Origin of the sequence: Cupriavidus lacunae (genome assembly GCF_003353055.1) — a bacterium.
In the GTDB taxonomy this organism is placed as follows: Bacteria; Pseudomonadota; Gammaproteobacteria; order Burkholderiales; family Burkholderiaceae; genus Cupriavidus; species Cupriavidus lacunae.
Map to the genome: position 1 here is coordinate 1 of NZ_QKWJ01000058.1, position 46,902 is coordinate 46,902.

At 68.4% G+C, this 46,902-nt stretch carries 39 protein-coding genes and 1 tRNA gene; 23 read left to right on the plus strand and 17 right to left on the minus strand.

Annotated elements, in window-relative coordinates:
* Positions 1–118 precede the first annotated feature (118 nt).
* From DN412_RS30325 to hemL, 4 genes are all read right to left on the minus strand, one after another.
* Positions 119–622 (minus strand): TPM domain-containing protein, encoded by a 504-nt coding sequence (locus tag DN412_RS30325; protein WP_115214949.1) that lies wholly within the window; start codon positions 620–622, stop codon positions 119–121.
* Between the two features lie 20 nt (positions 623–642).
* Positions 643–1,533: a TPM domain-containing protein gene (locus DN412_RS30330; RefSeq protein WP_115214950.1), complete on the minus strand. Its 891-nt coding sequence runs from the start codon at positions 1,531–1,533 to the stop codon at positions 643–645.
* A gap of 13 nt (positions 1,534–1,546) precedes the next feature.
* A complete protein-coding gene (locus DN412_RS30335) occupies positions 1,547–2,173 on the minus strand; it encodes a LemA family protein (RefSeq protein ID WP_078195494.1) in 627 nt (208 codons plus the stop codon).
* Between the two features lie 98 nt (positions 2,174–2,271).
* Positions 2,272–3,564 carry a glutamate-1-semialdehyde 2,1-aminomutase gene (gene hemL / locus DN412_RS30340; protein ID WP_115214951.1) on the minus strand — a complete coding sequence of 431 codons (1,293 nt, stop codon included), beginning with the start codon at positions 3,562–3,564 and terminating at the stop codon, positions 2,272–2,274.
* Positions 3,565–3,965: 401 nt separating this feature from the next.
* Between hemL and DN412_RS30345 the strand changes: the two genes are divergently transcribed.
* From DN412_RS30345 to DN412_RS30370, 6 genes are all read left to right on the plus strand, one after another.
* Entirely contained in the window at positions 3,966–4,136 is a 171-nt protein-coding gene (locus DN412_RS30345) for a rubredoxin (protein ID WP_010813017.1), read from the plus strand.
* Between the two features lie 337 nt (positions 4,137–4,473).
* The gene (locus tag DN412_RS30350; protein ID WP_115214952.1) at positions 4,474–4,989 is read left to right on the plus strand and encodes a response regulator; all 516 of its coding nucleotides are present in this window, start codon (positions 4,474–4,476) and stop codon (positions 4,987–4,989) included.
* Between the two features lie 34 nt (positions 4,990–5,023).
* Positions 5,024–5,395, plus strand: coding sequence for a response regulator (locus DN412_RS30355; RefSeq protein WP_115214953.1), 372 nt, complete (start codon positions 5,024–5,026; stop codon positions 5,393–5,395).
* 55 nt (positions 5,396–5,450) lie between these two features.
* The gene (locus DN412_RS30360) at positions 5,451–6,029 is read left to right on the plus strand and encodes a chemotaxis protein CheW (protein ID WP_115214954.1); all 579 of its coding nucleotides are present in this window, start codon (positions 5,451–5,453) and stop codon (positions 6,027–6,029) included.
* Between the two features lie 111 nt (positions 6,030–6,140).
* Complete coding sequence (locus DN412_RS30365) at positions 6,141–8,348, plus strand: methyl-accepting chemotaxis protein (RefSeq protein ID WP_115214955.1); 2,208 nt, start codon at positions 6,141–6,143, stop codon at positions 8,346–8,348.
* Between the two features lie 127 nt (positions 8,349–8,475).
* Positions 8,476–14,364, plus strand: coding sequence for a hybrid sensor histidine kinase/response regulator (locus DN412_RS30370; RefSeq protein ID WP_115214956.1), 5,889 nt, complete (start codon positions 8,476–8,478; stop codon positions 14,362–14,364).
* Positions 14,365–14,577: 213 nt separating this feature from the next.
* On the opposite strand, the gene DN412_RS30375 is transcribed toward DN412_RS30370, so the two are convergent.
* The 5 genes from DN412_RS30375 to DN412_RS30395 form a co-directional block, all read right to left on the minus strand.
* Complete coding sequence (locus tag DN412_RS30375; RefSeq protein ID WP_115214957.1) at positions 14,578–15,360, minus strand: hypothetical protein; 783 nt, start codon at positions 15,358–15,360, stop codon at positions 14,578–14,580.
* Between the two features lie 173 nt (positions 15,361–15,533).
* Positions 15,534–16,841, minus strand: coding sequence for an MFS transporter (locus DN412_RS30380; RefSeq protein ID WP_115214958.1), 1,308 nt, complete (start codon positions 16,839–16,841; stop codon positions 15,534–15,536).
* Positions 16,842–16,929: 88 nt separating this feature from the next.
* Positions 16,930–17,688, minus strand: coding sequence for an SDR family oxidoreductase (locus DN412_RS30385; protein ID WP_078195503.1), 759 nt, complete (start codon positions 17,686–17,688; stop codon positions 16,930–16,932).
* 54 nt (positions 17,689–17,742) lie between these two features.
* On the minus strand, positions 17,743–17,985 hold the full coding sequence (locus DN412_RS30390; RefSeq protein WP_115214959.1) for a hypothetical protein: 243 nt from the start codon (positions 17,983–17,985) through the stop codon (positions 17,743–17,745).
* A complete protein-coding gene (locus tag DN412_RS30395; protein WP_115214960.1) occupies positions 17,978–19,414 on the minus strand; it encodes an aldehyde dehydrogenase family protein in 1,437 nt (478 codons plus the stop codon). Before DN412_RS30395 ends, DN412_RS30390 begins: the two co-directional genes overlap by 8 nt.
* A gap of 203 nt (positions 19,415–19,617) precedes the next feature.
* Here DN412_RS30395 and ppa point away from each other — a divergent pair, with 203 nt between their 5' ends.
* Positions 19,618–20,145, plus strand: a complete 528-nt coding sequence (gene ppa, locus DN412_RS30400) for an inorganic diphosphatase (RefSeq protein WP_115214961.1) — start codon at positions 19,618–19,620, stop codon at positions 20,143–20,145.
* Positions 20,146–20,269: 124 nt separating this feature from the next.
* Entirely contained in the window at positions 20,270–20,842 is a 573-nt protein-coding gene (locus DN412_RS30405; protein ID WP_115214962.1) for a cytochrome b, read from the plus strand.
* Positions 20,843–20,858: 16 nt separating this feature from the next.
* Here the strand turns inward: DN412_RS30405 and DN412_RS30410 are convergent, their stop codons facing one another.
* Positions 20,859–22,112 (minus strand): GNAT family N-acetyltransferase, encoded by a 1,254-nt coding sequence (locus DN412_RS30410; RefSeq protein WP_115214963.1) that lies wholly within the window; start codon positions 22,110–22,112, stop codon positions 20,859–20,861.
* Positions 22,113–22,326: 214 nt separating this feature from the next.
* Between DN412_RS30410 and DN412_RS30415 the strand changes: the two genes are divergently transcribed.
* Complete coding sequence (locus DN412_RS30415) at positions 22,327–24,375, plus strand: NAD(+) synthase (RefSeq protein ID WP_115214964.1); 2,049 nt, start codon at positions 22,327–22,329, stop codon at positions 24,373–24,375.
* Positions 24,376–24,622: 247 nt separating this feature from the next.
* Positions 24,623–24,961, plus strand: a complete 339-nt coding sequence (glnK, locus tag DN412_RS30420) for a P-II family nitrogen regulator (RefSeq protein WP_006162803.1) — start codon at positions 24,623–24,625, stop codon at positions 24,959–24,961.
* Between the two features lie 63 nt (positions 24,962–25,024).
* On the opposite strand, the gene DN412_RS30425 is transcribed toward glnK, so the two are convergent.
* The 3 genes from DN412_RS30425 to trxB form a co-directional block, all read right to left on the minus strand.
* Positions 25,025–25,666: a trimeric intracellular cation channel family protein gene (locus DN412_RS30425; protein ID WP_078195509.1), complete on the minus strand. Its 642-nt coding sequence runs from the start codon at positions 25,664–25,666 to the stop codon at positions 25,025–25,027.
* Between the two features lie 13 nt (positions 25,667–25,679).
* Complete coding sequence (locus DN412_RS30430; RefSeq protein WP_115214965.1) at positions 25,680–26,354, minus strand: Smr/MutS family protein; 675 nt, start codon at positions 26,352–26,354, stop codon at positions 25,680–25,682.
* Positions 26,355–26,497: 143 nt separating this feature from the next.
* Positions 26,498–27,463, minus strand: a complete 966-nt coding sequence (trxB, locus tag DN412_RS30435) for a thioredoxin-disulfide reductase (RefSeq protein WP_115214979.1) — start codon at positions 27,461–27,463, stop codon at positions 26,498–26,500.
* A 234-nt stretch (positions 27,464–27,697) separates the two neighbouring features.
* Between trxB and DN412_RS30440 the strand changes: the two genes are divergently transcribed.
* The 5 genes from DN412_RS30440 (at position 27,698) to DN412_RS30460 (ending at position 32,847) form a co-directional block, all read left to right on the plus strand.
* Positions 27,698–30,031: a DNA translocase FtsK gene (locus DN412_RS30440; RefSeq protein WP_115214966.1), complete on the plus strand. Its 2,334-nt coding sequence runs from the start codon at positions 27,698–27,700 to the stop codon at positions 30,029–30,031.
* A 169-nt stretch (positions 30,032–30,200) separates the two neighbouring features.
* A complete protein-coding gene (gene lolA, locus DN412_RS30445) occupies positions 30,201–30,836 on the plus strand; it encodes an outer membrane lipoprotein chaperone LolA (RefSeq protein WP_115214967.1) in 636 nt (211 codons plus the stop codon).
* Between the two features lie 8 nt (positions 30,837–30,844).
* The gene (locus tag DN412_RS30450) at positions 30,845–31,282 is read left to right on the plus strand and encodes a hypothetical protein (protein WP_115214968.1); all 438 of its coding nucleotides are present in this window, start codon (positions 30,845–30,847) and stop codon (positions 31,280–31,282) included.
* 10 nt (positions 31,283–31,292) lie between these two features.
* Entirely contained in the window at positions 31,293–31,640 is a 348-nt protein-coding gene (locus DN412_RS30455; protein WP_078195514.1) for a hypothetical protein, read from the plus strand.
* Positions 31,641–31,809: 169 nt separating this feature from the next.
* Positions 31,810–32,847 (plus strand): Fe(3+) ABC transporter substrate-binding protein, encoded by a 1,038-nt coding sequence (locus DN412_RS30460; RefSeq protein ID WP_115214969.1) that lies wholly within the window; start codon positions 31,810–31,812, stop codon positions 32,845–32,847.
* A gap of 195 nt (positions 32,848–33,042) precedes the next feature.
* Here DN412_RS30460 and DN412_RS30465 read toward each other — a convergent pair whose 3' ends face one another.
* Positions 33,043–33,714, minus strand: a complete 672-nt coding sequence (locus tag DN412_RS30465; protein WP_115214970.1) for a HEAT repeat domain-containing protein — start codon at positions 33,712–33,714, stop codon at positions 33,043–33,045.
* 113 nt (positions 33,715–33,827) lie between these two features.
* On the minus strand, positions 33,828–35,468 hold the full coding sequence (locus tag DN412_RS30470) for an ABC transporter permease (RefSeq protein WP_115214971.1): 1,641 nt from the start codon (positions 35,466–35,468) through the stop codon (positions 33,828–33,830).
* A gap of 135 nt (positions 35,469–35,603) precedes the next feature.
* Here DN412_RS30470 and DN412_RS30475 point away from each other — a divergent pair, with 135 nt between their 5' ends.
* The 6 genes from DN412_RS30475 (at position 35,604) to DN412_RS30500 (ending at position 42,001) form a co-directional block, all read left to right on the plus strand.
* A complete protein-coding gene (locus tag DN412_RS30475; protein ID WP_115214972.1) occupies positions 35,604–36,737 on the plus strand; it encodes an ABC transporter ATP-binding protein in 1,134 nt (377 codons plus the stop codon).
* Between the two features lie 89 nt (positions 36,738–36,826).
* Complete coding sequence (locus tag DN412_RS30480; RefSeq protein ID WP_078198473.1) at positions 36,827–38,182, plus strand: replication-associated recombination protein A; 1,356 nt, start codon at positions 36,827–36,829, stop codon at positions 38,180–38,182.
* Positions 38,183–38,288: 106 nt separating this feature from the next.
* Entirely contained in the window at positions 38,289–39,593 is a 1,305-nt protein-coding gene (gene serS / locus DN412_RS30485; RefSeq protein ID WP_115214973.1) for a serine--tRNA ligase, read from the plus strand.
* Positions 39,594–39,671: 78 nt separating this feature from the next.
* Positions 39,672–39,761: transfer RNA gene (locus DN412_RS30490), tRNA-Ser, on the plus strand.
* 174 nt (positions 39,762–39,935) lie between these two features.
* Positions 39,936–40,862 (plus strand): DUF1653 domain-containing protein, encoded by a 927-nt coding sequence (locus DN412_RS30495; protein WP_115214974.1) that lies wholly within the window; start codon positions 39,936–39,938, stop codon positions 40,860–40,862.
* Positions 40,859–42,001, plus strand: a complete 1,143-nt coding sequence (locus DN412_RS30500) for a phosphatase PAP2 family protein (RefSeq protein ID WP_123060208.1) — start codon at positions 40,859–40,861, stop codon at positions 41,999–42,001. The genes DN412_RS30495 and DN412_RS30500 overlap by 4 nt, the downstream gene beginning before the upstream one ends.
* Here the strand turns inward: DN412_RS30500 and paeA are convergent.
* Positions 41,883–43,202 carry a polyamine export protein PaeA gene (gene paeA, locus DN412_RS30505; protein ID WP_115214975.1) on the minus strand — a complete coding sequence of 440 codons (1,320 nt, stop codon included), beginning with the start codon at positions 43,200–43,202 and terminating at the stop codon, positions 41,883–41,885. The two genes, DN412_RS30500 and paeA, sit on opposite strands and share 119 nt — an antisense overlap.
* Positions 43,203–43,277: 75 nt before the next feature.
* Positions 43,278–44,243 carry a LysR family transcriptional regulator gene (locus DN412_RS30510; protein ID WP_115214976.1) on the minus strand — a complete coding sequence of 322 codons (966 nt, stop codon included), beginning with the start codon at positions 44,241–44,243 and terminating at the stop codon, positions 43,278–43,280.
* A 133-nt stretch (positions 44,244–44,376) separates the two neighbouring features.
* Between DN412_RS30510 and DN412_RS30515 the strand changes: the two genes are divergently transcribed.
* Positions 44,377–45,660, plus strand: coding sequence for a D-amino acid dehydrogenase (locus DN412_RS30515; RefSeq protein WP_115214977.1), 1,284 nt, complete (start codon positions 44,377–44,379; stop codon positions 45,658–45,660).
* A gap of 105 nt (positions 45,661–45,765) precedes the next feature.
* Positions 45,766–46,677, plus strand: a complete 912-nt coding sequence (locus DN412_RS30520) for a glutamate/aspartate ABC transporter substrate-binding protein (RefSeq protein WP_115214978.1) — start codon at positions 45,766–45,768, stop codon at positions 46,675–46,677.
* The last annotated feature ends 225 nt before the right edge of the window (positions 46,678–46,902 follow it).

Consider the following 46,902-nt stretch of genomic DNA (forward strand, 5'->3'; position numbering starts at 1 on the left):
ACGTACTTGCTAAACTTGTTCATGACCTGCCCCCTCAATTGTGGCTCTGGGCCGCTGGTTCAACACACCTCAAGCCTAATCCACGTCGCTTGAGGTGCGGCAGGTCAATACATTTTGTCTAGAGAAAGACCGGCCGATCGTCCAGCTCGTTCGGGTTAGGCCTGCCGTCCGACGGGAAATGCGTGGTCAGCAGCGCGTTGATGCGCGCCACCGTCGCCAGCACCGGCCGTACCGACAGATCCTGCTTCAGCCCCTGCGCCAGTTCGTCGCACAGCTCGCGCCAGATCGCGGGCCCAACGCTGGCGTTGATGCCGCGGTCGGCCAGCAGTTCGACGGCATGGTCGGCCAGGTTGATATAGAGCAGCACGCCGGTATGGTCCATGGTGTTCCAGACCTCGAGCGCGCCGAACAGGAAGCGGGCGCGCTCGCGTGGCGTCACCCCGGCCCAGGCGTGGCCGACCGGCAGGCTGGCCTCGATCACCACGCGGATCTCGCCGCGGTGGTGGGCCTCGCCGGCATGCACGGCCTCGTGCAGTTGCTGCTGCGCTTCGGCCGGAAAGCGCTTGCGGGCCGCGCCGGCGGTGGTGGCGATATGTTGCAGGGCGCGTCGGAGATTTGGCATCGTCGTCGTTCCTTGTGCTGTCACCAGTTGCCCGAGGCGCCGCCGCCGTCGAAGCCGCCTCCGCCTCCGCCACCGAAGCCGCCGCCGCTGTCACCGCCGCCTCCGCCCCCGCCAAATCCTCCGCCGCCACCCCAGCCGCCGCTGCGGCGGCCCCAGTCCTGCCCCATGCCGTAGCCGCCCAGTCCGCCCAGCCCGCCCAGCCCGCCCAGCCCGCCGGCGATCACGTCGCGCCCGCGCGGGGTAGTGACGATCTGCGGCCCGCGCGGCCGCAGGATCGCGCCCATGAAGAAGAACAGGATGATCGCCAGCGGGAACAGCACCGGCAGCCAGTCGGCCAGCGCGGACGATTGCTGCGCCTTGCGCTGCGGTGCCGCCAGGCCTTCCTTGTCGATGGTGGCCTGGATCGCGGAGACGCCCGCGGCCAGGCCGCCGTAGAAGTCGTTCTGGCGGAAGTGGGGGGCCATCACGTCCTGCAGGATGCGCTTGGACATGGCATCGGTCAGCGACCCCTGCACGCCGCGCCCGACCTCCAGCCGCATCTTGCGCAGCCCGGGCGGGTTGTCCTTGGCGATCAGCACGATCACGCCGTCGTCGATGCCCTTGCGCCCGGCGCGCCAGGCGTCGGCCACGCGGATGCTGTAGGCATCGATCGGCTCGGGATCGGTGGTGGGCACCATCAGCACGAAGATCTGGCTGCCGCGCTGCTGCTCGTATTCCGCCAGCACGTTCTCGAGCGCGCTGCGCTGCTGCGGCGTCAGCGTGCCGGTCAGGTCGGTGACGCGCTGGGTGAGCGGCGGCACCGCGACGAAGCCGTCGGCCGCCAGCGCCGGGCCGCACAGCAGAGCCGCCAGCCATAGGATGGCGGCGGCCAGCCAGGCGTGCCGCCAGGGTGAGCGCAGGGTGTGGCCCATGGCTTGGTCCGCCTCAGAACTTGACCGCGGGCGGCGTGGAGATGGCTTTCTCGTTTTCGACCGCGAACGACGGCTTGACCGGGTACTTGAAGATCATCGCCGTCAGGTTGGTCGGGAAGCTGCGCGCCAGGATGTTGTATTGCTGCACCGCGGCGATATAGCGCTGGCGGGCCACGGTGATGCGGTTCTCGGTGCCCTCGAGCTGCGACTGCAGGTCGCGGAAGGAGGCATCGGCCTTCAGTTGCGGGTAGTTCTCGGACACGGCCAGCAGGCGCGACAGCGCGCCGGACAGCTCGCCCTGGGCTTGCTGGAAGCGCTTGAAGGCTTCCGGGTCGTTCAGGGTCTCGGGCGAGACCTGGATGCTGGTGGCGGCGGCGCGCGCCTTGGTCACGGCCTCGAGCGTCTCGCGCTCGTGCGTGGCATAGCCCTTGACCGTGTTGACCAGGTTGGGGATCAGGTCGGCGCGGCGCTGGTACTGGTTGATGACTTCGCCCCAGGCTGCCTTGACCGCCTCGTCCTTGGCCTGGAAGTCGTTGTAGCCGCAGGCGGACAGCAGGCTGGCCATGACCGCCAGCAGCAGCCAGCGCAAGACTGACATCGGCGAGCTGCCGGACAAGGAAGGGGACGAAGATGCGCGCATCGGAGACTCCGGCGGTTGGACGAATCCCAAGTGTAGCGCACCGTCCTTCCCACAATGCGTGCAGGCGGCGCGCCGGGCGCCGCCTGCCGCAAGGTGCCTCAGTTCATGGCGAATGCCTTGCGCGCGGCGTCGAGCGTGGCCGCAAGGATGGCGTCGTCGTGCTGCGCCGAGACAAAGCCGGCCTCGAAGGCCGAAGGCGCCAGGTAGACGCCGTGGTCGAGCATGGCGTGGAAGAAGCGGTTGAAGCGCGCGGTGTCGCTCGTGGTCACTTCGGCGAAGCTGCCCGGCACGCCGTCGCGGAAGTAGATGCCGAACATGCCGCCGATCGCATCCGCCGCGAACGGCACGCCGGCGGCCCTGGCGGCTTCGGCCAGGCCGTCGGCCAGCTTGCGCGTCTGCGTGGCCAGGCGGTCGTAAAAACCGGGTGCCTGGATCAGCTTGAGCGTGGTCAGGCCCGCTGCCACCGCCAGCGGGTTGCCTGACAGCGTGCCGGCCTGGTAGACGCCGCCCAGCGGCGCCAGCTTGGCCATGATGTCGCGGCGCCCGCCGAAGGCCGCCGCCGGCATGCCGCCGCCGATGACCTTGCCCAGGCAGGTCATGTCCGGTTTGATGCCGTAGTGCGCCTGGGCGCCGCCCAGTGCCACGCGGAAGCCGGTCATGACCTCGTCGAAGATCAGCACTGCGCCGTCGCGGGTGCACAGTTCGCGCATGGCCTGCAGGAAGGCGTCGCTGGCGCGCACCAGGTTCATGTTGCCGGCCACCGGCTCGACGATCACCGCGGCGATCTCGCCGGCATGCTTGGCAAAGGCCTGTTCCAGCTGCTCGACGTTGTTGTACTCCAGCACCATGGTGTGGCGCGTCACGTCGGCCGGCACGCCGGCCGAGGAGGGCGCGTTCCGGGTGGTGTCGGCAAAAGTCAGCAGGCCCGAGCCGGCCTTGACCAGCAGGCTGTCGGCGTGGCCGTGGTAGCAGCCTTCGAACTTGATGATCAGGTCGCGGCCGGTGAAGCCGCGCGCCAGGCGCAGCGCGCTCATGGTGGCTTCGGTGCCGGAAGAGACCAGGCGCACCTGTTCGATCGACGGCACCAGCTTGCAGATTTCCTCGGCCATGGTGATCTCGGCCTCGGTCGGGGCGCCGAACGAGAAGCTGTGCGCGGCGGTTTCCTGTACCGCCCGCACCACTTCCGGATGGGCGTGGCCGACGATCATCGGTCCCCACGAGCCGATGTAGTCGATATAGCGCTGGCCGTCGGCATCCCACATATAGGCGCCTTCGGCACGCGTGATGAAGCGCGGCGTGCCGCCCACCGAACGGAAGGCGCGCACGGGCGAATTGACGCCCCCGGGAATGGTCTGCTGGGCGCGGTCGAAGAGCTGCTGATTACGGGACATGGCGTTGAGGTGAGGAAGTCCACTGAATCACTGAAATTGGTCGGTGCCTGCCATGTCATGCGGGCGCATCGCGTCGTTGCAAATGCTCGCAATAGCAGTGCTATTGCTGCGCTTTGCGCCTAGCGCTGCATCCCGCATGACATGTCTTTCACCTTCCATTTCAATGATTCAGCGGACAAGGACTGCAGGGATCGTGTGCGGCGGGCCCGGGACTTATCGTTGACATGCGGCAAAAACAGCAAAAATTCGCTGCAATTGCCCGCCAATCAGGTGCTAACAGGGCGCTAACATGCGCGAACACGGCGGAACTGGCACGATTCTGGCGGTCGCTGGCTGGCGCCGGCGGCACGGTTTCGGTACCATCTGCGCTGGATTTTAATGGAGAGTGGCCAGAGCCTGTTATGGAATACAAGACTTGGATGTGCCTGATCTGCGGCTGGATCTACGACGAAGCCGCAGGCGCGCCGGAAGACGGCATCGCCCCGGGGACCCGGTGGGAGGACGTGCCCATCAACTGGACCTGCCCGGAATGCGGCGCGCGCAAGGAAGATTTTGAGATGGTCGCCATCTGAGGCGGATCTCCTGTTAGAAGAATACCGACACGGTGGGCGCGCGCGTCGCGCCAATGCGACAGAACACGGGCAGGGGTTGGCCGGACCGGATTGACGGCCCACCGGCGTCTTGTCACACTCTGTTGCAAAATGACTGGCCGTCCATCCGCCTTTGGTGGGGAGGACGGCGGGCAGATGCGGGTACCACGCATCGCCGCTGCCGGGCACAGCCCGGCCTTGGAAGGGAATAAGAATTTTTAAGGGGTCCGTCGGGGCGCGCATGGGTCGCGTTGCTTCGCACGGGTGTTCTCTGGTGCTTGCCGGCGCTGCGCAAGGGGCAGCCGGTCGCGGGAACAACATGCGGGTCGCTCAGACAGAAGAAAATCAGCGGGTCAATACCGCCGGCGTCCAGGGTATGGTGCCTGGCGTTCCTATTCCAGGCACTGCGCCAGACACCACGCCAGACACCATGGCGCAGCCGCGCCGCAAGGTGCTGGTCATCGATGATTCCAGCACCATCCGCCGCACCGCGGAGATCTTCCTGTCGCAGGCGGGATACCAGGTGATGCTGGCCGAAGACGGATTCGAGGCGCTGGCCAAGGTCGGCGAACTGCACCCGGACCTGGTCTTCTGCGACATCCTGATGCCCCGGCTGGACGGTTACCAGACCTGCTCCCTGATCAAGAAGAGCCCGCGCTTCCACGCCATCCCCGTGATCATGCTGTCCTCGCGCGACGGCGTGTTCGACCGCTCGCGCGGCCGCCTGGTCGGCGCGCACGACCATCTTGCCAAGCCTTTTACCCGCGACGCGCTGCTGCAGGCCGTGCAGGCCTGCCTGCCGTGCCAGCCCGCGGGCGATGCGCTGCCCGCCTGACGGGCACGCCCGGTACGAATCGAAGGAAAACTTCATGACCGCCATTAACAAGATCCTGATCGTCGACGACTCCCCGACCGAAGCCCTGTTCATGTCCGACCTGCTCGGCAAGCGCGGCTTCAAGGTCTCGGTTGCCAGCAACAGCGAACAGGCCTTCGCGCGCCTGCAGGTCGAGAACTTCGACCTGATCCTGATGGACGTGGTGATGCCCGGCCAGAACGGCTACCAGGCCACCCGCGCGATCAAGCGCGACGACCGCTTCAAGGACATCCCCGTGATCATGTGCACCAGCAAGGGCCTGGACACCGACCGCATCTGGGGCATGCGCCAGGGCGCGTCGGACTACATCGTCAAGCCCGTCGACGGCGAAGAGCTGCTGGGCAAGATCGCCGCGCTGACGCACTGAGCCGCCAGCGCAGGCCGTACGGGAAGCCACCGCCACCTGTTCCGGGGACCGCCAGATGAATGCGCCACGCCAAGACCTCCGCGCCCGCCAGACCCGCCTGCAGGACTACCAGGCCATGCTGGCCCGGCGCCTGCGCGAGGCGCGCAGCCTGCCCGCGGCCGACAGCTACCTGGCGCTGCAGGTCGGCGCGCGCAACTGGCTACTGCCGCTGGCCGATACCGGCGAGGTGCTCGACATGCGCCAGCCCAGCCCGGTGCCGCTGACGCAGCCGTGGTACAGCGGGCTGGTCAATGCGCGCGGCAGCCTGCTGGGCGTGATCGATTTCAGCCTGTTCTGCGGCGGCGCGCCAACGCCGCTGCAGCCCGGCAGCAAGATCGTGGTGCTGTCGCGCGAAGTGGAGCGCGCCTGCGCGATCCTGGCCACGCGCGTAGCCGGCTTGCGCCATGCGGCTGACCTGGGCCTGCCGCACGGCGATGCCGCGGCACCGTCGGCTGATGCGGCCGATACAGCCGATACCCCGGCATGGGAAGGGCAGCGCTTTGCCGACCGCGAGGGGCGCGACTGGCAGGTGCTGGACGTGCGCGCGCTGCTGGACGCACCGGCCTTCCTGCAGGTGGGACGGGCCACTGCCTGACGCGTGCCGCCGCGTTACACGAACAAGAAACAATAACGACGCGCAGGCCGCCGCCTGCCGCACCCGGCACGAGCCGCCGGGCATGACAACGAACAAACGGAAGAGGGTGCCATGGGTTTCAAGAAATTCAGCCTGGGCCGGCGCACGCCGGCAGCCGACGCCGCCACCGGCGTGGTGAGCGGGCCGGGCATGGCCTATGCCGGCAGCCCGGAACCCGCGCCCCCGTCCGCCGGAGGGCTGGGCGAGACGCCGTTGGACCATGTCACCCGCTGGCTCGGGCGCATGCCGTTCTCGTCGCAGCAGCGGGTGCTGACGGTGGGCGTGGTGGTGTCGCTGGTGGCGCTGCTCGGCTCGGTGTACCTGGATAACCGCATCGCCAACAACGCCGCCGCGCAGATCGAGATCGCCGGCGACATGCTGATGCACTCGCAGCGCCTGGGCAAGGCGGTGCCGGTGGCACTGCTGGGCAATGCGCAGGCCTTTACGCAGTTGCGCCAGTCCAAGGACGCGCTGGCGAGTGACCTGAAGGCGCTGCAGGAAGGCAGCGACGACAAGCGCGTGCGCGCCACCACCGGCGCGGCCGGGCCCTTGCTCGAGACCGCGATGCAGTCGTGGAAGCGCTCCGAGAAAAGCGCCGCCGACGTGCTGGTGCAGCAGCCGGTGCTGACCACCATCGGCCAGACGCTGCAGATTTTCAACGCCTCCAACCCCGAGCTGCTGGAGTCCGCCGAACAGGTGGCCGCAATCAAGCTGCAGTCCGGCGCCAATGCGCGCGAGGTGGCGGCATCCGCGCAGCTGGTGATGCTGACGCAGCGCCTGGGCAAGAACCTGAACGAGTTCCTGGCCGGCGAAGGCGTCAACCCCGAGACCGCGTTCCTGCTGGGCAAGGACACCAACACCTTCCGCGAAACGCTGGACGGCCTGCTCAACGGCAGCGAGGCGCTGCGCCTGTCGGCGGCCACCGACGAAGAGACGCGCGGCTACCTGCAGCAGCTGTCGCAGCGCTTCGAGGCCGTGCAGAAGACCACGCAGACCATCCTGCAGAACCTGCCCGGCCTGATCGCCACCAAGCGCGCGCAGCAGCAGATCTTCAACGACAACGAGGCGCTGCGTGGTGAACTGTCCACGCTGCAGCGCGCCTATGCGCAGTCGGCGCGCGTGCGCCCCGTGACGCTGGGCGCGACCGTGGTGTCGGCGGCCATGACGCTGCTGTGCCTGGTGGGGCTGGCGGCGCTGTACCTGCGCGATTCACGCATGCGCGCGCTGGAAGCCGAGGCGCGCGAGCGCGAGGCCGAGTCCCGCCGCCTGGATGAAAAGCGCAACAACGACAATACCCAGAAGGCCATTCTGCAGCTGATGAACGAACTGCAGGACATCGCCGACGGCGACCTGACGCGCCAGGCCACGGTGACCGAGGACATCACCGGCGCCATTGCCGACTCGGTCAACTACACCGTGGAAGAACTGCGCGAGCTGGTCGGCCGGGTGCAGCAGACCGCCGGCGAGGTGACGCAGGCGTCGGGGCAGGTGCAGTCCACCTCGACCCAGCTGGTGTCGACCACCGAGGAGCAGTCGCGCCAGATCCGCCAGACCGGCGAATCGGTGGTGGAGATGGCCGACCGCATCACGCAGGTGTCGCGCGGCGCGGCCGAGTCCGCCAACGTGGCGCGCGCCTCGCTGGCTGCGGCCGAGCAGGGCCAGAACGCGGTGCAGAACGCCATCACCGGCATGAACGACATCCGCGAGCAGATCCAGGAAACCTCCAAGCGCATCAAGCGCCTGGGCGAGTCGTCGCAGGAGGTCGGTGAAATCGTCGAGCTGATCTCGGACATTACCGAGCAGACCAACGTGCTGGCACTGAACGCCGCCATCCAGGCCGCATCGGCCGGCGAGGCCGGGCGCGGCTTCTCGGTGGTGGCGGAAGAAGTGCAGCGGCTGGCTGAACGCTCCGGCGAGGCCACCAAGCAGATCGGCGCGCTGATCCGCACCATCCAGACCGATACCCAGGACGCCGTGCACGCCATGGAGCGCAGCACGCAGGGCGTGGTGGAGGGTGCGCGGCTGTCGGACAATGCCGGTGCCGCACTGGTCGAGATCGGGCGCGTGTCGCGCCAGTTGGCCGAGCTGATCGAGCAGATCTCGAAATCCACCTCGCACGAAGCCGACCTGGCCACCACCGTGGCCCGCCATATCGAACGCATCCTGCAGGTCACCGAGCAGACCACCAGCGGCACGCGCCAGACCGCGCAGTCGGTGCGCCAGCTGACGCTGCTGACGGAAGAGCTGCGTAACTCCGTGTCGCGATTCAAGATCGCCTGAGTGGCCGGATGACGCCTGCGACCGCTTCCGCGCACCGCGGCCCCGCGTTTTATGCCAACTCCGCGCCCGCCGCCCGCTGCGGCGGGCTGCTTGCGGGCGCCTTTGCGGCGCCGCACTGGAAGCCGTCATGTCCCTGAATTTCCCTGTCCCGCGCGATGCCGCCGGAGCCGGTGCTCCGGCTGAGCCTTTCGCCATGTCCGATCCAGAGCCGGCGCCACTGCCGGCCAGCGCAGACCTTCTGCCCGACACAGGCGGCGCCGCGCGCGACCTGTCCGGCCTGGCGTGGCTCGCGCCCAGCCTGCGCAGCGCGCTGGAAGATGCCGCCGCCGAGCTTGGCCACTATGTCGATGAAGTGCGCCAGGCGCCCGAGGCGCTGGGCGCGCGCGATACCACCTCGCTGCGACTGGCCGGCCAGCACCTGCACCAGGCCGCTGGCGCGGTGCATATCGTCGGCCTGCGCGGGACCGATCCGTATTGCCAGGCGCTGCGCCGCCTGCTCGACGCCATCGACGCCGGCACCGTTGCCGCAGGCCCCGAGGCGCTGGCGGTATTCCGCGCCGGCGTGCAGGCGCTGGCCGAATATGTCGACGACCTGATGGCCGGCGACGACGAAGCGCCGCTGCGGCTGTTCCAGCCCTATGCCGGCGTGCTCGCGAAGCTGGGCGAAGAGCGCGTGCATCCTGCCGACCTTTGGCTCGATGAACTGCAGATGCTGCCCGGCATGCTGCTGCCGGCAAGAGGCCCGGCAGCGGTCACGCGCGCGCGCCAGAAGTTTGAATCGGCCTTGCTCAAGGCCTTGCGCCTGCCTACGCCCTGCACCGACGCGGCACTGCTGCGCGAAGCCTGGCTGCCGCTGTGCGCGGCGCTGGACGACGTGCGCGCCAATGAGCACGAGCCGCGCCGCGCCGCCGATCATCCGGACCGCGACGTCTGGCATGTGCTGGGGCTGGTGTTCCGCGCGCTCGGCCTGGGCCTGCTGCCGTCCGATCTGCTGGCCAAGCGCTTCGCCGGCCGTGCCAACCTGCTGCTGCGCCAGTACCAGCAAGGGCATGTGCGCGTGCCGCAGGCGCTGCTGAACGATGCGGTGTTCCTGCTGGTCTGCACGGCGCTGGCCGACGCCGGGGCCGGCGGCGATGGTGACATGGTTGCGCTGCACGCCGATATCGCCCGCACGCTCGAGGCATTCCGCCTCGACCCCGGGCACGCGCAGGTCCATGCCGATTTCCGGCTGCGTTACTACGGCTGGCTCGACCCGATCGACACGCGTAACCTGCAGCAGGCCGCCGCAGGGCTGGAGCGCGCCGCCGCCGCCGACCAGGCCGGCTGGGAGATCGCACTGGCCGCGCTGGCCGAGGCCGCGCAGCCGCTTGCGCAGCCCCCGCTGCAGCGTTGCCTGGCGCAGGCCGCCGCGCAGGGCAGGGCATCTGATGCCGGCGATGCGCTTGGCGCCGCTGGCATCGCGCTGTTCCTGGCGCGCGCGCTGGCGCTGCCGTGGCGCGTGCACGGGCAATCCGCGCATCCGGCCGCGGCGCGCTTTGCCGCGCAGTGCGAGGCGCTCGCCGCGTGCCTGGCCGATCCCGCCGCGCCCGCGCCGGCGTGGCTCGCGCGCATGGTCGACGAGGCGCGCGCGCAGGCGCTGCGTAGCGAAGCCGTGGCGCAGCTGCGCACGCAACTGGACAGCGGCGAGTCGTGGCTGGACAGCTATGACCGCAATGCCGCGCGCGCCGATGGCGCCGGGCACCTGCGCGACGCGTGCCAGGCCTTTGCCGCGCTGGGCGATACGCTGGCGCAGCTGCAGCCGTCGGCGGCACTGCCGCCCACGCTGGCCGGCGATGCCGCGCAGGCGTGCGCCGCCGTGCAGGCCGTCAACGCGCGGCTGGCCGATCCGGGCGACCTTGCCGATGCCGGCGCGCGGGCCGAGTTGCTGGGTGCCGTGGCGGCAGAGCTTGGCGTGGTTCATGCCTTTGCCGATGCCCTAGAATTTGGCCGCGTGCGCCGCGCTGACGCGCTCGCAGGTGCCGGCGCCGCCGAGGATGCGCATGCGCCGCAGCATCCGCTGGCCGCGGCAAGCGCTGCCGCGGACGAGGCGCTGCGCGCCGGCCCCGTCTCCGATGCACCGGCCGTGCAGCGCCTGCGTGCCGCGCTGCACGCGCTGGCCGACCAGGCTGCCATCGACGACGATGCCATGCTGCGCCGCCAGGCCGCCGACGCAACCACGCAGTGCAACGCCTGGCTGGCTGGCAGCGACGACGCCGGCGCGCGCATGGTGATGGTGCTCGCCGCCGGCCTGCCCGAGCCGGCGCCCGTTCCCGCCGGCGCCACGTCCGATGCGCCGGCCATGCCCGCAGCCGGCGACCACGCAGCCGTCGATGCCGAACTGCTCGACATATTCCTGAATGAAGCCGACGAGGTGCTGGGCGGCATTGCCGGCGACCTCGGCGCGGGCGTCGAGGCGCTGCGCGATGCCGACATGCTCAGCCGCCTGCGGCGCGCCTTCCATACGCTCAAGGGCTCCAGCCGCATGGTCGGCCTGCATCGCTACGGCGAAGCGGCCTGGGCGGTGGAGCAGGTGATGAACCTGTGGATCGCCGAGGCGCGCGAACCGGTGCCGGCGCTGCTGTCGCTGCTGCGCCGCGCGCATGCCGAGCTGTCGGCATGGGTGGCGCGGCTGCACGGCGATGCGGCGGCCTGGCACGACATCGCGCCGCTGGTGGCGGCCGCCGAAGCGGTGCGCGATGCTGGCGTTACCCCGGCCGTGGACGAACTGCCGGCGTCGCCTGCAGTGGATGGCGGCAACGCACCGCAGGATCAGGCAGCGCCTGCCGGGCCGGTGGACAGCAGCACAGTCAGCAGCACGGACACCGACGTCGATGCCGACGCGGCCGACGACAACGTGATCCCCTTCCGCCTGGCCGGCGGCCTGTCGGACGAGGATGATCACTACAAGGTCATCGGGTCGGTGCGTATCGGCCTGGCGCTGTACAACGTCTACCTGCAGGAGGCCGATGGCCTGTTGCGCCAGTTCGCCACCGATATCTCCGAATGGCGGCATGAAGGCCATCCATGCCCGAGCGAGCTGGGCCTGCGTGTCGCGCACACCCTGCAGGGCAGCGCGGCCACCGTCGGGCTGGAGCCGGTGCGCGAGATCGCCGAAGCGCTGGAAGCCCTGTTGCTGCAGCTTGGTTCGCACCCGGTGGCGATGCATCCGGGCGATTTCCGTCTGCTGGAGCAGGCGGTCGAGCGCCTGCGCGGCATGCTGCACCAGTTTGCTGCCGGCATCTGGCCGCAAGCCGATGCCGGCCTGCGCCGCAGCCTGGTCGAGTTCGGCGAACGCGCGCTGTTGCGCCCGCGCGTAGCGGTGCCTGCGCCGCAGGCGCCGGCCGAGCCCGATGGTTCGGTCGCGCAGCTGTTCGGCCAGGTGCCGCCGGCCGCGGAGCAAACGCCCGCCGCGCAGCCGGCGCCCGAAGCCGCCACGCAGCCGCCAGGCACGCCACAGGATGCGGTGGTTATCGCGCTGCCGACCTCACACCGTGCATCCGCCGCGCCGTCGGCAGAAGCCGACAGCGCGCCAGACCCCGCGCTGGTCCAGATCTTCCTCGAAGAAGCGCAGGGCACGCTGCCCGAGCTGGGCAAGCTGCTGCGCGGCTGGGAAGCCGCGCCCGAGGAAGCGCGTCATGGCGGCCTGGTGCTGCGCGCGCTGCATACGCTCAAGGGCAGTGCGCGCATGGCCGGTGCGATGGCGCTGGGGCAGGCCGCGCACGAGATGGAGGCGCTGCTCGACGCCAGCCTGCGCGGGCAGGGACAGCAGGCGGTCGGGCCGAAGGTGTTCGAGCGGCTCTATGCCTGGTACGACCGCATCCTGGCGCATGCCGAGGCGCTGCAGGCCGGGCGCCTGCTGCCGGCAGACGACCCCGATGTGGTCAACAGGCATGCCGAGGCGCCGCAGGCAGCCGACGCCGCCATGCCGCAGCCGGATGCGACCGAGGCCGTCGCATCGACGCCGAACCTGCCTGCCGCGCCGGGGCCCGCCGATGTGATGGTGCCCATGCCCCCAGCTGCACCACTCGCGCCGGCCGAGCCGCAGCGCGCGCTGGTCCGCGTGCAGGCGCGCGCGCTCGACACGCTGATCAATGAAGCCGGCGAAGTCGGCGCCACGCGGGCGCGCCTGGACAGCGAGCTGGAGGCGATGCGCACCTACCTGGGCGAACTGAACGACAACGTCGCGCGCTTGCGCGGCCAGTTGCGCGAGATCGAGATCCAGGCCGAATCGCAGATGGCGTCGCGCATTGCCGACGCGCAGCACAAGCAGGAGTTCGATCCGCTCGAGTTCGACCGCTTTACGCGCTTCCAGGAACTCACGCGGATGATGGCCGAGTCGGTCAACGACGTGGCCACCGTCGAGCAGAACCTGCAGCGCGGCTTCGACCGCGCAGCCGGCGACCTGGCCGCGCAGGCGCGGCTGACGCGCGGGCTGCAGCGCGGACTGATGCAGGCGCGCATGGTGCAGTTCGACGCGCTGGCCGAGCGGCTCTATCGCGTGGCGCGCCAGGCCGCGGCCGAGACCGGCAAGGAAGTGCGGCTGCTGATCAAGGGTGGCACGGTGGAAATCGACCGCTCGGTGCTGGACCGCATGGCCGGCCCGATCGAGCACCTGATCCGCAACGCGGTCGTGCACGGCATCGAAGCCGCCGCGCAGCGCCGGGCCGCGGGCAAGGCCGCCACCGGCGCGCTGACGCTAGAGGTGCAGCAGGAAGGCAACGAGGTGGTGCTGCATTTCGTCGATGACGGTGGCGGGCTGGACCTGGCGCGCATCCACGCGCGCGCGGTCGAACGCCGCCTGCTGGCGCCGGACGACGACGCCAGCGAAGCGCGCCTGACCGAGATGATCTTCACGCCGGGCTTTTCCACGGCGGAGTCCGTGTCCGAACTGGCCGGCCGCGGCGTGGGCATGGACGTGGTGCGCGCCGAGACCGTGGCGCTGGGCGGGCGCATCACGCTGGCGTCCCGGCCGGGGCAGGGCACCACCTTTACCTTGCACCTGCCGCTGACCACGGCGATCACGCAGGTGCTGGTGATCTCGCTGGGTGCGCGCCGCTATGCCGTGCCCAGCGGCATGATCGACCAGGTCCAGCAACTGCGCGCACCGGCACTGCTGGATGCGTACAACCACGGCCGCCTCACGGTGCCCGGTGCCGAGCTGCCGTTCTTCTATTTCGGCGCGTTGCTGGAAGAGGGCAACGCGGTGACGGCGGGACGCAAGTATTCGCCCGTGGTGGTGGTGCGCAGCGGCGCCGAGCGCGTGGCGGTGCACGTGGACGACGTGGTCGGCAACCGCGAAGTGGTGGTCAAGCACATCGGGCCCCACCTGGCGCGCCTGGAAGGCATTGCCGGCGCGACCACGCTGGGCGACGGCGAGATCGTGCTGATCTACAACCCGGTGGTGCTGGCGCAGCGTTTCGTGCGCGAGCGCGGCCAGCCGGTGCCGCGGGCCCTGCCGCAGACCTCGGCGCAACCTGCCGTGCCGGCGCAAATGGGCGCGGTCGCGGAGCTGGCGAGCGACGGCACGACCGAGCCCGTGCGCGGCCTGGCCGTGCAGCCGATCGTGATGGTTGTGGACGATTCGCTGACCGTGCGCAAGGCGACCCAGCGCCTGCTGGGCCGCGCCGGCTACCAGGTGGTGCTGGCGCGCGACGGCGTGGATGCGCTCAAGCAACTGCAGGACGTGATGCCGGATGCGATGCTGGTGGATATCGAGATGCCGCACATGGACGGCTTCGATCTCACGCGCAACGTGCGCTCTGACGCGCGCACCGCGCATATGCCGCTGGTGATGATCACCTCGCGCACGGCCGACAAGCACCGCCGCTATGCCGAGGAGATTGGGGTGAACGTGTACCTGGGCAAGCCTTATAACGAGGATGAGCTGCTGGGCACGCTGCATCGGCTGCTCGGTGAGCGGGCGGCGGGGACGGCGGGGTCGGTGGCGCAGATGCTGGGGGATGGGCAGGCAAGCTGAGGGTTTGCTCCCTTCTCCCGCGGGATGGGCCCCCAGGCTGAGGGTTTGCTCCCCTCTCCCGCAAGCGGGAGAGGGGAGCACGCGGTCGGCATGCAATGCAAAGGACCGCGGCTTTCTCAAGAGTCTGCCATGCAAAAGGCTCGGCATCGCAAGATGCCGAGCCTTTTTTCCTCCTCCACAGGCGCACCGCACACGGCGCGCCGTTCCAGCCGACTACCAGCGCATCTGCGCGTTCTTGCCGCCGGTGCTGACCGTCGCGGTCTTGGTCCGACCCTGGTAGGTCGCGCGCACGTTGTACGTGCCCGACGGCGCCTTCAGCAGACAGCGCGGGCCGTCGGCGACAAAGCTGGCGATTTCCCTGCCGCCGCGCGTCAGCTTGACGTCGACATCGGACAGGTACTCGCCGCGCGCGCCCTGCGTGAACAGCAGGCTCAGGTTGTACTTGCGCGCCTGCGATTGCAGCGCGACCTGCTCATCTTCGGCAACGCCGCCGCAGATATAAGCCACCGAGCCGGCCTGCCGCTGCACCATCGCATCACGCGGCGGCGGCGGGAGCGGCACGGTCAGCGGCGGGCGCGGCTGCGCGGGCGCTGCCATTGGCGGTGGCGCCGGCATGGCGGGCGGTGTGCCGGTGGGCGCGGGTGTGGGCGATGCAGCCGGTGGCGGTGCTGCCATGGCAGGCGCGGCTATGCCGGGCGCTGGCTGGGTGGCAGGGGGCATGGTGCTGGCCGGCGGTGGTGCCGGCATGGCGGCGTCCGGCGTGGGCGCCATGGTGGCACCCGGCGTGGGCGCCATGGCGCCGCCCGGGGCGGCAGGCGCTGGATTGGCGTCAACCACCGGCGCCTGCGCATGGCTGGCAGCCGGCATGATGGCGAGCAACGCGACCGCGCCGGCGCTGAGCGCAATCACCAGGCGCTTCACGCGGGTACGGCGTGCCAGTCGCGCTTCGACAACCTCCAGCGAACGGGTAGGGGCAAACGGGAGCAGTTGCGGCATCGTGGCCTCCTTGGCAGGCTTCGGAATCAGATGCCCCGGAGGACCCCCTCGGGATCACTCCGGGTGTCTCTTTTCCATGCTAGGACCCAGGGGTGGGCGACACTGCCGGGTTTGGTCCTACATCCGCGTCAGCCGACGGCGCATTCTTGCCGCCAGGCGGCGTGCAAGTGACTTCACGTCTGGCTCACCAGCCGCTTGGGAACCGACAGCGTCAGCGCGGCGCCCACCACCAGGCACGCGGCCAGCAGGTACATGCCGGAATCGGTGCTGTGCGTGAGGTCCTTGAGCCAGCCCACTGCATACGGGCTGAGGAAGCCGGCGAGGTTGCCCAGCGAGTTGATCAGCGCAATGCCCGCGGCCGCGCCGGTGCCGGCCAGGAAGGAGGTAGGCAGGCTCCAGAACAGCGGCAGCGTGGTCAGGATGCCGATGGTCGCCAGCGTCAGCGCCACCATCGCCAGCGTGGTGTCGTTGTGCCATTGCACCGACAGCAGCAGGCCCAGCGAGCCGGCCAACGCCGGAATCGCGATATGCCAGCGGCGCTCGCCTGAGCGGTCGGCGCTGTAGGCCACCAGCACCATGCCGATCACCGCGCAGCCATAGGGGATGGCGGTCAGCAGGCCGATATCGAGCGCACCCTTGACGCCGGTCTGCTTGATGATGGTCGGCAGCCAGAAGCTGACCCCGTACAGGCCCATGACAAAGCAGAAGTAGATCGCGCTCATCAGCCACACGCGCGGGCTGGACATCACGGTGCGGATCGGCGGGTCTTCCTTGTGCGCATCCTCGCTGGCGATATTGCGCTCCAGCAGCGCCTTCTCTTCCGGCGACAGCCACTTGGCGTGGGCGATGCGGTCGTCCAGATAGGCCAGCACCCACAGCCCCACCAGGATCGACGGAATGCCCTCCAGCAGGAACATCCACTGCCAGCCGGACCAGCCGTTGTGGCCGTCGAAGCCCTGCATCACCCAGCCCGACAGCGGGCCGCCGATTACGCCCGACAGCGCGATCGCGGTCATGAAGAAGGTGGTGGTGCGCCCGCGCCGGTTGGCCGGATACCAGTAGGTCAGGTACAGGATGATGCCGGGGAAGAAGCCCGCCTCGGCGATGCCCAGCAGGAAGCGCAGCACGTAGAACATGGTGGGCGTAGTGACGAACATCATCGCCGCCGAGATCAGGCCCCAGGTGATCATGATGCGCGCGATCCAGATGCGCGCGCCCACCTTGTGCAGGATCACGTTGCTGGGCACTTCAAACAGGAAGTAGCCGATGAAGAAGATGCCCGCGCCCAGGCCGTAGATGGTTTCGCTGAACTGCAGGTCGTTGAGCATCTGCAGCTTGGCAAAGCCCACGTTGACGCGGTCCAGGTAGGCCACCACGTAGCACAGCAAGAGGAAGGGCACCAGGCGCCAGCTGACCTTGCGGTAGGTGGCGTCTTCAAAGGCGGCGCCGCTGACGCCGGGGTTCACTGCGGTCGTTGTCATGCTGTCTCCTGAGGATATGGCGTTTCTGTGTGACGCGTTCTTACAGCTACTGTACGACTAAGAGGGAAAGCAGGCGGGCGGCGGTGGCTCAGACGCAGCGGCCGCCGTCCACTTCGATACAGGTGCCGGTGATAAAGGCCGCTTCGTCCGAGGCCAGGTACAGGCAGGCGTTGGCCACGTCCTGCGGGGTCGACATGCGGCCCATCGGGATGGTGGCGAGGAACTTGGCGCGGTTCTCGGCCGTGTCGGGCATGCCCATGAACTCTTCCAGCAGGGCGGTGGCGCCGATCACCGGATTGACGCAATTGACGCGGATATTGTCCTTGCCGAGTTCCGCGGCCATGGCCTTGCTGGCGGTGATCACCGCGCCCTTGCTGCCGTTGTACCAGACCAGCCCCGGGCGCGGTCGGATGCCGGCGGTGGAGGCGATGTTGACGAACACGCCGCCGCCGCGCTGGCGGAAGTGCGGGATAAAAGCGCGCGCCGACCAGTAGATGCTCTTGACGTTGACCGCGTAGACGCGGTCGAACTCTTCCTCGGTGACTTCGAGGATGGGCTTGTTGCGATGGGTGGTGCCGGCGTTGTTGACCACGATATGCACGTCGCCGAAGGTGGCCAGCGCGGCTTCGCGCATGGCTTCGGTGTCGGCTTCGCGCGAGACGTCGGCGCGCACGGCGCGCGCGCGGCCGCCCGCGTCGCGGATCGCGGCCGCGACGCGTTCGGCGGCCTCCTCGCGCAGGTCGGCCACCACTACGTTGGCGCCTTCGCGCGCGAAGGTGTGGGCAATGCCTTCGCCGAATCCGGAACCGCCGCCGGTGACGATCGCTACTTTGTCGGCCAGTCTCATTGTCTGTCTCCTGGTGTTGTGGTTATGTTCTGGTGATCAGTGCCGCGCGTGGGCCTAGTGCGAGAACGGCCCCCGGCCGCGCAGCGCGTTGGCGACCATCATCAGCGCCAGCAGGAAGGGCAGCGCCACATACAGGCACCAGTGCACGCGGTCGCCCATGACGTCGCCCCACTTGCGCTTGAAGACCTGCAGCCGCGGCATGCCGGAGGGGTTGGTGGCGCGCTTGTTGCGGACATGCCAGGCCATCCAGAAAAAGAAGATGGCAAAGGCGACTGACAGAAAATTGATATTACCCATGTCGAATGGCGATAGTTTTCAGTGTGGTGAATCCGTACAGGGCTTCGAAGCCCTTCTCGCGGCCGTAGCCGGACTGGCCGGTGCCGCCGAAAGGCAGCTCGACGCCGCCGCCGGCACCGTAGTTGTTGATAAAGACCTGGCCCGCGCGCAGCTTGTGCGCCAGGCGCAGCTGGCGCCCGCCGTCGCGGGTCCAGACTCCGGCGACCAGCCCGTAGGGCGTGCCGTTGGCCAGCGCGATGGCCTCGGCCTCGGTGTCGAAGGGCATGGCCGCCAGCAGCGGGCCGAACACTTCTTCCTGGGCCAGCCGGTGCGCCGGCGGCACGTCGCGGAACAGCATCGGCACCTGATAGTAGCCGGCCTCCGGCGCCTCGGCCACGATCTGGCCCTGCGCCATCACGGCCACGCCGGCATGCTGCGCATCCGAAACGAAGTCCCACACGCGCTGCTGCTGCTTGCGGCTGATCAGCGGGCCGCATTCCAGGTCCAGCTCGGACGGGCCCACGCGCAGCGACTCGAACACCGACGCCAGCCGGTCCAGCAGCGCGTCATAGACCGGCCGTTCCACCAGCAGGCGGCTGCCGGCCGAGCAGGTCTGGCCGGCATTCTGCACGATGCCGTTGACCACCACCGGCACCAGCGCATCCAGGTCGGCATCGGCAAAGACGATCTGCGGCGACTTGCCGCCCAGCTCCAGCGTGACCGGCACGTGGTTCTCGGCGGCCAGCTGGGCCACCAGCTTGCCGGTCTGGGGCGAGCCGGTGAACGAGATATGGTTGATGCCCGGGTGGCGCGCCAGCGCGGCGCCGGCTTCATGGCCGTAACCGGTGATGATGTTGAGCGCGCCTTCGGGCAGGCCGGCCTCGGCGGCGATCTCGGCCACGCGCAGCAGCGACAGGCAGGCATCCTCGGCCGGCTTGACCACGCAGGCGTTGCCTGCGGCCAGCGCCGCGCTCACGCTGCGCCCGAAGATCTGCAGCGGGTAGTTCCACGGGATGATGTGGCCGGTCACGCCGTGCGGCTCGCGCACCGTCAGCACGGTGTAGGCGGGGTTGTAGGGAATGGTCTGGCCGTGCAGCTTGTCGGCCGCGCCGGCGTAGAACTCGAAGTAGCGCGCCACCGCGCAGGCATCGGCGCGCGCCTGGCGCAGCGGCTTGCCGGTGTCGCGGGCCTCGAGCGCGGCCAGCTCGTCCTCGTGGTCGATCAGCGCCACGGCGACGCGGTTGAGCAGGCGCACCCGCTCGGCCGGGGCCATCTGGCCCCAGGCGCCTTCGGCGGCCTGGCGTGCCGCATGGACGGCGACGTTGATATCGGTGGCGTTGCCGCGCGCAATGTCGGCGAACGGCTCGCCGTTGGACGGATCGAACACCTTGATGCGCAGGCCGTTGTCGGGCGCAATCAGGCGGTTGGCGACGAAGTGCTGGGCGTGCATGGGTGACTCCGGGGCAGCAGGGTGCAACAGCCGGGCAGCACGGCGGCTGCGCTATTCAGTGAGGGCTGAAGAATGCGCCATTATCGCCGACGCCGGCCGGCGTGCAATGCGCCGTGCCTGGCCCGCCTGTCAGCGTGCGGTCAGGCATGAGCCGCTATAATGCCCGCCATCCAACAACACACCGCAGGCATCTGGAGAACCGCATGAGCTTCAATCTCGTGTCCCCGGGCAAGGACATCCCCAACGATTTCAACGTCATCATCGAGATCTCGGCCCAGAGCGATCCGGTGAAATACGAGGCAGACAAGGAAACCGGCCTGCTGTTCGTCGACCGCTTTATCGGCACCGGCATGCGCTATCCGGCCAACTACGGCTATATCCCGCAGACGCTGTCGGGCGACGGCGACCCGGTGGACGTGCTGGTGCTGTCGCCGTTCCCGATCCTGGCCGGCGCCGTGGTGCGCTGCCGTGCACTCGGCATGCTGAAGATGACCGACGAGTCGGGCGTGGACGCCAAGCTGGTGGCCGTGCCGCTGGACAAGCTGTCGCCGGCCACCGCCTACATGAAGGGCCTGTCGGACGTGCCGCAGAACATGCTGGACCAGATCAAGCACTTCTTTGAGCACTACAAGGCACTGGAAGCCGGCAAGTGGGTCAAGGTCGAAGGCTGGGCCGGCATCGAGGAAGCCCACAAGGAAATCACCGACGGCGTGGCCAACTACAAGAAGTAAGCTGAACCGCCGCTGAAAAGGCCCCGCCCCGGCGGGGTTTTTTGTTGGTGCGCGCTTGATGTACGCCAGCACCTGGGCAAGTGCCTTGCGCTACGCTATGCGGGTGCTGACAAGAGGAGTCCCCATGAACCCCATCACCGAGATCCGGGCATTGCCGCAGGTCCTGTCGCCGTCGCGCCGCTATGACCGGCTGGCGGTGTGCTTCCACTGGGCGGTGTTCCTGCTGGTGGCGCTGGCCTATGCCGCCATCGAGCTGAAGGGCAGCTTCGCCAAAGGCACGCCGCCGCGCGCGCTGGCGATGACGGTGCATGAATGGGCGGGCGCGCTGGTGCTGGTGCTGGCGGTGCCGCGCCTGCTGTGGCGCCTGGTGCGCGGGGCACCGGCGCCGGAGCCGGGCCCGCGCTGGATGCAGCGGGCCGGCGAGGCCATGCACTGGGTGCTGTACCTGTTCATCCTGGCCCAGCCGCTGCTGGGGCTGCTGGCGCTGAATGCCGGCGGCCACCTGCTGGCGCTGCCGTCGCTGGGGATAGAAGTGCCCGCGCTGGTCGCGGCCGACCCGGCGCTGAAGGACACCGTCAAGGAAATCCACGAAACCCTGGGCACCGCCTTCTACCTGGTGATCGGGCTGCACGCCATGGCCGCACTGTTCCACCACTACATGCTGGGCGACAACTCGCTGCGGCGGATGTGGCGCTGAGCGCCGCGCCGCGCCCTCAGGCGCGGGCGAACGGGTTGCGTTCGCCCAGCTCATCCAGGTAGGCGTCGATGCCCTCGCGCTCGCGCTCCAGGAAGCGCTCCACGGCATCGGCAAAGGCGGGATGCGCCAGCCAGTGGGCCGAGCGCGTGGCCACCGGCAGGAAGCCGCGGGCCATCTTGTGCTCGCCCTGGGCGCCGCCTTCGAAGGTGCGGATGCCTTGCTCGACGCAGAATTCCAGCGGCTGATAGTACGCGGTCTCGAAGTGCAGGCAGGCGTGGTACTCCAGCGCGCCCCAGTAGCGTCCGTAGAGCGTGCTGACTTCGGGCGCGTCGTCATAGACCAGCAGCGAACTGGCGATGGGCTGGCCGGCGCGCTCGGCGATCACCAGCAGCAGGTGCTGGGGCATGGCGGCGCCGATGCGCCGGAAGAAATCCAGGTTCAGGTAGGGCGTGGAATGGTGCTCGCGGTAGGTCTGGCGATAGCACCGGTTGAAGAACTTCCAGGCAGCGTCGTCGATCTGCGTGCCGCGCAGGCGGCGGAAGGTGATGCCGGCCTGCGCGACCTGGCGGCGCTCGGCGCGGATATTCTTGCGCTTTTTCTGCGACAGCGTGGCGAGGAAGTCGTCGAAGCTGCCGTAGCCGTCGTTGGTCCAGTGGAACTGCACGCCGTGCCGCATCAGCATGCCGGCCTGCTGCATCAGGGCGGCTTCGGCCTCGTCAGGGAACAGGATGTGCAGCGACGACATCTGGCTTTCGGCCGCCAGCGCCAGCGCCATCTGCAGCAGCAGGCGGCGCGCATGGGCGTCTTCGGCCAGCAGCCGCGCGCCGCGCACCGGCGTGAACGGAATCGCCGCCAGCCATTTGGGGTAGTACTCGAGCCCGTTGCGGGCGTAGGCATCGGCCCAGGCCCAGTCGAAGACGTACTCGCCATAGGAATGCGCCTTGGCGTAGAGCGGCATGGCCGCGGCCAGCCGTTCCGGGTGGCCGTCCGTGGCCGGCGCCCACAACGTCAGGTAGCGCGGATTCCACCCGGTCTCGGCGCAGGCGCTGCCGCTGGTGTGCAGGGCGTGCAGGAAGGCATGCTTGAGGAACGGGGTGGCGTCGGCGTGGCGCGCCACCAGCGCGTCCCAGGCGGCGGCATCGATCTCGCCCAGGTCGGAGACGATCTCGGTACGGTATTCCTGCGCAGGATTGCCCGCCGCCTTGCGCTTGTGCGGTGCCGGCTGGCGCTGGTCCTTGCCCTCGCCGGGCACGCATGATTCAGACTGCATTGCACCAGTTCCGTCTAGTTCGCGTCGGTGGATCGACCGAGTCTACCGGAAACGCTGCGCCATTGCTGCGCTGCGCGGCAGGCGCGGGGCGGGCGTCGTAAAATGGAGCATCCTCGTCAATAGTGCTGTTCCGGCCATCCACGGATGCCCGGGCGACCTGCTGCTTGCGGCATGTCCGCATTGTCACCGCATGGTCCCAACACCAAGGCCCGACATGAAGAACCTGTTTTTCAACCTGTATTCGCACGGCTTTGCGCGTGTCGCGGTGGGCGTGCCAGTCTGCCGGGTGGCCGATCCGGCCTTCAATGCCAGCCAGACCATTGACCTGGCAATGCAGGCGGCCCAGAAGGGCGCCGTGCTGGTGGCGTTCCCGGAGCTGGGGATCTCGGCCTATACCTGTGACGACCTGTTCCACCAGCGCGCGCTGCTGGACGCCTGCGAGGCGGCGCTGGCCACCATCGTCGAGGCCTCGCGCAAGCTGCCGGCGGCGCTGATCGTCGGTATGCCGCTGCGGGTCGGGCACCAGTTGTTCAACTGCGCCGTGGTGGTGGCGCGCGGGCGCATCCAGGGCGTGGTGCCCAAGACCTACCTGCCGAACTACTGGGAGTTCTACGAGGCGCGCCAGTTCAGCGCCGCCGACAATGCCGCAGTCGATGCCATCCAGCTGCTCGGCCAGGACGTGCCGTTCGGCGCCGGGCTGCTGTTCGATATCGAGGACATCCCCGACTTCCGCTTCCATGCTGAAATCTGCGAAGACGTGTGGGTGCCGATCCCGCCGTCGTCGTTCGCGGCCCTGGCCGGGGCCACGGTGCTGGTCAACCTGTCGGCGTCGAATATCGTGGTCGGCAAGGCGGGTTACCGGCACCAGCTGGTCTCGCAGCAGTCGGCGCGATGCCTGGCGGCCTACCTGTACACCTCGGCCGGCAAGGGCGAGTCCTCCACCGACCTGGCCTGGGACGGCCAGGCGCTGATCTGCGAGAACGGCGAGCTGCTGGCGGAATCCGAGCGCTTTGCCGATACCTCGCACCTGCTCTGCGCCGATATCGACGTCGAGCGGCTGTCGCGCGAGCGCATGCACCAGGTGACCTTCGGCCACTCGGTGCGCCGCCACAAGGAAGAAGTGGGCAAGTTCCGCGTGGTGCGCTTCCCGCTCGACCTGACGCTGGAAAAGTCGCTGCCGCTGGCGCGCAATGTGGCGCGCTTCCCGTACGTGCCGACCGATCCGCGCCAGCGCGACGAACGCTGCATGGAGGTCTACAACATCCAGGTGCAGGCACTCGTGCAGCGCCTGTCGGCGAGCAAGATCAGCAAGGTGGTGATCGGCGTCTCGGGCGGGCTGGATTCCACCCACGCGCTGCTGGTCTGCGCCAAGGCGATGGACCGCCTGGGCCTGCCGCGCGCCAATATCCTCGCCTACACCATGCCGGGCTTTGCCACCAGCGACCGCACCCTGCTGCAGGCGCGCCAGCTGATGCAGATGGTGGGCTGCACCGCGACCGAGATCGATATCCGCCCGTCGTGCCTGGCCATGCTCAAGGACCTGGGCCACCCGTACGCCGCCGGCGAGAAGGTCTACGACGTGACCTTCGAGAACGTGCAGGCGGGCGAGCGCACCAACCACCTGTTCCGGCTGGCCAACTTCCACCACGCCATCGTGATCGGCACCGGCGACCTGAGCGAACTGGCGCTGGGCTGGTGCACCTATGGCGTGGGCGACCACATGTCGCACTACAACGTCAACGCCAGCGTGCCCAAGACGCTGATCTCGCACCTGGTGCGCTGGGTGGCCGAGACCGGGCAGGTGGGCGAGGGCGGCTCGGACGTGCTGCTGGCCGTGCTCGATACCGACATCAGCCCCGAACTGGTCCCCGGCGACAGCAAGCACGGCCCGGAGCAGAAGACCGAGAGCACCATCGGCCCGTACGAACTGCAGGACTTCAACCTCTACTACACGCTACGTTTCGGCTTTGCGCCGTCCAAGATCGCTTTCCTGGCGCTGCATGCCTGGGGCAACCGCGAGCACGGCGTCTGGCCCAACGGCCCGCATGTGGCGCGCAACCAGTACGGCTTGCCGGAGATCAAGCGCAACCTGGCGATCTTCCTGGACCGCTTCTTCCGCACCAGCCAGTTCAAGCGCTCATGCATTCCCAACGCGCCCAAGGTGGGCTCGGGCGGCTCGCTGTCGCCGCGCGGCGACTGGCGGGCGCCGAGCGATTCGGAGTCGGTGGTGTGGCTGGCGGACCTGGAGAAGGTGCCGGATTGAACGCAGGGCCGGCGTCGCCCCGGCGCTCGGGTGGCGCTTTGTGCACAGCTTCTCCAGCGGCTGTCCACAGGTTTATCCACAGGGCGGAAGCGTCCCCGGATGCGCGCTATCCAACGCTGCTGGCGCGCCGGTGGCGGGGCTGGCGGAAATGCAAGCGGCCAAGGGCTGGTAAAATGCCAGCCGGAGAGCGCCGCGTCCGCGGCGATGCGCCGCCAGGCGCGTGAACAAACGATAACAGGGGCCAGTCATGAAGCAGATTACCGCCATCATCAAACCGTTCAAGCTCGACGAGGTGCGTGAAGCCCTGGCTGACGTCGGCGTGACCGGGCTGACGGTGACCGAAGTGAAGGGATTTGGCCGCCAGAAAGGGCATACCGAGCTCTACCGTGGCGCCGAGTACGTGGTCGACTTCCTGCCCAAGATCAAGATCGAAGTGGTGGTGGCCGAGAACCAGCTCGACACTGTGCTGGACGCCATCGTCAAGGCCGCCCACACCGGCAAGATCGGCGACGGCAAGATCTTCGTCACCGAGATCGAGCGCGTGATCCGTATCCGCACCGGCGAGCAGGACGAAGCCGCGGTCTGAGCCCACGGGCCAGGACAGAAAATCGCCGCCTTGCAGGGCGGCGTTTTCATTGGCGGGCGGCGTTCAGCTGGGCAGCTTCCACCCGTAGCGCACCGACACCAGCCGCATGGCGATGATCGCCAGCGCCCCGGTCAGCAGCGCCGCTTCCTGCTGCACCGCCAGCCAGGTCATGCCGACATAGATCCAGCAGCCGATGAAGGAACAGGTGGCGTAGGGCGAGCGGTCGCGCAGGATCATCGGCACTTCATTGCACAGCACGTCGCGCACCACGCCGCCGAACACCGCCGAGATAATGCCCATCATCACCGCCACGGTGGGCGTCATCTGCGCCACCAGCGCCAGCGAGGCGCCGGTCACCGAGAACAGTCCCAGCCCGATGGCATCGGCCACGATCATGGCCCGGTCCGAAGCCACGCGGCTGACCACGCGCAGCACGAACGAGGCGCCGAACGACATCACGAAGATCAGCAGCACATAGCCTTCGTGGTCGACCCAGTAGAACGGGCGCCGGTCCAGCAGCACGTCGCGCACGGTGCCGCCGCCGAAGGCGGTGGCAAAGGCCACCACGAAGGTGCCGACCACGTCCAGGCGCTGCTTGCGCGCGTCGACCACGCCCGAGACCGCGAAAGCGAGCACGCCGATCACCTCCATGATGTGGAGGATCAGGGGCAGCCGCCCCATCAGCAAATCAAGCGGGAGATGCATCCGGGCGGGTGTGTCAGGTGCGCGGCTGGCGCAGCAGCACCATCAGCGCGCCGGCGCCGCCTTCGGCCTCGCGCGCCTGCACGAAGGCCAGCACTTCTTCCTTCTGCACCAGCCAGCTGCGCACCTTGCCCTTGAGCACCGGCAGCTTGTCGGGCGAGCCCAGGCCCTTGCCGTGGATCACGCGCACGCAGCGCACGCCGTTGCGTACCGAGCGGCGCAGGAACTCGGCCAGCGCCTCGCGTGCCTCGTCGCTGCGCAGTCCGTGCAGGTCGACTTTGTCCTGCGGCACCCATTCGCCGCGGCGCAGCTTGCGGACCACGTCCATGCCGATGCCGGGCCGGCGGAACGACAGCGTCTCGTCGGTTTCCAGCAGGCTTTCCACATCGAAATCATCGGACAGCGAAGCCGCCAGCACCGCTTCGTCGTTGCGGCGCGACTGCACCGGCACCGGGGCGGGCTTGCTGGCGGGCAGCGGGGCGCGGTTGCGGTCGCGCAGCTGGCTGACCTGGCCCACGCTGGTGCGGAACACATCGGCTTCCTCGCGGGCACGCTGGGCCGCCTGCTCGGCTGCCAGGCGCTCGGCTTCGCGGCGCTCGGTATCGGCCTTGAGGTTGTCGCGCAGCCTGGCAAGGTCGTTCAGGCCGAAACGTTGGGGCGGTCGGTCGGGTTTGCGGGCGCCGTGCGTCATTGAAAATCTCCGGGGGCTCGGCGCCGATTATATCGACTGGCGGGGCGGCAGGAGGGCGGCAGGGGATGCCGGGGGATGCCGGGGGATGCCGGGGGAGGTGCGCCGGCGGGCCGTGGCGGCCCGGCCGGCGGAGGGGGCTGTGCTTACTTCAGGGCTTCGACAAAGCGCTGGGCATCCAGCGCGGCCATGCAGCCCGTGCCGGCGCTGGTGATGGCCTGGCGGTAGACGTGGTCCTGCACGTCGCCGGCGGCGAACACGCCCGGCATGCTGGTGGCGGTGGCGTCGCCCTGCAGACCCGACTTGGTCACCAGGTAGCCGTTTTCCATGGCCAGCTGGCCCGTGAACAGGTCGGTATTGGGCTTGTGGCCGATGGCGATGAACACGCCCGCCAGCTTCAGGTCCTCGGCCTGGCCGGTCTTGCTGCCGCGCACGCGGATGCCGGTCACGCCGGATTCGTCGCCCAGCACTTCGTCCAGCACGCTGTCGTAGCGGATCACGACGCGGCCTTCCTTTTCACGCTGCAGCAGGCGGTCGACCAGGATCGGCTCGGCGCGGAAGCTGTCGCGGCGGTGGATCACGGTGACCTTGCTGGCGATATGCGACAGGTACAGCGCCTCTTCCACGGCGGTGTTGCCGCCGCCGACCACGGCCACTTCCTGGTTCTTGTAGAAGAAGCCGTCGCAGGTGGCGCAGGCCGACACGCCGCGGCCCATGAAGGACTCCTCCGACGGCAGGCCCAGGTACTGCGCCGAGGCGCCGGTGGCGATGATCAGCGCGTCGCACGTGTATTCACCGGCGTCGCCGATCAGGCGGAAGGGGCGGGCCGGCTGGCCGTTTTCATCCACCAGCCTGGCGGTGTGGATGTGATCGAAGATGATTTCGGTCTTGAATTCCTCGGCGTGCGCCAGCAGGCGCTGCATCAGCTCAGGACCCTGGACGCCCTTGGCATCGCCCGGCCAGTTCTCGACGTCCGTGGTGGTCATCAGCTGGCCGCCCTGTGCCAGGCCGGTGATCAGCACCGGTTCCAGGTTGGCGCGGGCGGCGTAGACCGCGGCGGTATAGCCGGCGGGACCAGAACCGAGAATCAGCACTTTTGCGTGTTTTGCCATGATGCGTTCCTGTGGCCGGTGCGGCATGCTGCCCACCGGCATTGCTCGAAAGCGACATTATAAGAGGAGCCGCATTTGCTCACTGTTGCAAATTCCAATGGGTGCGATAGTCTCGGGCCACGTTAAAATGGCCGCCACGATGACCGTCAGTCACCCGGTGAGTGACCACTGACTGCGCGCGGCATCGGCCCGAAACGCATCCGGAATCACCCTAAACGCGAGTCTTAACCAGGCATGGCCCGAGCTACCACGACCACCCGCACTGATCCGTCAGCCTTGCCATCCCGCATCGGCAAACTGCTGGGCGAGGTCCGCTGGTTCCTGCTGCTGGCCGTCACGCTGGGCTTCCTGTGCGTGCTGGCCAGCTACAGCAAGACCGATCCCGGCTGGTCCCATGCCAACCAGGTGGCCGATATCCACAACCTGGGCGGCCGCGTCGGCGCCTGGGTGGCCGATGTGCTGTTCTTTATCTTCGGCTTCTCCGCCTACTGGCTGGCGGTGCTGCTGGTGCGCCGCTGCTGGCGCGGCTGGCGCGCGCTGACCGCCGAGCTGCCCGAGCGCGCGGACCACAGCCTGCACCGCCAGGGCGTGACCATCAGCTGGATCGGCTTTGGCCTGACCCTGTTCTCCAGCATGGGCCTGGAGGCGATCCGCATGTACCCGCTGCGCGCCGCGCTGCCGCGCGCCCCGGGCGGGGTGCTGGGCGACCTGCTCGGCGGCTGGCTGCAGGTGGCGCTGGGCTTCACCGGCGCGACCCTGCTGCTATTGCTGCTGCTGGCGATCGGGCTGTCGCTGTTCTTCCATTTCTCGTGGCTGACCGTGGCCGAGCAGATCGGCGGCTTTGTCGAGACCCTGTTCCTGGGCTTCAAGGCCCGCCGCGAGAGCAAGCAGGACCGCATCATCGGCGAGGCCGCCAAGGTCGAGCGCAAGGAAACCGTCGAGGTCCAGCGCGTGCGCATCGAAGAGGCAACGCCGGTGCAGATCGTGCGCCCGCAGGCGGTGCCCAAGCATGAGCGCGTGGAACGCGAGAAGCAGCAGCCGCTGTTTGCCGATATCCAGGATTCGGACCTGCCGCCGCTGTCGTTGCTGGACCCGATCCCGGCGCACCAGGAAACCGTCAGCGCCGAGACCCTGGAGTTCACCTCGCGCCTGATCGAGAAGAAGCTCAAGGACTTCGGCGTCGAGGTCAAGGTGGTGGCGGCCTACCCGGGCCCGGTCATCACCCGGTATGAGATCGAGCCGGCCACGGGCGTCAAGGGCAGCCAGGTGGTGAACCTGGCGCGCGACCTGGCGCGTTCGCTGTCGCTGGTGTCGATCCGCGTGGTCGAGACCATCCCGGGCAAGAACTACATGGGGCTGGAGCTGCCCAACCCGAAGCGCCAGACCGTGCGCCTGTCGGAAATCCTGGGCTCGCAGGTCTACAACGAGAGCGCGTCCAGCCTGACCATGGCGCTGGGCAAGGACATCGCCGGCAAGCCGATGGTGGCAGACCTGGCCCGCATGCCGCACTGCATGGTGGCCGGCACCACGGGCTCGGGCAAGTCGGTCGGCATCAACGCGATGATCCTGTCGCTGCTCTACAAGGCCAAGGCCGAGAGCGTGCGCCTGATCCTGATCGACCCGAAGATGCTCGAAATGAGCGTGTACGAGGGCATCCCCCACCTGCTGTGCCCGGTGGTGACTGATATGCGCCAGGCCGGCAATGCGCTGAACTGGGCGGTCGGCGAGATGGAGCGCCGCTACAAGCTGATGAGCAAGCTGGGCGTGCGTAACCTGGCCGGCTACAACAAGAAGATCGACGAGGCCGCGGCCCGCGAAGAGAAGATCCCCAACCCGTTCAGCCTGACCCCGGACGCACCGGAGCCGCTGGACCGGCTGCCCACCATTGTCATCGTCATCGACGAACTGGCCGACCTGATGATGGTGGTCGGCAAGAAGGTGGAAGAACTGATCGCCCGCATCGCGCAAAAGGCGCGCGCGGCCGGCCTGCACCTGGTGCTGGCCACGCAGCGCCCGTCGGTGGACGTGATCACCGGCCTGATCAAGGCCAACGTGCCGACCCGGATCGCGTTCCAGGTCAGCAGCAAGATTGACTCGCGCACCATCCTCGACCAGCAGGGCGCCGAAACGCTGCTGGGCATGGGCGACATGCTCTACCTGGCGCCAGGCACCGGCCTGCCGGTGCGCGTGCACGGCGCTTTTGTCTCGGACGAGGAAGTCCACCGTGTGGTGGAAAAGCTCAAGGAGTCGGGCGAGACCAACTACATCGAGGGCATCCTCGAAGGCGGCCTGACCGATGACGCCGGCGGCGGCGACGGGTTTGGCGGCGGCGCGGGCATCGGCGGCGGCGGCGAGGCCGATCCGCTGTACGACCAGGCGGTCGAGGTGGTGCTGAAGAACCGGCGCGCGTCGATCTCGCTGGTGCAGCGCCATCTGCGCATCGGCTACAACCGCGCCGCGCGCCTGCTCGAAGACATGGAGAAGGCCGGGATGGTCTCGGCCATGTCGGGCAATGGCAACCGCGACATCCTGGTGCAGGGTGGCGGTGCCGCGCGGGAAGATGACTGAGCGCCGCTCGCGCGGCAATCACCGTAATATCCGGTTACCCGACAGCGCGCGGCAAACGGAATCCCCGGCCGGCCGCCGGCTCTAAAAGGACAGGTTGCCCGTATCGGCGCCGGCAATCTGCCTGGCGCCGACACGGCGGCAGCACCCTACAACAACCAGGACCCGAACCATGCGAAACCGCATTCTCGTGTCGGCTTGCGCCGCGCTGGCGATGTTCGCCCTCCAGGCGCCGGCCCATGCCGCCGCCACCGACCAGTTGCAGAGCTTCGTCTCCGGCGTGAAGAGCGCGCGCGGCGAATTCACGCAGCGCCAGGTCAAGGGCCAGGGCGCCGACGTCAAGGTGACCGGCACGTCCAGCGGCACCTTCGTGTTCTCGCGCCCGGGCAAGTTCACCTGGCGCTATACCAAGCCCTACGACCAGTTGCTGCAGGCCGACGGCCAGACCCTGTATATCTACGACAAGGACCTGAACCAGGTCACCGAGCGCAAGCTCGATGGCGCGCTCGGTTCCAGCCCGGCGGCGATCCTGTTCGGCAGCAACGACCTGGAAAAGAACTTCGTCGTGAAGAACGGGCCGACGCGCGATGGCGTAGAGTGGCTGGAGCTGACGCCCAAGGCCAAGGACACGCAGTTCGAGCGCATCGGCATCGGCTTCAAGGCCGGCAACCTCGAGGCGATGGAGTTGCGCGACGCGTTTGGCAATACCACGCTGCTGACCTTCACGGGCATGCAGAAGAACCCGCCGCTGGCGGCCGATGCGTTCCGGTTCACGGTGCCCAAGGGCGCCGATGTGATGAAGCAATGAGGCCCGCCATGAACGATCCGCAAGCAGGTCCGGCAGTCACCCTCCGTTCGCGCCGCCGTCAGGGTGCGGTGCTGCTGGCCGGTGCCGGCGCGTTGCTGGTGGCGGCATGCGCCAGCAGCGGCGGCGGTGCCAGCAAGTTCGATGTCGATTCTTTCCTGCGCGCGTCGGACTCGGCGTTGCCCGAAGTGCTTGGCAACGCGGCCTTCCTCAAGGCCACGCGCGTGCCTGCCAACGACTGCGCGGTGATGCTGCAGTCGGCCAGCACCGGCGTGCTGGAAGACCTGCCGCCGAGCAGCAGCGCGCGCGGCCCGGCCTGGCTGCTGCATCCGAAGGACCAGCCTGGCCAAGTGTGGCTGGTGGTCAGCGAGGCGGGCGGCGAACGCACCTGCCACGGCCCGTTGCCGGCCGATGCGATGAAGACACTGACCGACCGGGCCAAGGGATGAGGAGAACCCCATGACAGTGATGCGAACCATCTTCCGTTGCACGCAATACGCCGCCGCGCTGGCCGCGGGCGGTGCCTTGCTGGCGGCCTGCGCCGCGCAGCCGGCCGGGCCGCAGGCCCCGGCGCCGACCGGCCCGCAAGGCGCGCGTGGCACGCCGGAGGGCTGCCCGGCCGACAAGATGGCCGACGATACCCTGATCGGCAAGCCCGAGGCCGAGGCCATCGGCCTGCTGCAGGGCTGCGCATGGCGCCTGGGCGAGCGCGACGGCCAGCAGTTCCCCGGCACCATGGACTACAACCCGCAGCGCCGCACCCTGGGCGTCAAGGCCGGCAAGGTGGTCTGGGTGCGCCGCGGCTGATCATGCGCCCATCTCCCCTGGATTGACCTGTCAAAGACCGTTGACATGACGGAAATGTAATTTGACCGCCGGAACAAGAATCAATATTGTTTCCCGCTGACCGGAATCCAATAACCGGGCGGCCTCGGGTCCTCGGCGGCTGCCCAAACCATGCTGGGGAGCCATCCGCGTGAAGACCACTATCCGAACCTTGCTGCCGCGCGCCGCGGCGCTGGCCCTGCTGACCCTGCCGCTGGCCGCGGCGGCGCAGGAAAAGGTGCTCAACCTTTATACCGCCCGGCATTACCAGACAGACGAGGCGCTGTACGCCAATTTCACCAGGCAGACCGGCATCAAGATCAACCGCATCGAAGGCCAGGAAGACCCGCTGCTGGAGCGCATCCGCAACGAAGGCGCCAACAGTCCCGCGGACGTGTTTATCACGGTGGATATCGGCCGCCTGTGGCGCGCCCAGCAGGCCGGCGTGTTCGCGCCGGTGAAGTCGAAGGTGCTGGAGTCGCGCATCCCGGCCAACTACCGCGATCCCCATGGCGAGTGGTTTGGCTTCTCGGCGCGCGGCCGCGTGATCGCCTACAACAAGACCGCGGTCAAGGCGGGCGATATCGCCAGCTATGAAGACCTGGCCGATCCCAGGTGGAAGGGCAAGGTCTGCACGCGTTCCAGCGGCCATGTCTACAACCTGTCGCTGGTCTCCAGCCTGATCGCCCACGACGGCGAGGCGCGCACCGAGCAATGGGCGCGCGGCGTGGCCGCCAACCTGGCGCGCGTGCCCAAGGGCGGCGACACCGACCAGCTCAAGGCGGTTGCCGCCGGCGAGTGCGACGTGGCCATCGCCAACACCTACTATATCGCGCGCGTGCTGAAGTCGACCAAGCCGGAAGACAAGGCCGTGGCCGACAAGCTGGGTGTGCTGTGGCCGAACCAGTCGAGCCAGGGCGTGCATATGAACGTCTCGGGCGGCGGCATGCTCAAGCACGCGTCCAACAAGGAAGCGGCGGTCAAGTTCCTGGAGTACCTGGCCAGCGACGAGGCACAGCGCTACTTTGCCGACGGCAACAACGAATGGCCGGTGGTGCAGGGCGTGAAGGTCAGCAACCCCGCGCTGGAAGCGCTGGGTACGTTCAAGGCCGACAGCATCAACGTGGCCGAACTGGGCAAGTACCAGCCGCAGGCACAGAAGCTGGTGGACCGCGCGGGCTTCAAGTAAGCCAAGGGCGTTATGCCTGCTGCAGGTTTGCTCCCCTCTCCCGCTTGCGGGAGAGGGGCCGGGGGAGAGGGCAGGCACTGGCATACCGACACGCCATACTTCGTCGACATGCCGGCCCTCTCCCCAACCCTCTCCCGCAAGCGGGAGAGGGAGCACGGAAGTGGTTGTTGATCCGTCAGCAGCCAGATGTCCCTGTCACAGCAGGAACCGCTTATTCCCTGTCACCTGCGTCGGCTCGACCTTGCGGAACGTCAGCTTCACGCTGCTGTTGAGCCGCCGCCCGGCCTGGCGCCGCACCAGTGCCCGGTGCTGCATGCCCTTGTGGCCGACCGTGCCTTCGGCATAGGGCTGGTCCGAAGTCCCGCCCAGCGCCATCGCGGCCAGCGCCTGGTTGCGCTCCGCCGCACTCTTTTCCAGCAGCTTGTCCAATGCCATGCGCGCGCGCACCTGCGCGGCGAGCGCGGTATCGCCGGGGTTGGCGCGGGCGCGCTCGGCGTCCCACGGCAGCTGCACCTTGCCGGCCAGGCGACGCAGCGCGGCGCGCAGTTCGGCGCCATCCATGCGGGTTTCCTGGACGATCCAGACCGCATCGTGGCGCACCACTGCTTCGGCATCGGCCATGCAGCGCACCAGCGCCGGCTGCAGCTCGGGCGACGAGAACTGGCGCGCGCGGCGGATGGCATTGAGCGCGATGCGGCGTACCTGTGGATTGGCGTGATCGATCAGGTCGGCGATGACGCGCGCGGCGGTGTCGGCCGAATCGATCATCTCGGCGAACTGACCGGCCAGCGAGACTTCTTCCACGCCGCTCAGCTTGTTGCGGCTCAGCCGGTTCAACTTGAACAGCAGGATGTGATATCGCAGCATAGGTTCTTGCGCGGCAGGCATTGCCGCGGGTCGCTCCCGGGCGAACGCCGGGCCATAAGAGGCTATCGGCGCGGGGCGGCGCGACTTTAGGCCAGGCAGCGTGGGGGGAAGGCTCAGTGCCGCTCTTCGCGCCGGATCGTGCGCGACAGCAGGATCACCGGCAGCAGGCCGACGGCGACGATCACCAGCGAGGCGGTGGCGGCCTCGGTCAGGCGCTCGTCGGCGGCAAGGTTGTAGGCCTGCACGGCCAGCGTGTCGAAGTTGAACGGGCGCATCACGAAGGTGGCCGGCAGTTCCTTCATCACATCGACAAAGACGATCAGCGCCGCGGTCAGCAGGCTGCCGCGCAACATCGGGAAATGCACGCGCCGCAGCGTGGCGCCGGGGCCGTGGCCCAGGCTGCGCGCGCCAGCGTCCATGCTGGGCGTGATCTTGCCCAGCCCGGCATTGACGGTCTGCAGCGCCACGCCCAGGAAGCGCACCAACAGCGCATAGACCAGCGCGGCAATGCCGCCGGTCAGCAGCAGCCCCACCGACAGCCCGAATTGCTGCTGCAGCCAGGCCGACAGCGCGTTGTCCAGCCGTGCCACCGGCACCAGCACGCCCACGGCGATGACCGAGCCCGGCAGCGCATAGCCCATGCCGCACAGCCGCGTCAGGCCGCGCATCAGCCAGCTGCGCTTGCCGTTGACCGCGCGCGCGGCGTAGCCCACCGCCAGCGCGACCGCCACCGCGGCCAGCGCGGTGGCGCTGGCCAGCAGGAAGCTGTTGCGCACCAGCCCGACAAAGCGCGGGCCGAACTGTGCATCGCCGTCGGTGAAGGCCATGCGGCACAGCATCAGCGCGGGCACCAGGAAGCCCAGCAGCACCGGCACCAGGCATACCGCCAGCGACAGCCAGCCGCGCGCACCGTCCAGCGTCCAGGCCACGGCGCGGCGCTGGTTGCCGTAGACCTGCGCGCGGCCGCGGCTGGCGCGCTCCATCAGCAGGATGGCGGCGACAAACAGCAGCATGCACGCCGACAACTGCGCCGCGGCGTTCTTGTCACCGAGCGAGAACCAGGCGCGGTAGATGCCGGTGGAGAAGGTCGGAATGGCAAAGTAGGCGACGGTGCCGAAGTCGGCCAGCGTTTCCATCATCGCCAGCGCGGTGCCGGCGACGATGCCGGGGCGCGCCAGCGGCAGCACTACGCGCCAGAGCCGGCTCCAGGTGCCGTGGCCGAGCAGGCGCGCGGCCTCCAGCGTGTTCTGGGTCTGCTGCAGGAAGGCGGCGCGGGCAGTCAGGTAGACGTACGGGTACAGCACCAGCGAGAACAGGGCGATCGCGCCGCCAAGCGAGCGGATCTCGGGGAACCAGTATTCCCGCGCCTTCCAGCCGGTCAGCTCGCGCAGCCAGCCCTGGACCGGACCGGCGAACTGCAGCGCGTCGGTGTAGGCGTAGGCGATCACGTAGGCCGGCATCGCCATCGGCAGCACCAGCGCCCATTCCATCACGGCGCGGCCCGGGAAGCGGTAGGTCGATACCAGCCAGGCAGTGGTCACGCCCAGCAGCAGCACGCCCGCGGCGACGCCGCACAGCAGCCAGACGGTGTTGAGCACGTACTCCGCCAGCACGGTGTCGATCAGGTGGCGCCAGGTCTCGCCGGCGGGCAGCAGCACCGCCGAGGCGATCACCAGCACCGGCACGGCGATCAGCAGCGCCATCGCCAGGGTGGCCAGGGTCAGGGGATGGAAGCGGCGGCGGGACAGGAGCATGCGTCGGAGGGGGGAAGTGCTGCGTGGGCGGAACTGCCGCAGGCAGCTTGCGGGCTGCCGCATTCTAGCAATGGCGGACCGGCGCGCAGCCAGAAAGGAAGTCCGACCGCCCGGCTGCATCCCTATAATGCGCACATGCGAACCGATTCCTATTCACGCTTGCCCGGTGTCCAGGCCCGCAGCCGGCCGGCGACCCGCGCAGGCGCCGTCGACGCTGCTGCCGCCGCCGCTGCCGTCATCGAGGTGGACCATATCCGTCACGCCTTTGGCCGCCATGCGGTGGTCAAGGGGCTGTCGTTCTCGGTGGCGCGCGGCAATATCGCCTGCCTGCTCGGTCCCAGCGGCTGCGGCAAGACCACGGTGCTGCGGGCCATCGCTGGTTTCGAGCCGCTGCAGGACGGCCGCATCGTGCTGGACGGGCAGACCGTGTCGTCGTCCGGGGCGCTGCTGGCGCCGGAGCAGCGCCGCATCGGCATGGTGTTCCAGGACTACGCGCTGTTCCCGCACCTGGATGTGGCGGCCAACGTGGGCTTTGGCCTGACGGGCGCCAGCCGGGCCGAGCGCGCGGCGCGCGTGGACGAGGTGCTGCAGCTGGTCGGCCTGGCCGGTGCGGGCCGCAAGTATCCGCACGAGCTGTCCGGCGGCCAGCAGCAGCGCGTGGCGCTGGCGCGCGCGCTGGCACCGCGCCCGGAGCTGCTGCTGCTGGACGAGCCCTTCTCCAACCTCGACGTCGACCTGCGCGAACGCCTGAGTCTGGAGGTGCGCGCGATCCTGAAGGCGCAGGGCACCACCGCCATCCTGGTCACGCACGACCAGTACGAGGCCTTTGCCATGGCCGACGAGATCGGCGTCATGCACGACGGCGTGATCGAGCAGTGGGGCAGTGCGCATGACCTCTACCACCGGCCGGCATCGCGCTTTGTCGCGGGTTTTATCGGGCAGGGCGTGCTGATGGCAGGGCGGCTGCGCGAATCGGCGGAGATCGAACTGGAGTTGGGCCTGCTGCGCCCGGCAGCGCCGCTCGATCTCCCGGCAGGGGCGGCCGTCGACGTGCTGGTGCGCCCCGACGACATCATCCACGACGACGCCAGCCCGATGCGCGCCGAGGTGGTCCACAAGGCCTTCCGCGGCGCCGAGATCCTGTACACGCTGCGCCTGGCCAGCGGCGGCCGCGTGCTGGCGCTGGTGCCGTCCCATCACAACCATGCCGTGGGCGAGCGCATCGGCATCCGTGTCGAGATCGAGGACGTGGTAGCGTTTGCCGCCTAGCCCGCTGTAGCGCGCGTCAGGAGGGGCAGGGCGCCGATGGTCTACACTGTTGCGTTCTGCATTCTGCGCATTTACAGGGCTTGACTACCGTGGCGGACACGCTGTTTTCCGATACCCCAGACCGCTCCCGGCAACCGCTGGCCGAGCGCCTGCGCCCGCGCACCATCGACGAAGTGATCGGGCAGCAGCACCTGCTGGGCGCCGGCAAGCCGCTGCGCGTCGCGTTCGAGTCCGGCGAGCCGCATTCGATGATCCTTTGGGGCCCGCCGGGCGTGGGCAAGACCACGCTGGCGCGGCTGATGGCCGATGCCTTCGACGCCGAGTTCATCGCGCTGTCGGCGGTGCTGTCGGGCGTCAAGGACATTCGCGAGGCGGTCGAGCGCGCCGAGCAGTTCCGCGCCCACGGCCGGAGCACGCTGGTGTTCGTCGACGAGGTGCACCGCTTCAACAAGAGCCAGCAGGATGCCTTCCTGCCGCACGTGGAAAGCGGGCTCTTCACCTTTATCGGCGCGACCACCGAGAACCCTTCGTTCGAAGTCAACGGCGCATTGTTGTCGCGCGCGGCGGTCTATGTGCTCAAGAGCCTGGACGATGCCGAGCTGACGCAGCTGGCGCTGCGGGCCAGCGAAGAGCTGGGCGGCGTGACATGGCAAGACGAGGCGCTGCAACTGATCGTGGCCTCGGCCGACGGCGACGGGCGCAAGCTGCTGAACAATATCGAGATCGTGGCGCGCGCCGCGCGCACCGCCGGCGCGGTGCAGATCGATACCGCGCTGCTCGGCAGCGCGCTGTCGGAGAACCTGCGCCGCTTCGACAAGGGCGGCGATGCCTTCTACGACCAGATCAGTGCGCTGCACAAGTCCGTGCGCGGCTCGGACCCGGACGCCGCGCTGTACTGGTTCTGCCGCATGATCGACGGCGGCGCCGACCCGCGCTACCTGGCGCGGCGTATCGTGCGCATGGCGTGGGAGGATATCGGCCTGGCCGACCCGCGTGCCGCCCGCATCACGCTGGATGCCGCCGAGACCTATGAGCGGCTGGGCTCGCCCGAGGGCGAACTGGCGCTGGGCCAGGCGCTGATCTACCTGGCCGTGGCGCCCAAGTCCAACGCCGGCTACAACGCCTACAACGCGGCGCGCGCCTTCGTCGGCAAGGACAAGTCGCGCGCGGTGCCGGTGCACCTGCGCAACGCGCCGACCAAGCTGATGAAAGAGCTTGGCTACGGCCACGCCTACCGCTATGCGCACGACGAGCCGGAGGCCTACGCCGCCGGCGAGCACTACTTCCCTGACGACCTGAAGGCCCAGGGCTGGTACCAGCCGGTGCCGCGCGGGCTGGAGGGCAAGATTGCGGAGAAGCTGCGCCACTTGCGCGAACTGGACGCCGCCTGGCACCGCGAGCAGCGCCCAGCCAGGGGCAAGGATGGCGGCAAGGGCGGGGACTGAGCCTCGGGCGCTAGCCGGCACCGCCCTGTTCGCGCCGGACGGGGCTGGTGCAGTAAAATGGCGGGTCCGCCGGCATGTCGCTGGCCCAGCACTTCACCCTAGCAACATGCTCGACATCCAGCTGTTCCGCAAAGACATCGACGCCGTGGCGCAACGCCTTGCCACGCGCGGCTATCAACTTGACGTGGCGGCGTTCCAGGCACTTGAGGCCGAACGCAAGCAACTGCAGACCCAGACCGAGGAGCTGCAGGCCCGCCGCAACAGCCTGTCCAAGCAGATTGGCATGCTCAAGGGCAAGGGCGAGGACGCCTCGGCCGTGATGGCCGAAGTGGGCGGCATCGGCGACACGCTCAAGGCCTCGGCCGCGCGGCTGGACGAGATCCAGGCGCACCTGTCGGAACTGATGCTGTCGATTCCCAACGTGCCGCACGAAAGCGTGCCGGTGGGCAATGACGAAACCCAGAACGTTGAGGTGCGCCGCGTGGGCACGCCGCGCCAGTTCGACTTCGAAGTGCGCGACCACGTCGACGTGGGCGAGAAGCTGGGTCTGGACTTCGATACCGCGGTCAAGGTGACCGGTTCGCGCTTCTCGATGCTGCGCGGCGGCCTGGCGCGCATGAACCGCGCGCTGGTGCAGCTGATGCTCGACACCCATACGCAGGAACACGGCTACACCGAGATGTACGTGCCGTACATGGTCAACGCCGCCTCGATGCGCGGCACCGGCCAGTTGCCCAAGTTCGAGGAAGACCTGTTCAAGGTGCCGCGCAAGGTCGGCAGCGAGGACGGCGAGCGCATCGAGAACTTCTACCTGATCCCGACCGCCGAGGTGCCGCTGACCAATATCGTGCGCGACGCCATCGTCGCGGGCGAGAAGCTGCCGCTGCGCTTTGTCGCGCATACGCCGTGCTTTCGCTCGGAAGCGGGCTCCTACGGCAAGGACACGCGCGGCATGATCCGCCAGCACCAGTTCGACAAGGTCGAGCTGGTCCACGTGGTGCCGGCCGGGCAATCGTTCGACGCGCTCGAGGAACTGACCGGCCACGCCGAGGCGATCCTGAAGAAGCTGGAACTGCCGTTCCGCACCATCGTGCTGTGCACCGGCGACATGGGCTTCGGCGCCACCAAGACCTACGACCTGGAAGTGTGGATTCCCGCGCAGAATACCTACCGCGAAATCAGCTCGTGCTCGAGCATGGGCGACTTCCAGGCGCGCCGCATGCAGGCGCGCATGCGCACGGGGCAGGGCAAGCCAGAACTGGTTCACACCCTCAACGGCTCCGGCCTGGCCGTGGGCCGCACGCTGGTGGCGATCCTGGAGAACTACCAGAACGCCGACGGCTCGGTCACGGTGCCGGCCGCGCTGCAGCCATACATGGGCGGCATCACCCGCCTGGAACCTGAGCTGTAAAAAACCACTGCCAGCCTATTGCATCGGCTGGCGGGGTATGGCTATAATCTTGGTTTCGCCACACGGCAACAAGTTACCGGAGAGGTGGCAGAGTGGTCGAATGTACCTGACTCGAAATCAGGCGTACCGGCGACGGTACCGTGGGTTCGAATCCCACCCTCTCCGCCAAAACAAAAAGCTGTCGGAATCGACCACCGGCAGGCAACAACAGTGTAGTAAAACTCAGGCCGACGCCCACGAAAGTGCGCGTCGGTTTTGTTTTTTTCCGCGGCCGGTTTTCATGCGGCGGGCATGCGCTGCCACGCTCACCGCGGTGCCGGGCGCACGCGCAGGTGCACTATCATGGCGATCCGCAACGCAGGATGCCGCACCATGACACAGCCACCCGCCAGCCAATCCGACGCACCGGTCTTCCACGGCGACCCTGCCGAACTGCCGGCCGATCCCAACCTCATCGCCGGTATGCCATACCGGCACTACAAGGGCGGCGCCTACACGGCAGTCGGCATCGGCCGCTTTGAAGCCGATCTTGCGCCGGTGGTGGTCTATCGCGCGATGCGCGATCCCGCATTGCTGTGGGTGCGCCGCGCCGATGTGTTCAGCGAACCGGTGGCCACGCCGCAGGGCGAGGTGCCGCGCTTCGCGCCCGACTGGCCCGCCGCGCTGGCCTGCCTGGACTTCCTGCCGCGCCAGGTGGTGCTCGATGTGCTGGCGCTGCACGACACGCCCTACCGTCACTACCACGACCGCCGCCATATCCTGGAGATGTTCGATGCCGCCCACGCGCGCGGCATTGCGCTCGACCGCGCGCAGGCGCTGGCGGTGCTGTGCCACGACGCGGTCTATGTGGCGGGGTCCGGGCACAATGAAGCGGCATCGGCGGCGCTGATCGAAACGGTGGCGCCCGGCGAGGATCGCGCGGTGCTGGACCGTGCCGCGCGGATCGTGCTCGACACGCAGGGTCATCGCCCCAGCATTGAGGGCGCCGAAACCGTGCTCGATCTCGACCTGCTCAGGCTGGCCGCGCCGCCGGACGTGTTCGATGCCCACAGCCTGGACGTGTTCGCCGAGAACCGTGCCTTGCTGGCCGCGCGCACGGGCTTGCAGGGGGAAGCGCTGCAAGCCGAATTCATGCGCCGCCGCGTGGCCTTCCTGCACAAGCTGGCACAGCGCCCGCAACTCTTCCTGACTGACGCCTTTGCCGACTGCGAGGCACCGGCTCGCGCCAATATCGCCCGCATCGTCGGCGCGGTGGGTGGGCTCCCGTGATTGACGTGCCGGCGCGTGCTAGCACCTTCGCTAAGGCCTGGCTGACGCCAGGTACGGCGCTGGGGCTGCTCGTGCTGTTCACGCTGGTGACGGTGCTGCTGCTGAGCCTGGTGCCGCTGCTGGTGGCGCTGTTGCGGCCGGTGGTGCGCTGGCTCGACCGGTGGCGCGTGTGGGGAGCCGGCGTGCTGTCCGCGCGCATGGCCGCACGGCCGCGCCGGCTGACCACGCTTACGCTGCGCGTGCTCGAGCGCGACCTGGCCGAGCTGCTGGTGGTGCTGCTGGCTGGCGCCGTGCTGCTGGCCTGCGGCAGCGCGCTGTTCTGGCTGGCCGGCGAGGTTGCCGAAAGTGGGGGCGTGGTGCGCATCGACCAGATGATATTTGCGCAGCTGCGTGCCCTGCGCACCGATTGGCTCGATATCGCGATGGTGGCCGTGACCGAACTTGGCGGCGCGCGCGTTTCGGTGGCGGTCGGCGTGGCGGTGTTCGCGTGGCTGTGCTGGCGCCGGGCCTGGACGGTGGCGCTGTACTGGGCCGCCGCGCTGCTGGGTGCGCGCGCCTGCGTGATGGCGCTCAAGCTGGGCATGGCGCGCGTGCGCCCGGCCAGCATCTACAGCGGGCTGGAGTCGTATTCCTTCCCGAGCGGCCACGCCGCCAGCAGCATGGTCACCTATGGCTTCCTGGCCTTCCTGATGTGCCTGCGCCAGCCGTGGCGCGTGCGCATCCCGGTGCTGGCGCTGACCGTGGTCGCGGTGGCGGCGATCGGGGTATCGCGGCTGTACCTGGGCATGCACTGGCTGTCGGACGTGGCCGCGGGCTATGCGCTGGGACTGGCGTGGATCGCGCTGCTGGGCACGGCCTACCGCACGCTGCATGGGCCGGCGCCGGAGGACTCGGTGGCGCCGTGGCGGCTGGGCGTGGTGGCGTCAGCAGCGGTGGTGGTGACGTTCAGCTACGTGGCGTGGTTCCGTCTGCCGGACACGCTGGAGCGCTATCGGCAAGTCGGCGGGCAGGCCGGTGCGGCTACGCCAGCGGCGCTGGCGTTGCGCCTTCCGGTGCCTGCGGCAGGCGCGACACCAGCAGCTGGTCGATCTTGTGATGGTCGATGTCCAGCACTTCGAAGCGATAGCCCGCCACGGTGATCGACTCGGATTTCTTCGGGATGCGCTTGAGCGCATAGATCACCAGCCCGGCCGCGGTGTCGACATAGTCCTCGCCGGGCAGGGTGTCGAGTTCCAGCGCCTTCTTCAGGTCCACCAGCGGCGTGAGGCCGTCGACCAGCCAGGAGCTGTCGTCGCGCCGCACGATCTGCTCGTCCTCGCTGGAATACAGGATGTCGCCCATCAGCGCGCCGACGATATCGTCCAGCGTGACGATGCCCACCACCAGCCCGTACTCGTTCATCACCACGGCAAAGTTCTGGTGCATCTCGCGGAAGCGCGTGAGCGCCTCGGACAGGGTCAGCGTGTCCGGGATCACCAGCACGTTCTTGTCGTGGTGGCGGCCGATATTGCCGATCGCGGCGGCGCTTTCGTCGGCCAGCAGCAGCTGCAGGATATCCTTGGAATCGATATAGCCCTGCACGTCGTCCAGGTCGTGCCCGCACACCGGGTATTGCGCGTGTGGCTGGTTGACCAGCTTGCGGCGCACGCTGTCGGCGGGTTCGTCGAGACTCAGGTAGACCACGTCGTCGCGCGGCGTCATGATCGCGGTAATGCCTTTGAACTCGAGCTCGAACACATTCTCGATCAGATGGATTTCATGCTTGTGCAGCACGCCGGCTTCGGCGCCGGCATCGACCATCGCGGCGATGTCCTCGGTAGTGATCTGGTCGACTGGCTTGGTCGGCAGCCGCAGCAGCCGCAGCATGGCATCGGCGGCGGCGTTGAAGATCCAGACCAGCGGCTTGAGCACGCGCAGCAGCGTCAGCATCGGGTCGATCACCGCCAGCGCGCATCGCTCGGGAAAGGTCATGGCGATGCGCTTGGGAATCAGGTCGGCAAACTGGATGAACAGGAGCGTCACGATCAGGAACGAGCCGATATTGGCGGTGCGCTGCGCATGGACTACCTGCATATAGGGCGACAGCGTCTCCAGCAGCAGGTCCGACACATGCTTCTCGCCCAGGATACCGGCCAGGATGGCCACGCTGTTGACCCCGATCTGCACGATCGTGAAGAAATTCCCGGGCTCTTCCTTGAGCCTGAGCACGCGCGTGGCGCGGCCGTCGCCGCGCTCCGACAGGACTTGCAGCTTGGTGCGGCGGGCAGCCGTCAGCGCGATCTCGGAAATCGAGAAAAAGGCGCTGACCAGGATGAGGAGGAGCAGGATCAGGACGAACATGGGTGGCTTTGCGCTGACAGGTTGTGCCTGCAGGCGGTTTGATGATGGTGCACGGCGCGCGCGGCTGTCAATGTGTCACTCGCGGCTCCTGGCGGGCGCGGCGTCGAAGCTGATCGTCGGCGCTTCCAGCCGCTGCGGCAGCGTTGCCGCCAGGTCTTCGGCGGCCAGCGCAAACTGCGCGCGCAGGTCGTCGGCCAGGCTGGAGCCGGCGCGGTGGCTGGCGCGCAGCATCTGGATCTCGAGCGGCAGCGCCGGCGCCACGTCATGCAGCGCGACGCGCTCCGCGCTGGCGCTGAGCGCGGTGTACTGGTCCAGCAGCGTCATGCCCAGCCCCGCGTCGACCAGCGCCAGCGCCAGCGAGTAGGTCTGCACCTCCAGCGTCGAGCGCGGCTCCAGCGCGTGCCGGGCCAGGGTCTGGCGCACCAGCAGTCCGAGCGAGCTGTTGTCGTCATAGCCGATGAAGGGGCGCTCCATCAGCTTCTGCATCGGCACCGCCCGGCGGCGTGCCCCGGCGGGCAGCGGCTGGCCGCGCGGCACCGCCAGCAGCATGCGGCCGCTGGCCACCGGCTCGCTGGAGATGGCCTCGTGGCCGGGCGGCGCAAAGGCGAAGCCCAGGTCGATCTGGTTGGCCAGCAGGGCGCCGACGATCTCGTCGGTATGGTGGGTCAGCACCTGCACCTGCGTGTCCGGGTGGCGCGCGCAGAAGCGCCGCACTGCCGGCACCAGCAGCGGATTGGCCAGGCTCGGGGTGGCGGCCACGCGCAGCCGGCCGGCGCCCTTGTGACGCAGGCTTTCCGAGACCCGGCGCACACGTTCGATCTCGCCATATAGCCTTTCGACATCGCCATACAGCGCATTGGCCTCGGGCGTGGCCTGCAGCCGGCCGCGCACCCGTTCGAACAGGCGGAAGCCGAGCGAGGCCTCGGCATGCTGCAGCACGCGCGTGACCACCGGCTGCGACACATGCAGCAGGCGCGCGGCCTCGCTGACAGTGCCGGTCAGCATCACGGCGCGGAAGACTTCGATCTGGCGCAAACGCATGGAATCTCGGGCAATCGGAGGGGGTGGGGCAGGCATCCATAGCCTCAAGACATATTCTGGCACGTATTCGCATTGGGCAAGCCGCGGCCGCTGGACTACTCTCTGCCAGATCGAGGGCAGCAGAGGAACGGCGATGCGGGTGGTGATCGTGGGCGCGGGCGTGGTGGGCATGACGACGGCATGGCGCCTGGCCGGGGACGGCCACCAGGTGACGGTGCTGGAGCGCCACGACGGCCCTGGCGAGGAGACCAGCTTCGCCAATGGCGGGCAGCTCAGCTACAGCTATGTGGCGCCGCTGGCAGGGCCGGGGGTGATGGCCAAGGTGCCGGGCTGGCTGCTGCGGCGCGACTCGCCGATGCGCTTCCGCCCCGCGGCCGACCCGGCGCAGTGGCGCTGGCTGGCGGCCTTCATGCGTGCCTGCAACGCCGCCGCCAGCGAAGCCACCACGCGCAAGCTGCTGCGGCTGGGGTTCTATTCGCGCGACCTGATGCAGGCCTTTGTTGCACAGCACCAGCATGACGACGGCGGCGCCGGTTTCAGTTTTGCGCGGCGCGGTAAGCTGGTGGTGCATCGCGATGCGGCGGCGTTCGAATCGGCCTGCCGGCTGCTGGACTACCAGGCCAGCCTGGGTTGCGAGCAGCAGGCGCTGGACCGCGACGCCTGCGTGGCGCTGGAGCCCGCACTGGCCGGCATCCGCGATGAGGTTGCCGGCGCCATCCATACCCCGAGCGAGGAGGTGGGCGACTGCCACCGCTTCTGCGTATCGCTGGCACGCATGCTGCAAGACAGGGCGCACGCCGGCGTGTCGATGCGCTTTGGCACTGTCGTGCAAGAGCTGGCACAGCAGGGCGGGCGCGTGACCGGCGTGCGTACCGCCACTGGCGTGGTACCGGCCGACATTGTCATCGTGGCCGGCGGCATCGGCAGCGTGCCGTTGCTGCGCCCGCTGGGCGTGCGGCCGATGCTGTGGCCGCTCAAGGGTTACAGCATCACCGTGCCGCTGGCCGGCGGTGCGTGTGCGCCGCATATCAGCGTGACCGATTTTGCCAACAAGATCGTCTATGCGCGCATCGGCAATACCTTGCGGGTGGCGGGCATGGCGGACCTGGTGCGCGGTGGCACCCGCATCGACCCGGAGCGGGTCGGCGCGCTGGTGTCCCAGACGCGCGCGCTGTTCGAGGGCATCGTGCCGGACCTGCCGCTGGCGCAACTGCAGCCCTGGGCCGGCTTGCGCCCGGCCACGCCGGACGGCCTGCCGCTGGTGGGGCCGTCGCGGGTGTCCGGGCTGTGGCTGAACCTGGGCCACGGTGCGCTTGGCTTTACGCTGGCAATGGGCAGTGCCGGCCTGCTGGCGGACCGGCTGGCAGGGCGCCGTCCTGCCATCGAAGCCGAGGATTTTGACGCTGCGCGCGCATAGCGCCGCAGGCAAGTACTGATCCATGCCGTGCCCGTGCGTGCGCAAGACACGACGCGGTCCACGGAACATGCCGCATTGACCAGGTCCCACTACAAGGAGCGCCACTTGAAATCACTGCAACCCCACCGATCCGCCACCCGCCGCGCGCTTGCGGCCGCCACGCTGCTGCTGGCCGCCGGCGTCGCCCATGCCGCCGATGGCGACACGCTGAAGAAGATCAAGGACAGCGGCGTGATCTCGCTTGGCTATCGCGAATCGTCGATCCCGTTCTCGTACACCGACGGCAAGGAGGTCATGGGCTATTCGCATGAGATCCTGCTGCAGATCGTCGACAAGGTGAAAAGCGAACTAAAGCTGCCCAACCTGAAGGTGCGCCTGACGCCGATCACCTCGCAGAACCGCATCCCGCTGGTGCAGAACGGCACCATCGACATCGAGTGCGGCAGCACCACCAACAACCTGGAGCGCCAGAAGCAGGTGGCGTTCTCCAACAGTATGTTTGTCTACGGCATCAAGATGCTGACCAGGAAGGATTCGGGTGTGAAGGAATTCACCGACCTGAAGGACCGCAACGTGGTCACCACCGCCGGCACCACCGGCGAGCGCCTGCTGGTCAAGATGAACGGCGAGAAGGCCATGAACATGAACCTGATCAGCACCAAGGACCACGGCCAGTCCTTCCTGATCCTGGAGACCGGGCGCGCCGCCGCCTTCGTCATGGATGAGCCGCTGCTGTACGGCGAGCGCACAAAGGCCAAGAGCGCGGGCGACTGGGTGGTGGTCGGCACGCCGCTGCAGACCGAGAACTACGCCTGCATGTTCCGCAAGGACGATCCCTCGTTCAAGCAGCTGGCCGACGGCGTGATCGCCGACCTGCAGACCAGCGGACGTGCCGAGAAGCTCTACAACAAGTGGTTCATGTCACCGATCCCGCCGCGCGGCATCAACATGAACTACCCGCTGTCGGCCGACATGAAGGCGCTGTTCGCGGCGCCCAACGACAAGGCTTACCAGTAAGCGGTGGCGCGATGCCGCCGGGGCGGCATCAGTCCCGGCGGTTATTTAGCCATAATGAATCGGTATTTAACGTTCGATAGTGTTTGCGGTAGTGTTGAGCCCGATATAGATACTATGAAGGGCCGCGAAGGAACAAGCCCCTGGAGTAAAACGAAGATTCGCAGTCTCGTTTCTCGAAAGGAGCACGCAAATGAACATGCCTGACACAGCCCTTCAGGGGCAGAA

What these genes read in the sequence shown, in the direction of transcription:
- DN412_RS30440 (WP_115214966.1), top strand. Translation starts at nt 27,698, where the DNA reads ATGGCCCGAGCTACCACGACCACCCGCACTGATCCGTCAGCCTTGCCA.
- DN412_RS30370 (WP_115214956.1), top strand. Translation starts at nt 8,476, where the DNA reads ATGTCCCTGAATTTCCCTGTCCCGCGCGATGCCGCCGGAGCCGGTGCT.
- DN412_RS30415 (WP_115214964.1), top strand. Translation starts at nt 22,327, where the DNA reads ATGAAGAACCTGTTTTTCAACCTGTATTCGCACGGCTTTGCGCGTGTC.
- DN412_RS30450 (WP_115214968.1), top strand. Translation starts at nt 30,845, where the DNA reads ATGAACGATCCGCAAGCAGGTCCGGCAGTCACCCTCCGTTCGCGCCGC.
- hemL (WP_115214951.1), bottom strand. Translation starts at nt 3,564, where the DNA reads ATGTCCCGTAATCAGCAGCTCTTCGACCGCGCCCAGCAGACCATTCCC.
- DN412_RS30455 (WP_078195514.1), top strand. Translation starts at nt 31,293, where the DNA reads ATGACAGTGATGCGAACCATCTTCCGTTGCACGCAATACGCCGCCGCG.
- DN412_RS30395 (WP_115214960.1), bottom strand. Translation starts at nt 19,414, where the DNA reads ATGCACGCCCAGCACTTCGTCGCCAACCGCCTGATTGCGCCCGACAAC.
- DN412_RS30350 (WP_115214952.1), top strand. Translation starts at nt 4,474, where the DNA reads ATGCGGGTCGCTCAGACAGAAGAAAATCAGCGGGTCAATACCGCCGGC.
- DN412_RS30355 (WP_115214953.1), top strand. Translation starts at nt 5,024, where the DNA reads ATGACCGCCATTAACAAGATCCTGATCGTCGACGACTCCCCGACCGAA.
- lolA (WP_115214967.1), top strand. Translation starts at nt 30,201, where the DNA reads ATGCGAAACCGCATTCTCGTGTCGGCTTGCGCCGCGCTGGCGATGTTC.
- DN412_RS30335 (WP_078195494.1), bottom strand. Translation starts at nt 2,173, where the DNA reads ATGCGCGCATCTTCGTCCCCTTCCTTGTCCGGCAGCTCGCCGATGTCA.
- DN412_RS30385 (WP_078195503.1), bottom strand. Translation starts at nt 17,688, where the DNA reads ATGAGACTGGCCGACAAAGTAGCGATCGTCACCGGCGGCGGTTCCGGA.
- serS (WP_115214973.1), top strand. Translation starts at nt 38,289, where the DNA reads ATGCTCGACATCCAGCTGTTCCGCAAAGACATCGACGCCGTGGCGCAA.
- DN412_RS30430 (WP_115214965.1), bottom strand. Translation starts at nt 26,354, where the DNA reads ATGACGCACGGCGCCCGCAAACCCGACCGACCGCCCCAACGTTTCGGC.
- DN412_RS30390 (WP_115214959.1), bottom strand. Translation starts at nt 17,985, where the DNA reads ATGGGTAATATCAATTTTCTGTCAGTCGCCTTTGCCATCTTCTTTTTC.
- DN412_RS30495 (WP_115214974.1), top strand. Translation starts at nt 39,936, where the DNA reads ATGGCGATCCGCAACGCAGGATGCCGCACCATGACACAGCCACCCGCC.
- DN412_RS30330 (WP_115214950.1), bottom strand. Translation starts at nt 1,533, where the DNA reads ATGGGCCACACCCTGCGCTCACCCTGGCGGCACGCCTGGCTGGCCGCC.
- DN412_RS30510 (WP_115214976.1), bottom strand. Translation starts at nt 44,243, where the DNA reads ATGCGTTTGCGCCAGATCGAAGTCTTCCGCGCCGTGATGCTGACCGGC.
- DN412_RS30365 (WP_115214955.1), top strand. Translation starts at nt 6,141, where the DNA reads ATGGGTTTCAAGAAATTCAGCCTGGGCCGGCGCACGCCGGCAGCCGAC.
- DN412_RS30405 (WP_115214962.1), top strand. Translation starts at nt 20,270, where the DNA reads ATGAACCCCATCACCGAGATCCGGGCATTGCCGCAGGTCCTGTCGCCG.
- DN412_RS30465 (WP_115214970.1), bottom strand. Translation starts at nt 33,714, where the DNA reads ATGCTGCGATATCACATCCTGCTGTTCAAGTTGAACCGGCTGAGCCGC.
- glnK (WP_006162803.1), top strand. Translation starts at nt 24,623, where the DNA reads ATGAAGCAGATTACCGCCATCATCAAACCGTTCAAGCTCGACGAGGTG.
- DN412_RS30345 (WP_010813017.1), top strand. Translation starts at nt 3,966, where the DNA reads ATGGAATACAAGACTTGGATGTGCCTGATCTGCGGCTGGATCTACGAC.
- DN412_RS30380 (WP_115214958.1), bottom strand. Translation starts at nt 16,841, where the DNA reads ATGACAACGACCGCAGTGAACCCCGGCGTCAGCGGCGCCGCCTTTGAA.
- ppa (WP_115214961.1), top strand. Translation starts at nt 19,618, where the DNA reads ATGAGCTTCAATCTCGTGTCCCCGGGCAAGGACATCCCCAACGATTTC.
- paeA (WP_115214975.1), bottom strand. Translation starts at nt 43,202, where the DNA reads ATGTTCGTCCTGATCCTGCTCCTCCTCATCCTGGTCAGCGCCTTTTTC.
- DN412_RS30470 (WP_115214971.1), bottom strand. Translation starts at nt 35,468, where the DNA reads ATGCTCCTGTCCCGCCGCCGCTTCCATCCCCTGACCCTGGCCACCCTG.
- trxB (WP_115214979.1), bottom strand. Translation starts at nt 27,463, where the DNA reads ATGGCAAAACACGCAAAAGTGCTGATTCTCGGTTCTGGTCCCGCCGGC.
- DN412_RS30515 (WP_115214977.1), top strand. Translation starts at nt 44,377, where the DNA reads ATGCGGGTGGTGATCGTGGGCGCGGGCGTGGTGGGCATGACGACGGCA.
- DN412_RS30410 (WP_115214963.1), bottom strand. Translation starts at nt 22,112, where the DNA reads ATGCAGTCTGAATCATGCGTGCCCGGCGAGGGCAAGGACCAGCGCCAG.
- DN412_RS30425 (WP_078195509.1), bottom strand. Translation starts at nt 25,666, where the DNA reads ATGCATCTCCCGCTTGATTTGCTGATGGGGCGGCTGCCCCTGATCCTC.
- DN412_RS30325 (WP_115214949.1), bottom strand. Translation starts at nt 622, where the DNA reads ATGCCAAATCTCCGACGCGCCCTGCAACATATCGCCACCACCGCCGGC.
- DN412_RS30360 (WP_115214954.1), top strand. Translation starts at nt 5,451, where the DNA reads ATGAATGCGCCACGCCAAGACCTCCGCGCCCGCCAGACCCGCCTGCAG.
- DN412_RS30475 (WP_115214972.1), top strand. Translation starts at nt 35,604, where the DNA reads ATGCGAACCGATTCCTATTCACGCTTGCCCGGTGTCCAGGCCCGCAGC.
- DN412_RS30375 (WP_115214957.1), bottom strand. Translation starts at nt 15,360, where the DNA reads ATGCCGCAACTGCTCCCGTTTGCCCCTACCCGTTCGCTGGAGGTTGTC.